32 protein-coding genes and 1 pseudogene (1 of these 33 running past the window's edge) are annotated in these 57,671 nt (G+C 28.1%); 11 read left to right on the top strand and 22 right to left on the bottom strand.

Annotated features, from left to right (window positions below; genetic code table 4):
- Positions 1-628, top strand: the 3' portion of a protein-coding gene (locus MBVG596_RS00165; protein WP_096385382.1) for a SprT-like domain-containing protein. Its footprint begins 179 nt before the window's first position; 628 of the gene's 807 nt are visible here — the last part of the coding sequence; its start codon lies beyond the left edge, outside the window; the stop codon is at positions 626-628.
- Positions 629-651: 23 nt separating this feature from the next.
- On the opposite strand, the gene mgtA is transcribed toward MBVG596_RS00165, so the two are convergent.
- Both mgtA and MBVG596_RS00155 read right to left on the bottom strand, forming a co-directional pair.
- Positions 652-3,354 (bottom strand): magnesium-translocating P-type ATPase, encoded by a 2,703-nt coding sequence (mgtA, locus tag MBVG596_RS00160; RefSeq protein WP_096385379.1) that lies wholly within the window; start codon positions 3,352-3,354, stop codon positions 652-654.
- 165 nt (positions 3,355-3,519) lie between these two features.
- On the bottom strand, positions 3,520-4,857 hold the full coding sequence (locus tag MBVG596_RS00155) for a hypothetical protein (RefSeq protein ID WP_096385377.1): 1,338 nt from the start codon (positions 4,855-4,857) through the stop codon (positions 3,520-3,522).
- Positions 4,858-5,198: 341 nt separating this feature from the next.
- Here MBVG596_RS00155 and MBVG596_RS00150 point away from each other — a divergent pair, with 341 nt between their 5' ends.
- Both MBVG596_RS00150 and MBVG596_RS00145 read left to right on the top strand, forming a co-directional pair.
- The gene (locus MBVG596_RS00150; protein ID WP_096385375.1) at positions 5,199-6,284 is read left to right on the top strand and encodes a M42 family metallopeptidase; all 1,086 of its coding nucleotides are present in this window, start codon (positions 5,199-5,201) and stop codon (positions 6,282-6,284) included.
- 237 nt (positions 6,285-6,521) lie between these two features.
- Positions 6,522-7,124, top strand: a complete 603-nt coding sequence (locus MBVG596_RS00145) for a hypothetical protein (protein WP_096385372.1) — start codon at positions 6,522-6,524, stop codon at positions 7,122-7,124.
- 187 nt (positions 7,125-7,311) lie between these two features.
- Here MBVG596_RS00145 and MBVG596_RS00140 read toward each other — a convergent pair whose 3' ends face one another.
- The 6 genes from MBVG596_RS00140 to MBVG596_RS00115 form a co-directional block, all read right to left on the bottom strand.
- Positions 7,312-8,532, bottom strand: coding sequence for an endonuclease (locus MBVG596_RS00140; RefSeq protein WP_096385369.1), 1,221 nt, complete (start codon positions 8,530-8,532; stop codon positions 7,312-7,314).
- Positions 8,532-9,170 (bottom strand): hypothetical protein, encoded by a 639-nt coding sequence (locus MBVG596_RS00135; RefSeq protein ID WP_096385366.1) that lies wholly within the window; start codon positions 9,168-9,170, stop codon positions 8,532-8,534. Before MBVG596_RS00135 ends, MBVG596_RS00140 begins: the two co-directional genes overlap by 1 nt.
- A gap of 90 nt (positions 9,171-9,260) precedes the next feature.
- Positions 9,261-10,847 (bottom strand): hypothetical protein, encoded by a 1,587-nt coding sequence (locus MBVG596_RS00130; protein ID WP_096385363.1) that lies wholly within the window; start codon positions 10,845-10,847, stop codon positions 9,261-9,263.
- Complete coding sequence (locus MBVG596_RS00125; protein ID WP_004419717.1) at positions 10,837-11,661, bottom strand: ABC transporter permease; 825 nt, start codon at positions 11,659-11,661, stop codon at positions 10,837-10,839. The genes MBVG596_RS00130 and MBVG596_RS00125 overlap by 11 nt, the downstream gene beginning before the upstream one ends.
- Positions 11,654-12,499, bottom strand: a complete 846-nt coding sequence (locus tag MBVG596_RS00120; protein ID WP_004419720.1) for an ABC transporter permease — start codon at positions 12,497-12,499, stop codon at positions 11,654-11,656. The genes MBVG596_RS00125 and MBVG596_RS00120 overlap by 8 nt, the downstream gene beginning before the upstream one ends.
- Positions 12,489-13,859, bottom strand: a complete 1,371-nt coding sequence (locus MBVG596_RS00115; protein WP_096385361.1) for an ABC transporter ATP-binding protein — start codon at positions 13,857-13,859, stop codon at positions 12,489-12,491. The genes MBVG596_RS00120 and MBVG596_RS00115 overlap by 11 nt, the downstream gene beginning before the upstream one ends.
- Before the next feature lie 376 nt (positions 13,860-14,235).
- On the opposite strand from MBVG596_RS00115, the gene MBVG596_RS00110 reads away from it, so the two are divergent.
- From MBVG596_RS00110 to MBVG596_RS00100, 3 genes are read left to right on the top strand one after another with little or no spacing between them, the layout of a single operon-like run.
- Positions 14,236-16,062, top strand: a complete 1,827-nt coding sequence (locus tag MBVG596_RS00110; RefSeq protein WP_096385358.1) for a M3 family oligoendopeptidase — start codon at positions 14,236-14,238, stop codon at positions 16,060-16,062.
- Positions 16,063-16,099: 37 nt separating this feature from the next.
- The gene (locus MBVG596_RS00105; RefSeq protein WP_225247172.1) at positions 16,100-17,890 is read left to right on the top strand and encodes an ABC transporter ATP-binding protein; all 1,791 of its coding nucleotides are present in this window, start codon (positions 16,100-16,102) and stop codon (positions 17,888-17,890) included.
- A 20-nt stretch (positions 17,891-17,910) separates the two neighbouring features.
- Positions 17,911-19,716, top strand: a complete 1,806-nt coding sequence (locus MBVG596_RS00100; protein WP_096385355.1) for an ABC transporter ATP-binding protein — start codon at positions 17,911-17,913, stop codon at positions 19,714-19,716.
- A 49-nt stretch (positions 19,717-19,765) separates the two neighbouring features.
- On the opposite strand, the gene MBVG596_RS03805 is transcribed toward MBVG596_RS00100, so the two are convergent.
- The 3 genes from MBVG596_RS03805 to galE all read right to left on the bottom strand — a co-directional run bounded on the left by MBVG596_RS03805 (position 19,766) and on the right by galE (position 24,755).
- Entirely contained in the window at positions 19,766-22,324 is a 2,559-nt protein-coding gene (locus MBVG596_RS03805; protein WP_096385352.1) for an MAG6410 family transglutaminase-related lipoprotein, read from the bottom strand.
- A gap of 249 nt (positions 22,325-22,573) precedes the next feature.
- Positions 22,574-23,752 (bottom strand): UDP-galactopyranose mutase, encoded by a 1,179-nt coding sequence (gene glf, locus MBVG596_RS00090; protein ID WP_096385350.1) that lies wholly within the window; start codon positions 23,750-23,752, stop codon positions 22,574-22,576.
- Between the two features lies 1 nt (position 23,753).
- Positions 23,754-24,755 (bottom strand): UDP-glucose 4-epimerase GalE, encoded by a 1,002-nt coding sequence (galE, locus tag MBVG596_RS00085; protein WP_096385347.1) that lies wholly within the window; start codon positions 24,753-24,755, stop codon positions 23,754-23,756.
- A gap of 450 nt (positions 24,756-25,205) precedes the next feature.
- Between galE and MBVG596_RS00080 the strand changes: the two genes are divergently transcribed.
- A complete protein-coding gene (locus MBVG596_RS00080) occupies positions 25,206-30,338 on the top strand; it encodes a GA module-containing protein (RefSeq protein WP_172412420.1) in 5,133 nt (1,710 codons plus the stop codon).
- A 301-nt stretch (positions 30,339-30,639) separates the two neighbouring features.
- On the opposite strand, the gene MBVG596_RS00075 is transcribed toward MBVG596_RS00080, so the two are convergent.
- The gene (locus tag MBVG596_RS00075) at positions 30,640-32,274 is read right to left on the bottom strand and encodes an IS1634 family transposase (protein ID WP_225247171.1); all 1,635 of its coding nucleotides are present in this window, start codon (positions 32,272-32,274) and stop codon (positions 30,640-30,642) included.
- A 534-nt stretch (positions 32,275-32,808) separates the two neighbouring features.
- Between MBVG596_RS00075 and MBVG596_RS00070 the strand changes: the two genes are divergently transcribed.
- Positions 32,809-35,847, top strand: a complete 3,039-nt coding sequence (locus MBVG596_RS00070) for a hypothetical protein (protein ID WP_096385341.1) — start codon at positions 32,809-32,811, stop codon at positions 35,845-35,847.
- Between the two features lie 228 nt (positions 35,848-36,075).
- Here MBVG596_RS00070 and MBVG596_RS00065 read toward each other — a convergent pair.
- Positions 36,076-37,727, bottom strand: a pseudogene (locus tag MBVG596_RS00065) (IS1634 family transposase).
- 261 nt (positions 37,728-37,988) lie between these two features.
- Between MBVG596_RS00065 and MBVG596_RS00060 the strand changes: the two are divergent.
- On the top strand, positions 37,989-39,590 hold the full coding sequence (locus MBVG596_RS00060; protein WP_148664023.1) for an IS1634 family transposase: 1,602 nt from the start codon (positions 37,989-37,991) through the stop codon (positions 39,588-39,590).
- A gap of 373 nt (positions 39,591-39,963) precedes the next feature.
- On the opposite strand, the gene MBVG596_RS00055 is transcribed toward MBVG596_RS00060, so the two are convergent.
- From MBVG596_RS00055 to MBVG596_RS00040, 4 genes are all read right to left on the bottom strand, one after another.
- The gene (locus MBVG596_RS00055; protein ID WP_225247170.1) at positions 39,964-41,016 is read right to left on the bottom strand and encodes a zinc-dependent alcohol dehydrogenase family protein; all 1,053 of its coding nucleotides are present in this window, start codon (positions 41,014-41,016) and stop codon (positions 39,964-39,966) included.
- A gap of 228 nt (positions 41,017-41,244) precedes the next feature.
- Entirely contained in the window at positions 41,245-42,486 is a 1,242-nt protein-coding gene (locus tag MBVG596_RS00050; protein WP_096385339.1) for a DUF1410 domain-containing protein, read from the bottom strand.
- Between the two features lie 306 nt (positions 42,487-42,792).
- Positions 42,793-44,604 carry an aminotransferase class I/II-fold pyridoxal phosphate-dependent enzyme gene (locus MBVG596_RS00045; protein ID WP_096385336.1) on the bottom strand — a complete coding sequence of 604 codons (1,812 nt, stop codon included), beginning with the start codon at positions 44,602-44,604 and terminating at the stop codon, positions 42,793-42,795.
- 14 nt (positions 44,605-44,618) lie between these two features.
- Positions 44,619-45,662, bottom strand: a complete 1,044-nt coding sequence (locus MBVG596_RS00040) for a DUF1015 family protein (protein WP_096385333.1) — start codon at positions 45,660-45,662, stop codon at positions 44,619-44,621.
- 211 nt (positions 45,663-45,873) lie between these two features.
- On the opposite strand from MBVG596_RS00040, the gene MBVG596_RS00035 reads away from it, so the two are divergent.
- Positions 45,874-46,872 carry a glycosyltransferase family 2 protein gene (locus MBVG596_RS00035; protein ID WP_096385330.1) on the top strand — a complete coding sequence of 333 codons (999 nt, stop codon included), beginning with the start codon at positions 45,874-45,876 and terminating at the stop codon, positions 46,870-46,872.
- A 211-nt stretch (positions 46,873-47,083) separates the two neighbouring features.
- Positions 47,084-49,354: a coiled-coil domain-containing protein gene (locus MBVG596_RS00030; protein WP_096385327.1), complete on the top strand. Its 2,271-nt coding sequence runs from the start codon at positions 47,084-47,086 to the stop codon at positions 49,352-49,354.
- A 62-nt stretch (positions 49,355-49,416) separates the two neighbouring features.
- Here the strand turns inward: MBVG596_RS00030 and MBVG596_RS03785 are convergent, their stop codons facing one another.
- The 5 genes from MBVG596_RS03785 to MBVG596_RS00005 all read right to left on the bottom strand — a co-directional run bounded on the left by MBVG596_RS03785 (position 49,417) and on the right by MBVG596_RS00005 (position 57,588).
- On the bottom strand, positions 49,417-52,755 hold the full coding sequence (locus tag MBVG596_RS03785) for an MAG6410 family transglutaminase-related lipoprotein (RefSeq protein ID WP_197701954.1): 3,339 nt from the start codon (positions 52,753-52,755) through the stop codon (positions 49,417-49,419).
- A gap of 225 nt (positions 52,756-52,980) precedes the next feature.
- Positions 52,981-53,451 (bottom strand): hypothetical protein, encoded by a 471-nt coding sequence (locus MBVG596_RS00020; RefSeq protein ID WP_096385324.1) that lies wholly within the window; start codon positions 53,449-53,451, stop codon positions 52,981-52,983.
- A 286-nt stretch (positions 53,452-53,737) separates the two neighbouring features.
- On the bottom strand, positions 53,738-54,835 hold the full coding sequence (locus tag MBVG596_RS00015) for a hypothetical protein (RefSeq protein WP_096385321.1): 1,098 nt from the start codon (positions 54,833-54,835) through the stop codon (positions 53,738-53,740).
- Between the two features lie 349 nt (positions 54,836-55,184).
- Positions 55,185-56,468 carry a hypothetical protein gene (locus tag MBVG596_RS00010; RefSeq protein WP_096385318.1) on the bottom strand — a complete coding sequence of 428 codons (1,284 nt, stop codon included), beginning with the start codon at positions 56,466-56,468 and terminating at the stop codon, positions 55,185-55,187.
- 310 nt (positions 56,469-56,778) lie between these two features.
- The gene (locus MBVG596_RS00005) at positions 56,779-57,588 is read right to left on the bottom strand and encodes a hypothetical protein (RefSeq protein WP_096385315.1); all 810 of its coding nucleotides are present in this window, start codon (positions 57,586-57,588) and stop codon (positions 56,779-56,781) included.
- Positions 57,589-57,671 lie beyond the last annotated feature (83 nt).

The raw sequence follows: 57,671 nt of genomic DNA, 5'->3' as shown, positions 1-57,671 counted from the left end.
ACAAAATATTGCAAGTGCTTTTAAAAACCAAATTAATATTGTTAGAGGCATCGCGCCATTTTTAAGTTTAAAAACGCACAAAAAAATGTTTATTTTAGGCACAGAATTCGATGTGAAAATTTTGTTTTTAAATAAAAAGTCAACCAAACCACTGATTGATTTTGAGAATAAAAAAGTTACATTTTTTTTACCAAAATCAATTGAAAATAAATTGAAAACGCAAAATAAACAAGTTATTGAAATAATGGCCAACTACTTAGAGTTAATAATTAAAAACAAACATGAATCAATCGAAGAAAAAATAAATAGAAAAATACCGTATATGATAAAGTCCCTGAATGGTGCGTATGGGAAATATATACGTAGTTTAAAGAATATAGAAACATTCGCAAACAAAGATGATTTTAAAAATATTATTTACTACACAAAGTATTTATTTTTTTATCCTGAAGCTAAAATTAAACACACAATCGAGCATGAATTTGCGCATTTTATAACTTGAGAGCAAAATCGCATCGGCGGTCATGGCCCTGTATTTCGAAATACACTAACAAATTTATGTAGCGATTTTAAAGAACATGAAAAAATCGTGAAATTATATTATGGTTGATTTATTGAGGAATATTAAAACACGCCCGCGCGTGTTTTAAATTAAAGAAGTTCTTTATATTTGCGAATAAATAGCGACTTAACAATAAGTGTTAAAGTTACATATAAAACTATTAAACCCAAAAGCATTAAGTAGAACCAAGGATTTAATTGTTGAACTTTAATTGCGCCACTTAGCCAAGGAATAAATGGGCTAACTGTAATTAATATTGAACCCAATATTGAAAATAATAATAGTGGAAGAGCTGGTCGAGATTGAATAAATGGAATTTTCTCAGTTCGTATAAAATGAATTATTAAACTTTGTGTTCACATTGAAATTATAAATCAGCCAGTTTGGAATAATGTCATAAATTCGGCTGAATCAACATTTAAACTCGGATACAACTGTGGAATAAAAACATAGCGCAATAATATGAATCCTAAAACATCAACAATTGACGAAACTGGACCAAATCACAACATAAATCGAGTAATCGACTTAGGATTTCATTTTCGAGGTTTTAAAAGCAGATCTTTATCAACATTATCTCAAGGAATTGAACCGCAAGAAATATCGTAAACTAAATTTAAAAATAATATTTGAACTGCTAGCATTGGAACAAATGGAAGCATTATTGAAGCAATCAATATACTAATTATGTTACCAAAATTACTTGCAACAGTCATTTTAATATATTTATTCATATTAGCATAAGTTTTACGGCCTTCAATTATGCCGGTGGCTAATACATTTAAATCTTTTTCAAGCAGTATGATATTCGCACTTTCTTTTGCAATATCTACTGCAGTGTCAACGGAAATTGACACATCAGCAGCTTTCATTGCCGGAGCATCATTAATTCCATCACCCATATAGCCAACAACATGACCTTTATTACGTAGGGCAGTAATAATTTGTGCTTTTTGATCAGGTGATAATTTTGCGAAAATATTGTATTTATTTACTAATTCTTCTAAATCAGGTGTTGATAAATTTTCAATATCTTTACCAAGAATAACTTTATCAGCATCTAGGCCAACTTGAGCACAAATTGCTTTTGTTACTCTAGCATTATCCCCAGTTAGTATCTTAACCTCAACACCTAATTTATGCAAGTTTTCAATTGCTGAAGCAGTTGATTCTTTTGGCGGATCTAAAAAAGCAAGATAACCAATTAAAATCATTTTTGATTCATCAGCAACACCAAATTTGCCAACTTGTGATTCATCAACGTCTTTTCTTGCAACCGCAATTACACGCATGCCTTGGTCATTAAGTTTGTCAACGTGTTTTATAACTTTATCAATAGTTTTTTGATCAAGTTCCTTAACATCATCTTCGATTTCAATATGACTACAAACAGAAATCATTTCTTCAACAGCGCCTTTAGTGATAACTTGAATTTTTGTTTTGTCTTTTACAACAACTGACATCCGTTTTCTTTCGAAATCAAAGGGTATTTCGTCAACTTTTACATAACTTGAATCAAGTTTTCTTAATTGTTCATCAACAACACTTAATTCATCAGTTTTATCAATAATTGACAAGTCCAAAAGATTTTTTAAACCAGTTTGAAAATAAGAATTTAAAAAACCGTATTTTAAAACTTTGTTATTGTCTTTTCCAGATACATCAATGTGGCGCTCTAAAACAATTTCATCTAATGTTAGTGTTCCTGTTTTATCAGTACAAAAAACATCCATAGCACCAAAATTTTGAATTGAATTAAGCGATTTAATTATTGTTTTTTTCTTTGACATTATTACTGCGCCCTTGGCAAGGGTTGATGTAATAATCATTGGCAGCATTTCAGGGGTTAGTCCTACAACCACTGAAATTGCAAATAAAAATGCTTCAAGTCATTTATTATTACCTGAAATTTGTCCTTTAATGCCTATTATTAAAAAGACAATTGGCACAATAATCATCATAATTCTGATAAGCAATTTTGAAATTGAACTTACACCTTTTTCAAAATCAGTTTTGATTGGTTTGGCATTAATTTTTTGAACAACTTGGCCAATATAAGTTTGATTACCAGTGGCAACAACAATTGCTGTTGCAGATCCTGATATAACATTTGAACCCATGAATGCTAAATTATGATAATCAACTAGATTTTCATATTCATATTTAGGTACAAGATTGGCCAATTTTTCAATTGAATGACTTTCTCCAGTTAAAGATGACTGAGAAACAAAAAGGTCTTTGGCACTTAATATTCTTAAATCAGCTGGAATAATATCTCCAGCAGCGAGTGTAACAATATCACCAACTACAATTTCTTCTAGTGGTATTTCGTAAAATATTCCACCCCTCTTTACTCTTGCTGTTGTTGAAATCATTTTTATTAGTTTTTCAGATGAAGATGAAGATCTTACTTCTTCAACTAAATGTAATGTACCACTAATAATGACCATGGACAAAATAATTACCATTGTTGCTGGCTCAGCATTTTTGCCGCCACGCAAAGGTAAAATAATGTCAGTAATCATTGAAATTATTGATAAAACAATCAAAATTATTGAAAAAGGATTGAAGAATGACGAAACAATTTTGCGTCAAAGCGTATTTGCAGATTTTTTATCCAATTTATTTGAACCATATAACTCTTTGTTTTCGGCAATAATTTCATCATTTTGCAAACCTTTTGAAGACGAATTATATTCTTTATAAAGCGAAATACTAGAGGAATTGGCTGCATTAATAATTCTTTGTTTTACTGCTTCATTAGTGTTATTTTGCTTCACTTTTTTTGCCATAATACCTCCTTAAATTTCAATTTGGGTTTTTACTTAATAAACTATTTATGAATTCAAAAAGTAAATATTAATTTATTAATTAAATGATAGCAAAATTTTCGCCTTAACTTGTATTTTGCTTTAAAAATATAAAAACTAGGCATGCCTAGTAATTAATAAATATGGTTAGTCTGTTCAATATTGAATTGGCTTATTTCAAGATAGATTTTGTCCATAATATGAAAAAACATTTTTATTGTAAACAACAACTACTTGTTCTTGTTGACCTTTTCCAAATCTTCCTGAATTGATATAATATTCATCAATCTTTGTATATTTTTCCTCTTGAACTGCAATTTCATAATGATTTGGCAAGTATTTTTTAAGAGTTTTTGCAGCAGTATCTCCAGCGCCATCATTTATTTCTGTTAAAGCAATGGCATCAAAACCAGCTTTTTGAATTGTCTCAGTAATAGCTCTTGTTTTTGCTATGGAATCTTGTTTGTCATCTTTTCCGCCATAATTCAAAATATTTCAATGACCAATTCTTATTGTGTTTTTATTTTTACCTAAGTTTTGATTTGTTTTTAATTTATCGCTAACATTTGAAGTTGAAATATTGAAACTATTTTCAATATCTGTTAACACAGGAGCGTGATCTGAGATTTTGCTCCTAATAATCGAATGATCAGAGTTTGACTTAGCATCATAAGAAAAATTCAATTCTTGTTTGGAGATTATATGATCAAATGTTCTAAATATGTTAATTTTAAAAGGTTTGTGATTATTTTCTACAATTGTTGGATTAAATGAATTCATATCGTTATTAATAAACATCATTTTGTCATATTGGTGCGAATAATTACCTTTTGTACCTAAAGAAGTTAAAAATGTTTCATTATATTTCTTTTTATTAGCTAAATTTTCCTTAGTAGAAAGGGTTGACTCAATATTTGTATTATTCAATATTTCATTTATTAAAAAATAATTCTCATTTTTTATATTAGTATCCCCACCATAGATTATAAAATCATCATTTGTTGGAGTTGACAATACTTCTTTTAGTGCCAAAAATTCACTAACTTCTTGTGCTCCCTGACTTCGGATTCTTCGATACTTAGTTCGTAAACTCGATGAAGCTTCAGGTTCTGATCCTTTATTATCTGGACTATCAAGGTGATTTGCTCACAAACCAATGGTTTTATTTGTATTATTTAAATGTAATTTAACATAATAAGGAACACGCACAAAATGTGTTTTACCTTCAACATATTTTGGTTGTCAAATGTCTTTTTTTAATTGTTCCCAAGCTTGATTATCAATTGGTTTAGGGCTATTTTCATTACCGGGATTGTTTGTAGTAGGTGGTTGCGGGGTTGGGTTTGCTTGAGTTGGAGGAGTAGTTGTTCCTGGTTTTGTAGTTTTTGATGGTTTTTGAGTTCCTGGTTTTGGAGTTCCTGGATTTTTTGCAGGAGGCTTTGGTGCTACTGGATCAGATTTTTTTAGGTGGATTTTGGTTATCATTTTTTTTGAGGATTTTTATTTTCATTTTGAGCGCCAAAATTTACGCAAGATACTGCCAATAATGGGAAAAATATTGAACTTATCATAGGAACAATAAAACGAGGTTTTTTCATTTTAATCTTCTCCTTATTTAATAAAGATGATATGAATGCTAAACAATTATAATATTTATTTAAATATCAACTCAAAAAGCGCTTAATTTGGCAATGATTTTATGAAATATTCACCAAAATATGAAACATTATCGTATATATAGTTAATAAAAGAATCTTATTTTAAAATTTGCTATCATTTAATATTATTGTACTTAACCAATATATAAATAGAAAGGCTTATATAAAATGAATAATTTTAAAGAAATTTCAGACCGTTTAAAACAATACATGGAAATTGAGGCAATGAGTAGATATGAAGAACCAGTTGCTCAAGCTTTAAAGAACAATATTAAGTCAGATAACTTAGAATTTAGTCGTGATGGATTTGGTTCTTTAATCATTACAAACAAACAATCTGACCCTAATGCTCCAGTTATTATGATTGCTGTGCACATGGATGAAGTTGGATATTTTGTAAGAAATATTGAAGATAATGGTAACTTGCTTGTTGCGCCAGTTGGTGGAATTTGACCAGTTACAGTTATTGGCACCAAATGTAAAATTGTCACAAATAAAGACAACAAAGAAATTTTAGGAATTTTTGGCCACACTTCAATTCATATTTTAGAAGATGAAAAAGTTAAAAAAGCTCCAACAAATAAAGAACTTTATGTTGATGCAGGTTTTAAAACTAGACAAGAAGCAATTGACTTTGGCATTGAAGCAGGTGATAGAGTTTACATGTCTGGCGAATCATTTGATATGCCAAACAATCTAGTTGCGGGTAAAGCAATGGATAATAGAGCAGGCGTAACTGTTATTGACTTTTTAGCAAACAATATTAAAGATTTAAATTTACCAAATAAAACATATATTGTTGGAACAGTTCAAGAAGAAGTTGGATTAAGAGGTGCAAAAACAGCTAGTTCAATAATTGATGCTGATGTTGCAATTGCAATTGATACTTGTGCTAGTCACGACACAACTGGAGCTATAAAAGGTGGCACAAAACTTGGTGATGGTGTTGCATTGCTTGTTAAAGATGGTGGTTTGTTAACTAACCCTAAATTTACAGAAATGTTAATGTCATTAGCACGCAAACACAATATCCCCGCCTATAAATATATTTCAGAAGGTGGTGGAAATGACGCAACAGCCCTACAATATGGTAAAGGTGGAGTTCCTGCAATAACATTTTCATTACCACAAAGATATCTACACTCACCAATTGGTGTTTGTTCACTAGTTGATATTAAAGCCGCTATTGATTTAGCAACCGAATTTGTTAAATTCTTTAATGCTGAAAAAGCAAAAGAATTAAAACACAATTAATTAAAAATTACCAATTTATTCATTTTTAAAAAGAATTGGTAATTTTTTTTATTTCATTGTCGCCAAAAAACACTATTTTAAATAAGTAACAAAGTACTAATTGTGCATTTAAAATTAGTGAATTTTATTAGATAAATATATTGGTCAAATACAGACCATACAAAGCCGATTTTATGGAAAATATGGAAAAGTAGAACGTATATATATATATATATATAATGGTAGTTAGGAGGAGAAATGAGTAAAAAACGAAAAATTATACTAGGTTCTGTAACTTCTGTTTTAGCAATTGGCGCAGTAGCTGGCGTAGTTGCGGCTTCAGTTTTGATTACTAAAAAAAGAAAAGTTGAATCCGAAGTATTAAAAGAGAAAGATAAATACAAAGATGCATTTTTAACCGCCAATAGATTACAAGCACACATTTCAAAAGAAGAAACTAAAAAAGAGTTACAAGCAATAATTGACGATGCTAAAAATAAAGTCGAAGAAAAAGAAAAAACCGAAGACATATCAATAGATATATACAAAGAATATGCAGAAAAATTAAATAAAGGAATTGAAAAAGCAGACCCTGAATTAAAATCTGCAAAATCTGAATACAAAGCTACATTTAAAAATGCTGAAGAATTTGAAAAACAAATAAAAGAAAATAAATTGTATGTAAAAGGACATGAAAAATTAAAAGCAGCAATTGATATTTCCAAAAATATAACTAAATCAAATGCTGTAAAAGAATTGTATATAGGTGTTAAAAAATATTTAGAAACAATATTAAGTGAAGTTAAAGAGCAAAAAGCAAAAATTGACAAAGAAATAGAAGAAAAAAATAAAAAACAATAACCAATAAGTGCAATAGAAATATACAAAGAATAAGATTTTGATTCACAAATGTTATCTTGGCAAAATTAAGTGTTTTAAAATTATATTTTTACAAAATATTTATATAATTTTCCTACATTTCCCACTTAAGTATAAAAATAAAAATTACCAATTTATTCATTTTTAAAAAGAATTGGTAATTTTTATTTTATTCAATACCCATAAGTATGCCATAATCAACAAATGGTGTGTTAGTGTTTTTTCAAATTAAGTCAGCAAGCTGAGGATAATCTGTAAATGGGTTTCTAAGACCATTATCATATGCTTTGTCGATTTCATTATTTCTATCAATATCAAACATATCAATAACATCTTTATTATTTCAATCAATGTAGGTATCTAAATAATTCTTAGATATGAATGGAAATGCTGCTAAATATGTGTTTCCAAGCATACCTTCAACTAGTTTATTATTGTGAGTAATTGCAAAATACATTAACGCTCTGGCAACATCACCTTTAAATTCGTCGATAGGTTCAGATACATTTGCACTAGTTTTTGTTCCATTTAGAGAAACTTTAGCATTTTTACCTGCAATTCCAAATGAACTATTTCCGCGCGCATTATTTACATATTTATCTGTTGGCCAAACAAAGTGGGCATCTGTGCGAACATCTTGATCTTTTGCAAATCATGATTGAGGCACAAGATGTTCTCTATTATACATTTCACCTTCTTGATTTTTTCTCCCTCTAACAGCTTTGCCCTCATCGCCTGATAAATCTTTGCCATGTCTATTGTTAAAATCAAATGAATATGGATCTTTTCCTTTAGGATTTTCAGAGTAAATATCTAAAAGAGTATTGTCTTTTTCATAATATTTATCAACGAATGCTTTTGTATAAATATCATAAAGTTCAGTGTATCTAGAATAACCTTTTTCTTTTCCCCTTTGAACATGTTGGCTTCATTTTTGAGCTTGTAATTTAATTAAAGCATTTAATAATTCTTGTCCTTTCAAATTATTAAGTGGCTTATAATAATCACTTTTTTTGTAAATTAATGTTTTACCTTTATATTCTGTTTTTGCCTTTGTTTGAATATAATTCATATCCAAAATTGCACTTTGAATGTCACTTATTAAATTTGTGTGAATATCTCTTACAACATAAAAAACTTTTATCTTGTCGCCTTCAGGATTTATACTTTTTATTCTAATTTCAGTATTAATATCAGAACCATTAATTTTTATGTATTTTTCACTTGTAAAATCAACTAAATTTACATCATCTCTAACTTCTTTTGCAATGGCTTTTAAAGTTATTAATTTTGCTTTTTCATTCATTTTTGAATTGGATTGGGAACATGAAACACTTACTAAAGAACTCAAAATTGCAACAGATGAAATGGGTAATAAAAGTTTTTTCATTAATGAACCTCTTTTTCTGGGAATTTAATAATATATTCAAATTCACCAATATTTTTTGCATTTGATTTATATGATAATTTATATTTGATTGTTATAGTTCTCTTTTCATCATCTGTTTTAAAATCAATAATTTCATTTTTTAAATCCACTAATTCATTCGAATTTAAACCAGTTTTTGAATAATTAATTTTCATATCTTCAGCAAGAAATGTTGAGGGATCTTCTCATTTTAGATATTCAAAATTTTCTGCTTCATAATTATTTACCTCAAAATAAATTTTTGAGTTAAATTCAGTATTATTTAAAGATTTTTTAAAACCATCTATTGTGATTATTTGATTTTTAATTTCTCCATTAATTTTAGTGGCAACTAGTTCAACAACTAAAATACCTTTTGCAGCATCTTTTTTAATTTCTTTAATCTTAACTTCTTTATAAATAGTGTCATTATATTGAGTTTTTATATCTTTTTCATTTATATCATCAAGTGTGAAGTCGACTTTGTTATTAAAATTAATATTATTTATTGTGATCAGTAATCGGTCATTAACCTGTTGTTTAGAGCATGAAACAATACTCAGTGGCATCGAGCTAATAGCAATTGTGCTTATTGTATTTTTGATTATTTTTAGATTCATTTTAATCCTTTTTTTATTTGTTTAACATATTATTATAATGGATTATGTGCACTTGCTCAAAAACAAAAAAACCTCGTGCGAGGTTTTAAATTATTTTTTAGTAACTTTATTTCAGTATGTATTAATGTTTGTTGAAGTTTTTTGGTCAGTTGGCTCAATAGCTTTGTGAATAACTTTGTACTTTAATTTTTCACTTTGAGTAACTGGGTTAAATAATGTGTAATTATCTTTAATTTCATACAAGTTAGTTACATATGATTTTTCAAATTCACTTAAATCAGAGAAGTAATTTTTAGCTACATATTCATAAAGTCTTTTGACTGTTGGTGTATAGTTAACGTTGTCAAAATTAATATAGCTTGATGTTTCTTCAAATTTTTCCAATGCTTTTTCAGGATAATCTACTTGAAGACCATCAGAAACTGCATCTACATAAGTATTAATTAACTTGTCATAATCTGATTCTTCAACATCTGCATTTTTAGCCATCACTAAACCATCGATAAGTAGTAAATTAGATTTAGGGCGAATGAAACGAATTGATCCATTCTTACTTCTTTCTATGTTATCTTCTGAAAAATAAGCGTCAAGTGCATCACCATTATATAAAATAGCTGCTTGAATTTTTGAATTATCTAAATCTGGTTCAACAAGTTGAGTTAGTAAAAATTGTCCATCGCCAATAAAGTTAATATTTTGGTCAGTCAATGAATAATCTAGAGAGTTTTTGATTAATTTACCAAAATTATCAATCAATTTTATGTATAAATTTGGTTCATCAATTGTACTTGCTTTACCAGTTATATTTGTATCAAAATATTTGTCTTTGTTGTCATATTCATATGCAGATCCATAAATCATGTTGTCTCTAACAGCGTCGGTAATGGCAAAACGATTAAAGCCATTTGATTTTAAAGCTTTCAAAATGTCAGACATAATCACTTCTTTTTGATTGTCCTGTTTGCCTTTATTGACACCATTTTCATAAATGCTGTCAATAATTTTTTGGTCAAATTCATACAATTTTTTCTGAATTTCTTCTTCAGTTACTGATTGATTTATTAATTCTTTAACAACTTTAAATGGGTTGTAAGCTATAACCATATCTTGGCTAAAATAAGGCACAAAATAATCATATAAGTGACGTTTTTTACCGTCAATTTCTTGGAATTTTTTGCCATCATAATTAGTTAATAATACATCATCATATCTTGACATATGGCTTCAAACTAAATCTGTAAAAAGAGATTTTTGAAATTCTCTATATTCCTTTTTGTCGCGGTATTGCTCGTATGGTAAATTTTTACCTTGGGCATCTTTTGCTCAATTTGGACGATTTTTTTGGTCTTTAATAAATACTTTTAAATAATCTATTTCTTTTAATTTATCACGTCTAATTAATTGAACTGCTTGGGCATCACTACCAATTCCACCAAGTGCCTTACGAGTTAAAATTGCTTTTGTAAACTCGTTTAAAGTGTCAAATTCTTTAAAGTCATAATTGCTAGACAAAATTTCGCGTCCGCTATCTGACATATACGATTTATAGTTATAAAAAGTAGGTTTAAAAGGTTTTTTGGCTTTTAGTGCAATCGCAACCGATACAGCACTTAATGAGCCAATAATTCCAAGTGCGATTGCTGATTTTTTTAGGATATTTTTTGTTTTAGTTCGCATTTGTGCCTCCTAAAACTTTTTTAGTTTTTGTCATTTTTGCTTTATATCCAATGTAAATCGCATTACCAATAAAGGTAGCAAAAAGAATTGCAGTACCAACAACAAGGCCTCAAGGTTTAATATTACCCTCGTAAAGTTTTGTCCCTAGTGTTGAAGTATTTGTAGTTGTTTTTAAAATTATAAAGTCGTCAAATGATAAAAATGTAGCAACTAATCCAGCAAAAACAATTGTTGGAATCATGTATACAAAATACGTTTTAAATCAAGATTGAACTTTTGAATACCCCAAATCTTGACTAGCTTCATAAAGCGAACGCTCAAATTTTTCGCTTCTTGGATACATTAAAGAAATTCCGTAAGGAAGCGCCATAACTGTATGAGCAACAATTCCTCGAATAATTCCTTCATTAACCACAGAAAGAACACCAAAGAATAAAGTGAACACTAAAACTAGTCCAATGGCTGTTATGTTGTCGGGGTTAATAATTGGAATGTTGTTTACTGCTTTTGTTACTAATTCGTATTTTTTATTTTTTTGTCTTCATAGTGCAAAAACTGTAATTAGTGAAATGAAGACAACTAAAATCGATGTAAAAAAGGCAATAATAATTGAGTTAATTAAAGCAATATCTCTTCCTTCTGTGAAAAATTCGCTTCATGCTTCAGTTGTAAACCCGTTTCAAGAGGTTGATAAATATCCTTTTTTACTTGGTTTACTAAAACTAAATACAGCCGCAAAAAATAATGGAATGTATGTTAGTGCAAGAATTAAATAAATGTATGATTTTCTTAAAAAAGTTGTAAATTTATTCATTTTTTACCCCTTTTCTTGATTTTGTAGCTGCTAGTCTAATTATTAAACGTGGTACAAAATTAATCATTGCATAGCAACCAATGAATATTGCACTGACTACTAAAACAAGCACTGAACCAGTTGAAAGTTCATAAGCATTTGATGGGTCAGAGTATTGGTTAATTAGCGAACCAACTGTTTGCAGTTGGGCTGGGTTTGGCAATAATTTATCACTAATAACAAAGGTGGTTGCTGATGCTAAAAAGATTAAACTTAAGCCTGATAAAATCGCTTTAAAACTGTATGGAATAACAACTTTAAATAAAGTTTGAAATCTGTTGTAACCTAAATCTGAACTAGCCTCAATGATGTTTTTAGGCATATCTTTAAAAACAGAATAAAGCGGCATTATCATGTATGGTAAGTTAAGGTATGTTAGCGCTAAAATCATGAATCATTCTGAATTTAAGACGTCTTCGTCAAAAATGCTTAGGAAAAATCCTCTAATTGCATAAATTTTAGCAATTGTGAAAATAACCATTGGTGAAAGAATAAGACTCATTGCATAAACTTGTAATATTTTGCTTTTTGTTGTTGCAACAAAATATGCATATGGAAAACCAATTAATAAACACAATATTGATGAAATTACACCAATTCTTAAACTTCTGCCAATAATTACTCAAGTATTAAATTGTTTGATTAATAATGCTGTGTCAAAATTTTCGCGAGGTGTAAAAGCCTGAACAACAATTAAAATCATTGGAAGAACAATCAAAAAGATTGCAATAAACACATATGGTAAAAGTAATAAAAGTTGTTTGTTAAATCCTAATGAACTTTTAAATTTAGTATTCATCAGATGAATAATCTCATTTCGAGTCTTTTGCCATAATGTGAATTGAGTCGATTGTTCAAGAAATTGAAACTTCTTGGTCTAAATCGAATTTTTTAGCAGTTTCAACGAAAATGCTAAAACCGTTTTTGAAGTCAACTTTTAAATAGTAGTAGCTTCCACGGTAAGTAATATCAACAATTTTACCAATAAGTCCATTGGTTTTTTTAGTTTCAGATGCGTCCATAATGTCAATATCTTCTGGACGAATTAAAACATCAACTTCGCTGCCTGCAACAAATTCATCTTCATCATGAATAGTTTTGAATGTTTTATCCATAAATGTAACTGTTGCATCTTCATTGAAAATTGCATTGTAAATGTTTGATGAACCAATAAAGTTTGCAACTCATTTGTTTACTGGATAGTCATAAATTTGTTTTGGAGTGTCATATTGCTCAATAACACCATCACGCATGATTGCCACTCTATCTGAAAGTTCAAGTGCTTCATCTTGGTCATGAGTAACAAAAATGAATGTAATTCCTAGACGTTGTTGAATATTTCTTAGTAATTTTTGCATTTTTACTCTAATTTTAGCATCAAGCGCACTCAATGGTTCGTCAAGAAGTAAAATTTCAGGCTCAATAACAAGTGAACGAGCAAGTGCAACACGTTGTTTCATACCACCAGATAGTTCATTAATTGCTTTAGTTTCTGAACCTTTTAAGCCAACTAGTTCAACAATTTTAGCAACTTCTTGATTCATTTCTTCTTTAGAAATTCTACGTGTTAGATATTTCTTTTCAAAGTCTTCAGTTTTTGTTGCAACATAGTTTTCTCAGTATGAATAAATAAAGTCAGATCTATCTAAATATTTTTGTCTTCTTTTGTAAGGTAGTGAATTAGGTTTTAATGCTTCCATTTCTAATTCATATCTTGTTTGAAGTTTGTCAAGTTTGGCCATTTCATCATTAGCTTTTTTTGTTCATTGTTTTTGTTTTTCAACTAATAATTTTTCATATTTAGGATTAATTGTTTCTTTAGGTATTCTTTTTAGTGCCAAACCATATTTAATGTTACCTTCAACATTTAAGTTTGGAAAAAGTGCATAATCTTGAAAAATTGTTGATAAATCTCTTTTGTGTGGTGGTAAATCTTTAATGTCCCGGTCGTGAAATTTAATTTCACCCCGAGTTGCTCTTTCAAAACCTGCAATTAATCTTAAAATTGTTGTTTTTCCAGAACCTGATGGTCCTAATAATGTAATAAATTCACCTTTTTTAATTTCTAAATTAACGTTTTCTAAAACTACTTTGTCTTCGAACTCTTTAACTACTTCTTTAAGCTCGATAACATTGCGAACGTTACGATTTTTTTTCATAGTTCTCTCCTTAGTTTTGTTTGTTTTTTTATTAAATTTCTACTAGTAAAACTAGTAATTAACGGAGGAAGCTAAATCAAATATATTTTCGAAGTATTCGCCATAAGAAAAACACAGCGAAGTACAAAATTCGCTTGAAAAAATACTTAATATTTTTCTAGTGTTAAAACCTCTTATGTCTTTCATAATGGAGAATTATAAATTACTTTAAAATTTATATAAAAAAATATAGCAAAAATTTTTGAATATTTATCTTATTTTTTTACCTATATCAATAATATTACTATTGAATTGGGATAAATTCTTAAGTGTTTATATAAATGAATTAATTTAGACTATTGTAATATAATAAAATAATAAAAAATTGGGGGGTAGTATGAAACAATATAAAAACGTAAAAGAGGTTGAAAAACAATATCTTTTTGACCTAGAATATCTACTTGATGGTAAGACAATTAACGATTTATTTGATCAATATAAACAAGCTATGCAATACTCAATTGAAGTTAAAGACTCAAAATACGATTCAATTGAAAATTATTTAGATTACCTAAATTATTCAGTTAATGTAGGAATTCTAAACAATAAAATAAGCAACTATATCTCAAATAATTTGAACAGAGAACTTACAAATACTGAATTTAATGAATTGAGCAACCAGTGAGATTTAATTAACCAAAATATTGCTGAGCAACTTGGTTCAGAAACTGTAAGATTTTACAAAAACATTGAAAAAATGAAAGAATGAGTCAATGATCCTAGATTGAAATCTTATAAAAAATTACTGCAAGCATCAATTGATGATTATTCTCACAAATTAGAAGATAATGTTGAAGAATATATTGTTAAACTAGCAAATGCTCAGCCCTCTTATGAAGGCGTTTTTGACTTAATTACTGATGCAGAACTTGATTATGGTTATCCGTTAGATTCAAAAGGTAATAAACACAAATTATCACCTGCACTAAGAATAAAATTAATGAAATCAAATGATTCAGTGCTAAGAAAAAACGCGGCAATTAATTGAAAAAATGCTAGTTTAAAACACAAAGACTCACTAGCAAATTTACTGTTTCAACAATTTAATTCAATTGGCACAAAAGCAAAAATTAGATCATATAAAAACTCAGTACAAATGCTTACATATTCTGATAGAGTTGATGAAGAATTACTTTTATCTCTTTTTGACAAAGTTAGCTCGCTAAAAACATTAGTAGCAAAAAGAAACAAATGATTTAAAAAATTTTATGAGGCTAAATTCAAAGAAAAATATCGTCCAAAATATGACTCGTTTAGAGAACTAGTGAATGTAAAATCAACATATACAGTAGAGCAAATGAAACAAATTGTTTTAGATGCCCTTGAACCTTTTGGTGAGGAATACCACAACACAATCAAAAGATCTTACAGCGAAAATTGAATTGATTTTATGACTATTGATAACAAAATGTCTGGTGCGTATTCAATTGGTTCTACCTATGGATTGGACAAAAAATATATTTTAATGAACTTCGATGGAGACCTACGTTCTGTTGAAACTTTAGCGCACGAACTAGGTCACTCAATGCATTCATATTTTAGTGATAAAAACAATGAAATGCACAATGCTGCTTACCCTATATTTTTAGCAGAAATAGCTTCAATATTTAATGAATTAATGTTATATGACCACTTATTAAAAAATTCCAAAAGTAATTTATTTAAGTTCAAAATTATTGAAAGCATGATAGACGGATTTATTGGCACAGTTTATCGCCAAACTATTTGAGCAAACTATGAATTTGATTTGTATAAAGCAATCGAAAATGGCGAAGTAGGTGCCAGTTATGAATCTTTGGCGAAAATTTACCACAAAAATTCAATGAAATATTCAACAAAGAAAACAAAATTTAATAAAAATGACCAAATATATTGCGTAACTGTTCCGCACTTTTACTATGGATTCTATGTTTACAAATACGCTATTGGCCAACTTGTTGCAAACTTCTTCTTTAGTAAATATAAAAAAGAAGGAGAGTCATTTTTAACAAAATACATTAATAACTTTTTATCTGCCGGTGATAGAGATTGACCATTAAACACACTTAAATCAGTAGATGTAGATTTAAAAGATGATAATTTCTATAAAGTAGGTTTCGAATACTTTGAATCATTAATTGATGAATATATTAAACTAGGTAAAAAAATATTCAAAATTAACTAATTAATTCATTTTTCAAAAGAAAAAGGAAAGGGGGATTATGCTTAAACTAATTTCTATTTTGCCAAAAAGAGTGAAATTTGAATTCATTTTTGGCGGCTTTTTGATATTTCTTACATCAATAATAAGCTTCTTTATTCCAAATATGATTTCACAGTTTATTAAATTAATTTTTGATGACCAAAAGCAAAAAATTACTATTGAAGTTGTAAAAGGGTGAATCTTATTCAATGAAGCAGACAGAGATTATGTACGAAATTGATTAATCGGAATAATACTTATTCAATGTTTAGTTGTTGGATTGTTATCATTCATAACAACATTTATGTATGTAAGAGCTGGCGAACGGGCTTCATATTTCTACAGAGTTAAATTGTTTGAAAAAATCAATAATTTGAGTCTAAAAAACATTTCTGATTTAAAACCTGAATCAATAATGACAAAAATTTCTAATGACGTTGCAGTTTTCTGAGACTTTTTAGTTTCAGGTCTAAGAACAATGTTAAAAGGATTTTTAATGATTATTGGTGGGGCAATAATGTCATTCTTTGTCAATTGAATATTAGCCCTAATAATATTATTAGTTGTCCCATTACTATTTTTAATATTGTTTGCAATTGGAAAAATATCAAGCCCAAAAATCAAAAAAGTTCAACAACAAATTGAAGAAGTAACCAAGGAAATTGATGAAAACATCAAGGGGGCTTCTACCATCAAAACTTATAATCTTGAACAAAAAAGACTAGATAAATTCAATACAACCAACGCAGCATGACTAAAATATAACGTTTCATTTAACACAACCGTATCAGTTTTATATCCAATTTTCTTTGCTGTTATGAACTTTGTTCAAATTGGAATATTATTCTGAGCGAGAAATGAAGTTATTACAAAAAATGCTACAGTAAATACCCTTGTTCAAGTAAATATTTTTATCGACTACTTATGAATAATTGGTTTTGGTATTTTGTTAATCACAATGTTTTTACGTTTTGCATTTAGTGCAAGAGTTTCCGCAACTCGAATTGTTGAAATTTTAAACACGAATGCTGATGCATTATTTGTTGAAAAAGGCTTAAAAATAATTGAAGAAGGTAAAAATATTGACTATAACATAAACATAGAAAATCTTAATTTTAAATACTACAAAGATAATCCAAATTACTCATTGAAAAACATTAATTTAACTATCCCCTATAAAACTACGCTTGGTATTATTGGTTTATTTGCATCTGGAAAATCAACACTTGTATCTTTATTACTAAATAATTACTTGTATGATGAAGGCTCAATTAAGATTGCTAACCAAGAAGTTAACCAAATTAACACAGAGCAACTACTACAAACAGTCGGAATTGTTTATCAAGACCCAATGCTTTTTTCGGGAACAATTCGTTCAAATATGCAATGAGCTAAACCAAATGCAAATGACCAAGAAATAAATGAAGCATTAAAAAACGCTTGCGCATATGATTTTGTTTATAAATTTGATGATAATTTAGACCACCCAATCACACAGGGCGCAACTAATCTTTCAGGTGGACAAAAACAAAGACTTTCAATAGCGCGAACACTATTAAGAAAACCAAAAATATTAATACTAGACGATTCAACAAGTGCTCTTGATAATATAACTACTAAAAAAGTTATTGAAAACATAACAAACAACTATGAATGTACAACTATTTTAATTTCACAAAAAATTGGGGCACTTAAAAAATGTGAACAAATAATTGTTATGGAATCAGGACAAATTATTGCTCAAGGCACACAGGGGAAGAGCTTATTAAAAACTGCGAATTTTATTCACAAATTCACGCAAGTCAATTAGAAGCATAGAAAGGAGTAGTCATGAAAAAACAAACAAAGTTTGGCTCAACACTTGGCCTAATTAAACTTGTTGGCAAATATTCGCAAAAAAGCGCCTGATTATTCTTTTTTGGTATTCTAACAACAATTTTTAACTCAGTTACATATATTATTGGAATTATTTTAAGTGGCCAAATTGTTTCAAAAACATTGACAAAAAATGTTTTTGAGCAAAAAGAAGCATTTGATGACAAAACATTTTTAATATTAATAATAATTATGTTGGCTTCATTTATTTTGTATGCAATATTAAGAAGTCTAGAATTTCGAATTTATATTGTTGTTAGTTATTCTACGGCTATGAATATGAGAAAAATTGCAATGCAAAAATTGTTGAAAATGCCTATTTCTTATTATGATAGAAATAAAGCAGGAAATTTAATATCAACCTTAGTTAACGATATAAATAATATTTGTGGCACACTAAGTCAATTGCTTTTACAAACTTTTTCAAATATTGCTCACCTAATAATCACTGTAATAATGATGTTTGTTTATAGCACAAATATTACACTTATTGTCATTATAACTACTTTTGCATTGTTCTCAATTGGGCTTGTAATGATTAAAAAGTCACGCCCATATGTTAAAAAAGTCTGAGATGATTTTGGCGATTTGAATGCATATGTTGAAGAATCAGTCAAAAACATGAAAATCACAAAAACATTCGGTAGACAACAAAATTCTGAACAAAAATTCAATAAAATTGCTTTAGATATCAAAAATCATGCCTTTGTGGCTGACTTGTATACACAAATGTTTATACCTTGATTTATTATGTGTACAAACCTTGTTGTATTGATTGCAACAGCGTTAGCATTATGATTCAAAAACGCCTCAATTCCACTATTTGGAGCAATAACAAAAGTCCCAGATGTTGGATTTGTTATTGCCTATGTCGGACTTCTGCATAATGTTACCGGTGCATTACAGGGTATTATTATGACAATTTTTAACTCACAAAATGGTGTTATTTCTACTGCCAGAATTAATGACATTTTGAAGCTTAAAGAACCAGATACCTCACATGAAACTACTGAATTAAACAATGTTAAAGGCCATATTATATTCAATAACGTAAGTTTTAGATACGACACAACAAAAGAAAACTGGCAACTTAAAAACGCTTCTTTTGAGGCGCTTCCAGGCCAAACTATTGCCCTTGTTGGGCCAACAGGAGCAGGAAAAACAACAGTCATTAATTTATTAAGTAAATTTTATGACTATGAAAAAGGTTCAATCACTATTGACGGCTATGAATTAAAAAACATTAACAAAAATAGTTTAAATAAATCAATGGCTGTTGTTCTTCAAGACTCATTCATGTTTAAAGACACGGTTATGAACAACATTATGATTGGCAACCAAAACGCCAAAGAACACCAAGTTTATGAATCAACATCACTAGTTTCCGCTCATGATTTAGTTTTAAGACTTGAAAAAGGATACCAAACATTATTACAAAACAATGACTCCCTTCTTTCAAAAGGCGAAAAACAATTGCTTTCAATTTCTAGAGCAATTTTAGGCGATAAAAAAATATTAATACTTGATGAAGCCACATCAAATATTGACACAAATACTGAAAAAGTTATACAAGATGCATTGGCAAATTCAATAATGAAAAACAAAACCAGTGTTGTCATCGCTCATAGATTAAGTACAATCAAAAACGCTGATTTAATTTTATTTATTGATAATGGCGAAATTGTTGAACGCGGAAATCATGAATCATTGCTTGCCTTGCAAGGCCGCTATGCAAAACTTTATAAATCACAATTTGACTAATTCAATTGAAAAAATAAACACCAAGGGAAAATCTTGGTGTTTATTTTTGCTAATTAATATTCAATTTAATCGATTCAGAAGCCAGAAGATTTTCACCTGGTTTAATTCTTACTTCATACGTTCCGGGTTTTAAGTTTTCGAGATAAATTGAATTAATATCTTGTCAATTACGAGTGTTTATTAAACGATATTCCATATTACTATCAACACCAATAATTTTATTGTTATAAACTTTTACTTCTTTATCAATATATGAATATTTTTGTGGTTTTATAATTTGAATTTCAGAAGCCATCATTGATTTTGATGATTTTTTTCTTATTGAAATTAATTTTGTACCAATACCATTTAACTCAATTTTATTATTTGTTATATCTTTTCATTCATCTAAACCTAAACGATATTCCATATCTAAATCTAGGTTTTGTAAAATGCCGGAATTATCATCAACTCCAATAAATTTTGCTTGAGGTTTATTGTGCCGTTTAACATCAAAACTTAACTTTCCTAAATTATCTATATTAAATTTATATCCTATTTTATAAACAGATAATTCAACATCAGATTTGCCAAAATTATTGAAATTTGATAAGTAAACTAGATATTCACTACCAGATTGTTCAACTTTTTCAATATAGGCACCTTTAACTCAAATATTTTCTTTTGTTAAAGTAGGAAGATCTACGCCAGAAACTTTAATAATATAGTCACTTTTATCATTTTTAAAATTATCCGCTTTCAGTTGAATTGTTTTTATATTATTAATTTTGCTCGAATCAATAGAAAATTTATATTTTAAAGTTCTAAAATTATTTCTATATCCTGTATGTTTTTCGCCAACATCATGTCCAGTTTTCTCTTTAATAATTCTTTCTACCATTGCATGATCAGTGAATGAATTACCAGTAACAAAACTTACAAATTTTGAATCAGAATTATATTTTGAACTCACTTGCATCTCAACAATTTTGCGAATATCTTCTTCACTTTTTATCAGACCTTCTAATTGGAATCCTCTATATTTTTCGCCCATCAAAGACTTAGGGATATAGTTGTTATATTTTCTACCAGGTGCAATATCATTATCATTTACTAAAAAGTATGTGTATGAAGTTGCTCTTGTTTTTTTACCATATTTAGTAAATTCTGTATTAGCATCTCAAGTAACATCCACGTGGTACCATTTACCCTCAAGCTCAACAAGGTTTCAAATATGTCACTCATTTCTAACTCAGCCAACAATAGTTTTAGATGGAATATTTAATTCATTCATAAACATTTGAAAACCTTTGGCATAACCCGCACAAACACAAAGGTTTTCAATTAAACATGAGTAAGCTGTCTGGTCAGATACTAGATCACCTCGTTCTTGATACTTAACATTTTTAGAAATTCAATCATATGCATTCCGGGCTTTGATAACATCAGATAAATTGTGTCAATTCTTTGTAATTTCCCTAACTTTTTCAATAGATAATGTTTCTTCGTTTAATGCTTTAACTTCAAATTTCGAAAGAACACGGACAATTGTTCTAAATAAATAACCTTTATATTCTGCTCAAACTTGATAACTTCTTTGTTCCTGCTCGTGTTCCTTGCCTGTCACAACTCCGCCACTAGTTATGCTTATCGAAACATCTTGAGGTGTTTTTTCACTTGATGAATAAACCATTTCTTCTGGATACTGAGCTTTAATAAATCATTTAACCCCTTCAACGGGACGCCCAGATTTATCAACTAATTCCAACTTTTTAGCGTCTTTACCATCGCCCTTAATAATTAAAGAAGCTTCCTTAAATTTAAAGTCAGGATGTGAATAGAAGTTTGATGCTAAGTTTTTAGTAGATAAAATTTTATTTTTAATTTCTTGTTCTTGCATAGAAATTTCATTGAATGGTTGAGTTGGTTGAGTTGGATAAAATGAACTATCAGCTACTTTAGAAGGTCTAACTTCTTGATTATTTTTATTATTAGCACTTAATTTGTCTGCAGAATTATCAGCTGAATTATTTTCGTTTTCTTTAGAAATTTGTTTATTTTCGTCAAAAGGGTTTGTTGAAATTGGCTGATTTGTTTCAGTAGCTGGTTTATCTTTTTCAGTTTTATTAGAAGTGGTTCTTTTGTCATTAATATTTTGATAATTATTGGGGGTTTTGTCTGTTTTAGCATTAAAAGGGTCTGTTGAATTATTATTTCCACCATTTTTTTGTTTGTCTACGTTTGATTTAGATGTAGTTTCCTTATCATTTCGGTTTGAATTATCAAAATTAGTTTTTGGTATTACACCAGTGTGATTTCCTTGACTATTACCTATTAAATCTCCAGCTGCGTCCGTGTGCTTTTTCTCTTCACCACCAGTGTTATTATTGCTATTAGTGTCAATTACTTTATGAATGTCAACATTTCCATCTATATCAGTGGTTGCAGCATTAGTTTTTTTATCATCATCAACCATAACACCGTGTGTTACGCCAAATGTTATCTTTCCAGTATTTTTTTTAGAATTATTGTCAGAAACTTCACAACTAAAAACAAATGATCCTGCTGCAAAGATAGATACAACAGATAAAAGACTTAAAGACAATTTTTTAATTTTATTTTTTTTCATAATATTTACCCCTAATACTTGTGTTTTTATTTTACTTCTAAAAATAAATAATTAAATATATAAATTCATAACATAAATTTATACGTTGAAGTTAAAATAAAAATAACAAATTTATAAATTTAGTAAAAATGACTAGAAATTTCAATAAACAATTGAATCAAAATTCCAATTTATAGCATATTCGAATATCCAAAATTCATAAGTAACTTTAATTATTTGAGCAACAAAAAAAGCAAGCAATTAGCTTACTTATTTGTCTAATTTTTCAGCAAAATCTAGTGCTTTTCTTACAATTTGGTCCATATTTACATACTCATATTTGGCTAGTCTGCCTAAGTGATAAAGGTTAGGATAATTTTGAGCTTCTAACAAGTATTTTGAATATTGATCTTTAGAAATATCGTTTGGAATAGGGTAATATCTTTCCGAAAATAATTGTGAATTTTCGTCAAAATCGCCAGGGTATTCTTTCGAAATAATAGTTTGCTCAATATCAATATTTTTTTCAGGGTAAAAATTCTTATATTCAGTAATTCTTGTCATTGATATGTGTTCAGGATAGTTAACAACAGCTGTTTTTTGTAAGCTTTTTACACCTAATGTTTCAAATTCAATATTAAGTGATCTATAAGTTAATTTACCGAATTTGTATCCAAATATTTCATCAATAGGAGCACAGTTAATTATTGGTATATCAATTTTACTATTTTCAATATAAATTGAATTGTTTTGGAAATTTATTACTTCAGATATATTGGTGTTAAATATGATATCAATATTGTTGCTTGACATCATATTTTCAACCATCTTTGTGTAACCTTGAACTGGTAATCCCTCAAATTTATCAGTAAAATAAGTGTTTCTTTCACTTAAATAAATTGGTACCCTAGCAAACACAGAAGCGTCTAGTTCTTCAATACTTTTATTTCACATTTTTGAAGTGTAACTTGCAAAAACACGATTGTAAATTGTTTGATAAATATGTTGGAACTTATCTAATTTTGACAATTCTAAAATAGTAATTTTTTCTTGATTTGGAAACTGAGATTTTAAATAATTTATGAATTCTTGTGCTTCATTTGGAAATAGGATTTTAATTGAATTTATATTAATTGGTAGTGGAATTAAATTATCATCAATTTTCGCTTCAACTACATTTTTATAAGAATTGAATTTTGCAAATTTATTCAAAAATGTAAATACTTCTTCATCATTTGTGTGAAAAATATGTGGGCCATATTTGTGCACTAAAATTCCTTTTTCGTCGTAATCAAAAACGTTTCCGGCAATGTGAGGTCTTTTTTCAATAACTAAGATTTTTTTATCAGCTGGCAAAGTAGCACAAACAGTGGCAGTACTTAGTCCTGAACCAATAAATAAATAATCATATTTATTAATGTTTTGTGGTAATTTAGTAATTATTTTCATATTAGTCCTTTTTTAGTTGGTGTTTTCTAAATTCAATTTCACTCGAAATTATTTCATTAATGTCACTTTTGATTTGATAATTTAATTCACTGGTAATTTTTTTGTTTGCGGCAATTAAAATATCTGGGTCACCGCTTCTTCTCGGTCCATAACCAATACCTAAATTTCGATCAAGTATTTTTTCAAATGTTTTAACAATTTCTAAATTAGAAAAACCATTTGAACTACCAATGTTGTAGTATAGATTTGTATTATCTTGAACCATTTTTTCAGCAACTAACTTGTGTAATTCAGCTAATTCAACCACATAAACATAGTCTCTAATGCATGTTCCATCTGGAGTTTTATAGTCATTTCCAAAAATTTTAAACTCTTTGCTTTGGCCAAAGGCATAATAACTGATTGATGGAATTATGTGGGTTGGCATTAATCCATTTTTTGTTAAATAACCAATTCTTTTACTTTTTGAAGCGCCGCCAACATTGAAATATCTTAAAAATGAATATCTAAAATCATTATTAGCTACTGCAAAATCTTGAATTATTTGTTCGCCAAAATATTTAGTTCTGCCATATGGACTACATGGATTTTTATCATCATCTTCGTAAAAATATCCACCATGTTTTGAGTCATTGCCATAAACTGCAGCAGATGAAGAAAAAACGAAATTATTTACATTGTGTTTTTTCATTGTTCTTAAAACATTAACAAGACCTTGAATATTTGTTTCGTAGTATCTCAATGGTTCGCTAACACTTTCGCCAACTTTAATTAGTCCTGCTAAATAAATAACTACATCAATATTATGATTTGAAAAAACAATATCTAAAGATTTTTCATCTAAAATATCACCTTCAAAAAATGAACTTTCAGCTTCTACAAATTCTCTAAAACCAGTTGATAAATTATCATAAATAACTACTTTATCTCTTTTACTTTTGTTGATAATTTCCGCTACATGGCTACCTATGTATCCGGCGCCGCCAATCAATAAATAAGTCATAAAAACTCCTCTTATAAAGCTAATAAATTTATTGAATGAATTATAGCACTACTGCGGCACCCATTTTTTGATATTGATTCGTTAAATTCTATATGTTTCATAATTTATAACAAAAGAATATTTATTTTTCAATCAATTTTATTTTATTCAATTGAATTTATATTGATTTTGGTCAAAAAAATATAATTAGATTTTGATTAATATTTTTTTGTTTTGTGTGTTAATTAAACTTAATTTAAAATTAAATGAATAGGCTATTTAATGAATAAAATCAATATAAATTCCATATTTTTATTGCTCCATTTCGTTTTTTTGGGTCAAATCGGTCCTATTTTTTTTTTTTTTTGTCTTAACTATTAGAATTTAAGCAATAAATATATAAATATATTTAATATAGTTAAATAATAATTTAGTTTTATTTTATTTAACTATATGAATAGGAGCAATCTTATGAAAAAATCAGTTAAACGAACTATATTTAATGCTACAGTTATTTCATCTAGTGCAATTGCACTGGGTGCAACAGCTGCTGCAATTATTGGCAATGGTTTAAATCCTAGACAAGTAAACAAAATCATTGAAGAAATCAATTCAAATAGACAAAATGTAGATAATAATATTCAAACTCTTGATTCAAATAAAAACTCAGTTGATACATTGAGAAATGCTATAAATAATTCAAAAACTAAACTAAATGAATATATGACCAACTATGAAAAATTGGATAAAGATGAATACAAAAACTACAAGAGAATTCAACAGGCATTGTCAAAATTCAAAACTGAGATTGAAGAACTTGAAACTAAAATAACCCAATCAGAAGAAACACTAAAAACCAATATTGATACAATCAATAAAATTGTTAAAAAAGCAAGGGATACTTCTGACCAAGCCATTGAAAAATTAAATAATACTTCAGATATTAATTTTCCCGGATTAAGCGAAGCGAATGAAGAATTGCAAAAAGCAATGAATGAGTTAAAAGAAGCTAAAAAGCGCGCAGAAGTTATGGATTCAAAAACCCATATTGATGATTTAGCATTAAAAGCAAAAGATGTTGAAAAGGCAGAAAAACATGTTGCTGATTTAATCAAAACATTTAATGAATGAACAAATGAACAACGCCACACAGCTTATTTGGAAGAGCTAAATAAGCACATTAAACTATTAAATGCAAAAATAAATGATTCTGCAAAACTAAATGAGCATTTACCTACGATATCAGCGTTTATTACAGATTTTGAAAAGAAAAATATTGTAGCTAATGATGCTCATAATTACATAAATTCTTTAACTGAAAAATTGCCTGAAAATATTTTAAATTCAAACAATGAATTAAAACAAGTTATAGCAAATTCAAATACTAAAATAGAAGAATTAAAAGCCAAATTAAGCAAAATAAAAGCGGAAATTGATACAAATTTAAATGAATTAGCAAACAAACAACAAAGTGCATTAGATAAAATCAATTCGACAGATGATTTTGATATTTTGGTAGAGGAATATAACTCTTCAAATCAAAGATTGCAAAAAGATATAAAAAATATTGAAGATAGAATAAATCAAAGCAAATATGATGATGCTTTAAATCAACTATCAAAATTAAAAACCGATGAACAAAATAATTCAAATATTGCATTGGAAAAATTACACAAAAATATTGAATCAACACTCGCTCACGCAATATATTTATCGCCTGAACAGGTTGAAGCGTTTAAAGCGCAAATTAAATCTGAAAAATCTGTTGACAAATTAAAAGAAATTAAAAATGATATCAATCTTATAAATGAAAAAGAAAAAGCCAAAAAACAACTAAAAGATGGATATGAATTATTTAATAATCAATTTAAGCAAGAAGCCTTTAATAAAATTGATCAAGCAACAAATAAAGATCAAATTGATGAAATAATTTTACAAATTAATGAACTAAACACTGATAAACAAGCTGCTAAAACTAAAATTAATAATGAATTTAACTTTTTATCAAGCGAACAAAAACATTCATTTATTGATGAATTAATTAGTGCATCTTCTAAAGAAAAAGTCAAAGAAATAATAGATAAAGCTCAAGCGCTACAAGATGATAAAAAATCTAAATATTCACAAATTGATAGTCTAAAAAACTTAACAACCAATGACAAACAAAGATTTTTAGAAGACATAAAAAATGCAAATAGTGCTACAAAAACTCCAAATAATACTCCACAAAAAGTTCTTGATAAAGCAATTGAATTAAATAATGCCAAAAAATCTGCAATTGATAACATTCAAAAATTAGAAAGCTTAAATAGTGCTCAAAAAGAGCTTCTTGAACAACAAATAAATGGTGCTTCAACTAAAGCAGAAATTGACCAAATCACACAAAAAGCGAATGAATTAGACAAAATTAAAAAGCAAGTAAAAGAGCACATAAACTCTTTATCAACTCAATATATTTCGGAAGAAGAAAAAAATTCTTTAATCAAAAAAGTTGAAAATATCAACAGCATTGAAAATGATGCAAATAATCAATTTAATGATATTAAATCAGAAGCTGATAATTTAAATAATGGCAAAAAACTACTAGTTGATGAAATCAATAAATTCAACTTCAATGAAGAAACTAAAAATGAATTTATTAACAAAATTAAAGAATCTGATTTGGAGAGTGCAAAAGATCTAAAAAACAAGGTTTTAGAATTAAATAACCTAAAACAACAAGTTCAAAGTCTTATCAATGACCCTAAAAATTTTGTTTCGGATGAAAGAAAACAAAAACTTACAAAAGATCTTACAGATGCTAAAACTGAAGAAGAAATTACAAAGGTTCGTAATGATGCAACATTAGAAAAGAAAAAACACGAAGCTATTGAGTTAGCCAAAAAAATTCTTAATGATAAGCCAGAAGAATTGAAACAAGTAACTGAAGAAATAAATTCAAAAAATAATGAAAGATCAATTGATGCAATTATTTCCAGAATAAAAGGCGATAAACTTCAATCACTTAAATTAGAAGCAGAATCTAAGGTTGAAAAATTAGAATTCATAAGCGAAAATGAAAAACAGCGAATTATTGCAGACATTGAAAAAGTTAATACTGAAAATCACACTGAAATTGACAATATAGTAAAAAGAATAACTGAGAAAAACACCGAAAAACAAAATGTGTTTGATTCAATTAAAAACTCAGAATTATTTGACAAAGAATACATTAACCAGAATATTAAAAAATTAATAACGAATAATGATGAAAAGACTGCTTATACAAAAGTAAAAGATGATTTTGTTAAACTTGAAAATCAGAAAAAAGAAATAAAAAACAAATTTGACCAAAGCAACAATAATTTCAATTCATTAGGTCAAAATGATATTAAAAAATTAACAAAAGAACTAATTAACGCCACAACATCAGAACAAATCAACAAAGTTGAGCATGATGCAAACGTTTTAAATGACTTTAAGAAAGATTTAATTGATAAAGTAAATAAATTAAGTAATGTTAATAATGAAAAACAACAAACTATTCAAAAAATTAAAGACGCATCTACACGTGAAGAAGCGCAAAAAATTTATGATGATTTAGCTTTAAAATCAAAACAAAATGATTCAACTTTAAACATTCAAAAACATGAATATCTATCAAATAATGAAAAAAGTAAATATATTGAGCAAATTAAAAAAGCAACTAACAATAAAATTACATCAATACTTCAAGAAGCAAAAACATTAAATGATAAGAAAAAAGCTCAAGCAGAAAAAATTAGAAATTTAGACAATACAAATAGTTTATTAAAACAAGAAACAAAAAACAGTTCAATAAACTCAATTAAATCAACGGATGGCGAACAAAATGCCATCAACAAATATGGCGAAGTAAAAAATATTTTTGATAAGGAAACTGCATTGTTTAATTCAATTAATGATGCTAAAAATAATAATCAAATACCCGATAGTGCTAAAAACCAGTTGATTAACAAATTAAAAGAGAATGATACAGAGCAAAACATAAGTGATGTTCAAGCTGAATTTAATAAATGAAAAGAAAATTATCCTAAACACAAAGCTGCAATTAGTTCATTAAACAATGTTAAAAAATTAATTGCTGAGCTATCTAACGAAAAAAGTGACCAAATAATAAAAAAACAAGTTAATAATATTCAAGAAATTATCAATAAAAATATGCTACAAAATAATGAAACTGTAGATAAAATTATCGAAAAGAATAACAGATTATATAGCAATGAAATTACTTCAAAATTTAATAATTTATCCCAAGATGTTGAAAAATTGTTTGAGTCATACATTCTTAATGATTTGGATAACAAAATGAAAGATAAAAACGAATTATCATCATTAAATCAAAAATTAAAAAATGATGTAAATAGATTAAACAATATAAAACTTGAATTAAGTAAAACGTTTACAGGGCATCAATTTAATTCAAATCAATTTAATAAAGCTATAACAAAATCCCAAGAAGTTGAAAAATGATATGCTGAAAAAATTGATTTAATTACTAAACACAATGAATTAAATAAAGAAGTTAGTGAAACACGCTATCTAAAAAACAAAGATAAAGAAAAATGAACTAATAAAATTGGCATAGAAAGATTGAAAAAAGACCACAATACAGAAGCATTTAATAAACTAAAATCCGAAATTGATAAAGAAATGGCCGCAAATAAAAAAATCATTGATAAATATTTAGATTCACTAAATTCATACAAGGATACAATTCATAGAATTAAAGAGTATGATAATATCATTGGCGATCGAGACTTAAAAATAGCTAACCAATCAATAGTGCAAAATAACGAAAATATTATTTCTGCTCTCGAAAGTGAATATGAATCTAATTTTAATAATAATTTACTAAATATAAAGACACAAAGCATTGATAAAAACAATGATGCAATGACTCAATATAAATCATCATTAGAAAATGTAAAAGTCTATTTAGACAAACATGCAAGAAATGAAAACATTAAAAATTCTGCATGGCATGAATTTAAACATTGAGTTGATTTTAAAAATCCAGAATTATTAAGAAGACTTGGCACAAATGGAGTTAAAGAATTAGGCCAATATACAGAGGCGATTAAAGAAGCATCAAAAGTTTCAATATTAAATGTCAAAAGATTAGTGTTCAAAAAAGAAATAATCGAATTAATTGGAAATGGTAAATGATCTCTAACTGGTGAAGTATGGTGAAACAATCATACAATTATGCATATATCATATGCATGAATAGAAAACCCAAGTGCCAATAATCAAAGAACAAAAGTTCACTTAGATGATAGATGATATAGTCCAAGATATTTACACTTCAACATTAATTGAAATGCTGATGAGGGCCATAAAACTGATGCTGTGAGATCTAGACAGCCAAATCACTGGGATTATTTCCCAAAAGGCATTATATTTAGCACAGGTGATGAAGATAATATAAAATATAAATTAATTGTCGATCAAAGAACATGATATGGTGTTGTCACAATACCAGAGCACCATAACTATTGAAACAATACAGCGCACAGAATAACATATACGACTGAAAAAGATCAATCAAAATGATTCAATGAGAGTCACTTAAAATTAGTCTAGTATTAAAACACTGTAACCAAGGTATTTAATTATAGTTCCCACTGATCCATTTATAAAAAATAAGACCCTTATATTAAATCATTGTAAAAAAACTAATTTCTGCAAAACTTATTCGTTTTTTATTACAAACGCTGCGACTAAAAAATTATTTTATTAGTTTACACCCAAAAATATGGTATTTTCATAAAATACCAGAAAATTTATAGCTTGCGGGCTATTTTTTTTTTTCCCGAGTTTCCCAGTTTCAAATAATAAAAATAACGAATAAGCCTTATTTATAGTGCTTTTCGTTATTTTTATGCTATTTTTTAATTACAATTTTTTTAATAAGATCATATTCGCTTCAAATATCTTTTATTGTTTTCGAATCTTCTCTTTGTCTTTTAATGATTTCTTTTGTTTTTGAGTTGATATCAACTCTTTCTCTTAGTTTGGATAATATATTAATAAGTTTTTGTTCAGATAAATGGTCAATTACACCATAATCCTCATAAAACTTGTTTATCTTATAAGTAATAAGTTTTAATAAAACAAGTGATATAAAACATAATATTGAGTGTGCTATTATGTGTTCGTCTAGTCTCACATAAACCGGTCTAATTTGTAAAAAACTTTTTAATGCTCTAAAATTTGTTTCAATTTTTCATTGGTTCGCGTACTTTTCAATGATTTTTTCAGCAGAAATATTTGAAATATTTGTTTCATAAACATAGATACCATCAAATTCAGAATCTTTTGTGACTTTTTCAAAGTCTAATTCAAATTTAAACTTAGATATTTGTTTAAAGAATTTGCATTTTTTTGTACCCAACATTTTTGTTGAATCAACATAACCGCTTTTGTCTTGTTTTTTACGGAAATTATCAATCAAAATTCCGCGATCTTCTCTATCTTTTTTTGCTCTTGTTTTTGAATAAGTTACAATTCTTCTTCTTAATTTACCATTAAATCTTGTATTTTTTCAATTAGATTCATATTCTGTTTCTTTGTATCTAAATTCAGAATCTCCAATGTATCCTTCGCGATCTAAAATCCAATTTTTAAAATTCTGACTACCAGATTTTGCTCTATATGAGATTATAAAATTGTGTCCTCTTTGTTCTAAAAAACGGATATTTGCATTTGTACTCATCCCTCTATCAGCAATAATTGTTATATTTTTTATGCCAAATTTAGTTTCAAGTTCTAATATAAATGGAATCATTGTTCTTGAATCCCCTGTATTTCCCTTGAAAACTTTCATGTAAATAGGAATACCATTTTTGTCGCACGCAAGACCAATCACAATCTGATCTTCTTTGAATTTGGCATCTTTAGAATACCCAGGAACCCTAAGTCCTTCGCGGCTAAAACTTTCAAAATACACTGTAGATGAATCAAAATAGATTTCATCTAATTTACTTTTTGTTTCCGATTCAACTAATTTATTTATTGAAAAAAGCAATTGGTCTTTGTTTTCGTGAACAATGTCTAAAAGTCTATAAAAGCTATTCTTAGAAGAAAAGATATTTGTTGAATATTCATCTGATTCATTAAATGAGTTGTATATACTTGTGGGATTAATAATTCTTTTCGCCACTAAGAAATTAAATATTTCATTCATATTTTTATGTCTTGTGGCTTTTAATTGTTTAAATATGTTGTGTTTTTCAATAAATTCACTTATTAATTCATTGCCAACGCAAATACTTGTATGTTGGATTTTTTCTTTTTCAATCGAGTGTAGAAGCGCATGTTTAACTTTATCTGGATTATCCTGTCTAGTGAAGTTTTTAAGTTTGTTTTTTATTATCTCGATTGCGTTTTCGTTAATTTCAAGTAGTTTTTCTACATTTCCTAAACTAAACCATCTTGTTGGATTTTTATTGAATCCGTTTGACCAGCCAACATATTTATATAAAACGCCCTTTTTATTTCCATGAACATTAAATAGCATCTAATCTTGTTTTTCCATATTCTTATTATATCATAAATGTAATTAAATGCAATTATAAAATTAAAAAATATGAAAAATTCCATACTATATATAGTATGGAGTGAAAAAAATAGTTAAATTAGATTAATTTATCGCTTAAAACTGGGAAACGCAGGGATCAATCAAAATGATTCAATGAGAGTCACTTAAAATTAGTCTAGTATTAAAACACTGTAACCAAGGTATTTAATTATAGTTCCCACTGATCCATTTATAAAAAATAAGACCCTTATATTAAATCATTGTAAAAAAACTAATTTCTGCAAAACTTATTCGTTTTTTATTACAAACGCTGCGACTAAAAAATTATTTTATTAGTTTACACCCAAAAATATGGTATTTTCATAAAATACCAGAAAATTTATAGCTTGCGGGCTATTTTTTTTTTTTTTTGCTTAATGATTAGAATTTAAGCATAAACATATAAATATATTTATTATAGTTAAATAATAATTTAATTTTATTTTAGATAACTATATGAATAGGAGCAATCTTATGAAAAAATCAGTTAAACGAACTATATTTAATGCTACAGTTATTTCATCTAGTGCAATTGCATCGGCCGCAACAGGAGCTTCAATTATTAGCATTGGTTTAAATCCTAAACAAGTAAACAAAGATCAAACAAAAGATCCAAACCAAAATCAAATTGATAATATTGATCCAGCAAAACCATATGATTTAGATTCAAATAGTTCAAAAATAACTAAAGATGTAAGTACACAAACAGATTGAAATAATTTAAGTTCATCAACAAATATAACTAAAGATAAATCAACTCAAGCTAATTCAACAAGTAGTGATTCATCCAATCAAAGAAATAATTCAGGTTTACAAAGACCATCTGAAAATAATCCAAACACTAAGGATTCTTATGTAATAGTTGGTACACAAACTGATCCAATTGATCAACTTACTGAACCTAATTTAAATGATAATAACCAAGGTTCAGTAGAAAAACCTGACTCTTCATCTAAATTAGATAAAAAAGATATAGATCCAAAAAATGATGGTTCTATAAAAGATAGTGATCAAACTCAAAGTAATAAAAACCAATCAAATAGTGCAAATGAAAACTCTAGTGATATTGGTGATAGTAGTTTAAGTTCAGATGATAACAAAGATGGTAAAAATTCAAAAGATGGTTCACAAAAACCAGGTGGAGATAGTGATTTAGAAAATGGCGGAAGTGATGGATCGCAACCATCTAATAAAGTAAATCAAAATGGTAAAAATCCATCAGGTAGTGAAACTAATTCTAGTGATGTAAGCGGTAAAAATAGTTCAAGTGGACAAGATGATAATAATTCATCAGAAGTAGGTTCACCAACTAATAAAAACAATGGAATAGAAACAAAACCAAATGTTGATGAGAGTTCATCTAAACCAGGAAGCAATCAAGGAACACATCATTCTGATTCAAGTATAGAACACAACATACCAGACTCTACAGTTAATAATGGTGATGTTGAAAAGGGTGAAGGTTCTTTAAAAGATAATGAAATAAATTCTGGTGTTGGTGCAGATTCAGATAGTTCAGATTCAAAACCTGGTGCAGCTAATAATAATCAACAAGGAGATCCGAAAGGCGATGCTAATAGCGAATCATCAATAACTACTGAAAATAGTAAAGACCAAGATCCGAGTACAAGTGGACAAGCTAACCCTGGTGATTCACCGTCATCCACAGGAAGCCAAGGTTCTAGTGGTACACCTGATTCATCAAGTCCATCAAGTTCAGAACATGATCCAACTCTTAAACCAAGTCCAGAAACACCATTACCACAAGATGGTGCAGACAATGGAAAAAATGGAAGTGAAGATACTGAAATAGAAAATAAACCATCTGAGCCAAGTGATACCAATCAAGTTGAACATACACCGGGATTAGAATCAAAACCTAATAATTCTGATCCAAATAGTAATACTGTTCCAGGTTCAGGGTCAGGGTCAGGGTCAGGTTCGGTAGAAAGTAGTTCACCTACAAATGGAAAAGATAATGGCGCAAGAGGAAATGGCACTGTTAGCACAGAAGCAAATAATCCAAGTTCAAAACCTAATGTATCTGAAAATGATAGTGAGAATTCAAATACAGAAAATCATTCAGAAACTGGTTCAGTAAGCTCACAAGATAATAATGTGCCAAGCACTGATTCACCTACAAAAGAAAAAGAAGTAAATCAAGATGGTGGTGGAAGTTCATCAACATCAGGAAATAAGGATGGATTGCAACAACCAGAATCATCTACAGATCAAAGTAGATCAGAAACTTCACCTGAAACTACTGAAAATAGTAAAGACCAAGTTCCAGGCACAAGTGGACAAGCTAACCCTGGTGATTCACCGTCATCCACAGGAAGCCAAGGTTCTAGTGGTACACCTGATTCATCAAGTCCATCAAGTTCAGAACATGATCCAACTCTTAAACCAAGTCCAGAAACACCATTACCACAAGATGGTGCAGACAATGGAAAAAATGGAAGTGAAGATACTGAAATAGAAAATAAACCATCTGAGCCAAGTGATACCAATCAAGTTGAACATACACCGGGATTAGAATCAAAACCTAATAATTCTGATCCAAATAGTAATACTGTTCCAGGTTCAGGGTCAGGGTCAGGGTCAGGTTCGGTAGAAAGTAGTTCACCTACAAATGGAAAAGATAATGGCGCAAGAGGAAATGGCACTGTTGGCACAGAAGCAAATAATCCAAGTTCAAAACCTAATGTATCTGAAAATGATAGTGAGAATTCAAATACAGAAAATCATTCAGAAACTGGTTCAGTAAGCTCACAAGATAATAATGTGCCAAGTACTGATTCACCTACAAAAGAAAAAGAAATAAATCAAGATGGTGGTGGAAGTTCATCAACATCAGGAAATAAGGATTGATTGCAACAACCAGAATCATCTACAGATCAAAGTAGATCAGAAACTTCACCTGAAACTACTGAAAATAGTAAAGACCAAGTTCCAGGCACAAGTGGACAAACTAGCCCTGCTGATTCACCATCTTCTACAGGAAGCCAAGGTTCTAGTAGTGCATCTGATCCATCAAGCCCATCTAGTTCAGAACATAATCCATCTCTTAAACCAAGTCCGCAAGATGGTAAAGAAGTAACACCGAACTCTCCTGATCAAGCTGATGGACATAGTGTACCAGTTCCGCCTAGCGTTGGCAAAAGCGAAGGTGAAGAACCTAATCAAACTAATGATCCATCATACTTCCCGGTATTATATGATGTTCAAGTAATGCATGATAATCGTAGAATTACAGGGATTTCATTCAACACAAGTGATGACAAGCTGCCAATTAATTTAAAAGAAAAATTTATTAAAATTGTCTTTATAGATGATGAAGGTCAATACAAGGAACTTAATCAATTTGTAAAAGAACTTAGACCAGAAGGCAATAGATTTGTTTTAGGTGTAGATAATTTGTGAACACAAAAGGGTCACTATACACTAACATCTATTTTAATAGGTGGTTATCATAATCTTATTGAAGAACAATACCCATTTAGTATCGGCTAATAATATATAAATTTACATTCTAATCAACATTTTTGGTTTAAGTAAACATAATAAGTAAATCTAGAAAAAGGAGTAAGCAACGCTCCTTTCCTAAATAGTAAGTTCAAGTGCAACACATGCACTTGGCTTTTTTATTTTAACATTTTAATGTTTTTCCCGAGTTTCCCAGTTTCAAATAATAAAAATAACGAATAAGCCCTATTTATAGCGCTTTTCGTTATTTTTGTGCTATTTTTTAATTACAATTTTTTTAATAAGATCATATTCACTTCAAATGTCTTTTATTGTTTTTGATCTTCTCTTTGTCTTTTAATAATTTCTTTTGTTTTTGAGTTGATATCAACTCTTTCTCTTAGTTTGGATAATATATTAATAAGTTTTTGCTCAGATAAATGGTCAATTACACCATAATCCTCATAAAACTTGTTTATCTTATAAGTAATAAGCTTTAATACAACTAGTGATATAAAACATAATATTGAGTGTGCAATTATGTGTTCGTCTAGTCTTACATAAACCGGCCTTATTTGTAGAAAACTTTTTAATGCTCTAAAGTTTGTTTCAATTTTTCATTGGTTCGCATACTTTTCAATAATTTTTTCAGCAGAAATATTTGAAATATTTGTTTCATAAACATAAATACCATCAAATTCAGAATCTTTAGCTACTTTTTCATAGTCTAATTCAAATTTAAACTTAGATATTTGTTTAAAGAATTTGCACTTTTTTGTACCCAACATTTTTGTAGAATCAACATAACCACTTTTGTCTTGTTTTTTGCGGAAATTCTCAATCAAAATTCCGCGATCTTCTCTATCTTTTTTTGCTCTTGTTTTTGAAAAAGTTACTATTCTTCTTCTTAATTTACCATTAAATCTTGTGTTTTTTCAATTAGATTCATATTCGGTTTCTTTGTATCTAAATTCGGAATCTCCAATGTATCGTTCGCGATCTAAAATCCAATTTTTAAAATGCTGGCTACCAGATTTTGCTCTATACGAGATTATAAAATTGTGTCCTCTTTGTTCAAAAAAACGAATATTTGCATTTGTGCTCATCCCTCTATCAGCAATAATTGTTATATTTTTTATGCCAAATTTAGTTTCAAGTTCCAGTATAAACGGAATCATTGTTCTTGAATCACCTGTGTTTCCCTTGAAAACTTTCATGTAAATAGGAATACCATTTTTGTCGCACGCAAGACCAATCACAATCTGATCTTCTTTGAATTTGGCATCTTTAGAATACCCAGGAACCCTAAGTCCTTCGCGGCTAAAACTTTCAAAATACACTGTAGATGAATCAAAATAGATTTCATCTAATTTACTTTTTGTTTCCGATTCAACTAATTTATTTATTGAAAAAAGCAATTGGTCTTTGTTTTCGTGAACAATGTCTAAAAGTCTATAAAAGCTATTCTTAGAAGAAAAGATATTTGTTGAATATTCATCTGAATCATTAAATGAGTTGTATATACTTGTGGGATTAATAATTCTTTTCGCCACTAAGAAATTAAATATTTCATTCATATTTTTATGTCTTGTGGCTTTTAATTGTTTAAATATGTTGTGTTTTTCAATAAATTCACTTATTAATTCATTGCCAACGCAAATACTTGTATGTTGGATTTTTTCTTTTTCAATCGAGTGTAGAAGCGCATGTTTAACTTTATCTGGATTATCCTGTCTAGTGAAGTTTTTAAGTTTGTTTTTTATTATCTCGATTGCGTTTTCGTTAATTTCAAGTAGTTTTTCTACATTTCCTAAACTAAACCATCTTGTTGGATTTTTATTGAATCCGTTTGACCAGCCAACATATTTATATAAAACGCCCTTTTTATTTCCATGAACATTAAATAGCATCAAATCTTGTTTTTCCATATTCTTATTATATCATAAATGTAATTAAATGCAATTATAAAATTAAAAAATATGAAAAATTCCATACTATATATAGTATGGAGTGAAAAAAATAGTTAAATTAGATTAATTTATCGCTTAAAACTGGGAAACGCAGGAAAAAAATATATTTTATTATACTTTTATACTTAAATAATGTATAATATAGCTATGAAAAAATCTAAAAAAGACGCTAAAAGACAATGAAGAACATCAATTTCAAGAATAGTTAAAGGTGAATACTTATCAATTGGTATACCAAAACCAGATAATAAGGGATTTAAAATTCGATTTGGATACGGTTATGTTAGCGAATTACAAAAGTTTCACCCAGATCCAGTAACTGCTATCAAGGCAATAATATCTAATTTCCCTTTATCCTTAACTAAAGAAGAAGCCAAATCCAAGTTAGATTCTATTTATAAAGGTGAAAAAACAATAAAACAAGAGGCAATTGAAAAATTCAAGGGCTATGAAATTATTGAAAAGTTATTTAATCACTTTGACATCTTTAAAGATTGCAGAGTAACAAAATCTACAACCCTTAAAGATGTAGTTTCACAGTTAATTTATCAAAGAATTAAGCAACCTCTTAGTGTGTATAGTACTTATAAATCAATGAAAAAGGAAAATTTAGACACATTTTCCAAGAATTCATTTTATAGATCACTTGATTATATTTCTGAGAATAAAAACACCATCTTAACAAATATAAACCAAAAAATCAAAGATAAAATTAACAGAAATATTAATGTTTTATGATTTGACTCAACAACATCTTATTTTGAAACATTTAAAAGGGATGGCTATAAAAAACCGGGATTTTCAAAAGATGGAAAATTCAAAGAAGATCAAATAGTAATTGGTATGGCAACCGATGAAAATGGAATACCACTGCACTACAAAGTTTACCCAGGAAATACTGCTGACTCAAAAACTTTTATACCTTTTATGCTGGAAATTGCGAAAATTTACAATGTAAATAATGTAACAATTGTTGCCGACAAAGGAATGAGCGTCAATAGAAATATTAGATTTTTAGAGTCAATGAATTGAAGATATATTATTTCATATAGAATGAAGGCTTCTAACAATTCTTTTAAAGAGTATGTTCTTGACGAAAATGAATATATAACAAATGGATCGGTAAAATATAAGACAAGAGAAATTGCGTCATTTTTCAATAAAAAAAGACCCAATGGTCATGTTAGAAATCAAATAGTAACATTCAGTACAAAAAGAGCGCTAAAAGACAAAAATGACCGGGAAATTTTGATTGAAAATTTCACGAAAAAAATGAATAAAAATGGTTTGGTATCATATGAGAATTTAGTAGGAAATAAAAAGTATAAATTCTTCAAACCAGTAAACAAAGGGGCTTTCTACGAACTTGATGAAGAAAAAATTATTGAAGATTCTAAATTTGATGGATTTTATGTATATGAAACAAACAGAAGGGATTTAAGTGTTCCTGAAATTATTGAAATATACTCAAAACAATGACAAATCGAGTCAAATTTTAAAACATTTAAAGGAACTTTGTCACTTAGACCTGTATATTTATCAACCTGAAACCATATAAACAGTTATATTTGCCTTTGTTTTATATCGTTAGTTTTTCTAAATTACTTGATATATATTTTAAATAATACTTTAGGATTGGCAGGAAAAAGCAAAATAACTGAACATAAATTAATTAATGTAATTAGAGATGTAAAAGAGTTAGAAATTTATATAGATAAACAAAAAGTTCAATCTATAGACATATTCAATGATGAACTACTAGAAAGTTGAGAAACATATAAATTACTTTTAGACATCTTTATAAAAGAAAACATAGAATAAAGGCAAATCAAATCTTTATCCTATGTTTTTTGTTTTTATACTTAAATGGGAAACGTGGGGTATTTAATACATTTCAATGAATTTAAAAATTACTATTCAGTTTTCAGAGAACACGCTGCTTAGGCAGTTTTTTATTGCTTTTTTTGCAGTAATTCATTTAGCCTCTAAGCACATAAATTACTTAATACACCATTATTAAATCAATATGTGGCATATTTAATCAAATCCTTTATTTAAGCTAAACATATAAGTTGTTCATTTTCCTACGATTTATGCGCATTAATTTAATTAGAAATATTATTTGCTGTCTTTTTTAAATAAAGTCACTTAAATTAAAAAAATAACCCCACTTAGCGCGAGGTTGTATGCTTAACTATTTAGTAGCATCAATAAAAATTTTCATTGCTTTATTATCAGCAGCATTTAAAAATGTTTCATATGCTTTCATCATTTCAGATAAGCTAAATTTATGGGTAATCAATCCTTCAACAGGTAATTTACCAGTTGAAACTGCATTAATTAACATTGGCAATGTATTTGTGTTCACTAAACCAGTTGTAACTGTAATATTTTTAATTCATAAGTCTTGTACATTGAAATCAACTTTTTTACCATGCACACCAACTACTGAGATATTGCCACCTGCTTTAACAATTTTTTGACAGGTATCTCATGTTTGAGGAATACCAACTGCTTCAATTGCAACATCAACACCATCTGTGCCGACAATTTTGTATAATTCATCAAGTAAAGAAGCATCTGGAACTAATGTGTGAGTTGCTCCTAATTTTTTAGCCATTTCTAAACGGTTTTTATCTAAATCAATCACAATTAATTGTGCTGGTGAGTATAATTGTGCGCTTAATAGCGCTCCCATACCAACAGGGCCAGCACCAACAATAGCAACTGATTTACCTGGCGCAACATTACCATATTGAACACCAATTTCATGACCAGTAGGCAAAGCATCTGAAAGCATAACTGCCACTTCATCTGAAATTGTTTGAGGGTATTTATAAAGACTATTATCAGCAAAAGGAACTCTTACATACTCAGCTTGTGTCCCATTTATCATGTAGCCAAATTTTCAACCGCCTTCTTTTTCGCGGCAATGTGAATAAAGTTGCTTACGACAGTTATCACATTTACCACAAGGTGTAATGCAACTAATTAAAACTTTATCACCAACTTTAACATTTGAAACACTTGAACCAATTTCTTCAACTATTCCAATACCTTCGTGTCCTAGAATACGTCCATCAGCAACTTCTGGGTTTTTACCTTTGTAAATACCTAAATCAGTACCACAAATTGTTGTTTTTGTAATCTTAACAATTGCATCGGTTTCTTTTTGAATAACAGGTTTATCAACCATTTCTAGAGCTATATTGTGTTCACCATGGTAAACCAGGGCTTTCATTTTCATATATATTTTCTCCTCATTTTAAGTTTATGCTCATTAATTTTAAATTAAAATATTTTAAATAAATAAATTTAATTTAAATAATTATAGTTTGGCGAAATGTTGCGGATTTAGCAGTTTTTTGAATTATATTTATATGTATCATTGAACAAAAAATAGGCTTCTTATAAACAAAAAAAGCAAACACCTTGGTGTTAACTTTTTGTTTTGGTTTAATTATTAATTAAATAATTATTCATATTTAACTACAACTGTTTTAGTTGTATCTTGTAATAGGTTTTGTTCTGGGTTATCTTTTGGATATACGCCAAGTAATTTATATGTTCCTTCGCGAGCATCTCCTTTGTAGAATTGGCGTTTACTACTCATTTCAAAAGTTGTGTGCGTTTGGTTTCTTGATATTCCAGCAGCTCAAACATCTTTATTTCCTTGTGAGTATTTTTCAAATTCAAATATAGTTTGTGGCATGCTTTCTGATTCCATTTTAAAGAAAAATTCATTATTTTGTATATTGTTAAAATATTTATTTTCAGTTTCAAATTCGAAAAGTACCACCTGACCATTCTTATTGAATTCAATTTTTTTTATTTTTCATTTTGAATATGTTAAATGTTTACCATCACCTGCTTGATCTGCTGGCTTATCTTGTTTACCATCACCTGCTTGATCTGCTGGTCTTTCTTGTTTACCATCACCTGCTTGATCTGCTGGCTTATCTTGTTTACCATCTCCTGCTTGATCTGCTGGTCTTTCTTGTTTACCATCACCTGCTTGATCTGCTGGTCTTTCTTGTTTACCATCACCTGCTTGATCTGCTGGTTTTTCTTGTTTACCATCACCTGCTTGATCTGCTGGTTTTTCTTGTTTACCATCACCTGCTTGATCTGCTGGCTTATCTTGTTTACCATCTCCTGCTTGATCTGCTGGTCTTTCTTGTTTACCATCACCTGCTTGATCTGCTGGTCTTTCTTGTTTACCATCACCTGCTTGATCTGCTGGCTTATCTTGTTTACCTGCATCTGATCCACCCGCATCTGCACCTTTGCCTTGACCTGGATCTTCGTTATGTGACTTAACTTCGGAAATTAAATCTCTATCTTTTTCATCTCCTTTAACAACAATTTTTGTAACTGTATATGTTTTGCCATCTTTAAGGGTTGAGAAATCTATTGTTCCATCTTCTTTTACTTTTGTTGTAATTATTTTTGATGCATTATTTTCAGTCAAAGTAACTGTAACATCTTGACCTTTAACAAGTAGTAATTTAGCGCTTAATTCTTTTGTTTGTTCAGTATTTAAAGTGTATTCAAATTTTGAATCAGCTGCTACTACAACTTGGTTTCCTTCATTTCCTTTTTTAGGACTATCACTTTGTTTTTTTCTTTTTTGTGTCACAACAACAGCGGCAGTAGTAACTCCACCAACTGCTAAAACTGATAGTGTACTAGCTAATATTATTTTTGCTTTTGACATATTAAATCCCCTTAATATTTTTTGATAAATATCTGCTAAATTTGCGCGCAGATACTATGAGTTTACAAAAAAAAAAAAAAATCAAGGTTGAAAAACAGGCTAATTTGTTTATTTTTATGGAAAAATATCTTATTTTTTCATATACGTGTTATTGATAAAAAAAATGCCAACATTAAAAATGTTGGCTTCACCATTTTATTATCTTTATTTATTCTCAAAGTAAAATGTGCCAAGCAATAAATCTTGACGCATTTTACTTTGAAGATTTAGGGATGTTTTTGATTTAAAATTCACTTATTAACTGCGCTAATTTTTAAAATAATCTTTAACAGCTTCAATAAACAAATCATTTTCCTCATCTCTTCTTACAGCTACTCTGATAAATTGTTTATTAGCTAGATTAATTTTAGTTGTGAGATCTTTAATGAAAATATTTTTTTCTAGCATATGAATACATAAATCTTTAGAATTACCTTTTAGAACTTCGATCATTAAATAATTTGCTTCACTAGGTATAATTCTAAATTCTTTAATTTCTTGAAGCTTTTCAATAAAGATTGTTCTTGATTTTTTTATTAATTCTAATGCAATTAAATAGTCTTTTTTATATTTTTCAAATATTTGTAAATAGTATTCGCCAAAAGAGTTTATATTTCAAATTGATACTGATTTTTTGATATTACTAATAAGATTTTCATCAGCGCTGCATAAAAATCCTAACCTGCAACCCGGAATTCCGTATGATTTAGAAATAGATTTTATAACTATAAGTTTTTCATATAAATCAAGTATGTTATCGTCAACAAAACTATTATTTTGCTCTTGAGCAAAATCCGAAAAACTTTCGTCATATATTAATGTAATATCTTTTTGTTTAGCTCAATTCACTAATTTAATAACACCATTTTTAGAAATATAATTACCAGATGGATTATCAGCGTTAATTAATATTAATGCTTTAATATTTTTATCATCAAAAAAACTAATTAAGTCATCTACCGTATATGAGAAGTTATCATTATTTGGGTTAAAAATTACACTTTTTAAATTTGGATATCTATTTGGATATTCTTCAAAAGTAGGTCTTATAAAACCAATTTTACCATCCATATTTTCCATTATAGATTTAATTAATTCTGCTGCACCATTACCCACTACTATTCTTTCTTTTTTGATTCCATAAATTTTTGCACATAAGTTAGAATTAACTTCTAAGCCAGATGGGTATTGTTCCATTAAAGTTTTAAAATTATACTTTAATTCTTCCACCATTTTTTTAGGCGGGAAATATGGGTTAACCAAGTAGCAAAAATCTAGTAATTTTGGATATCTTCAATATCCTCCATATCGATTTTGGAACTTTATTAATTTTTGTTCTCCTGTTGCAAAAATAGATTCAGCTATATTTAAGTCAGCTTCATCATCGATTTCATATCAGTTGCAATTATTGGGTGTAATTTTTGCATACAAATCGTGATTGTTAAGTTGAATTATTAGTTTTAATACATCTTCATAATAATCATTTTTTCCTTTTGCGCTAATTAATGCTTCTAAAAAAGGAAAATAGGTTGAAGATGAGAATTCTTTTGAAAATTTATAAATATTAACGGTTTTATAATATTGATCTACTTGGCTATAATCAAATTCTTTGCTTGAAACAAAATTAATTATTTTTTTGTTTTCATCTATTTTTAAGCAACTTCCATCCATTCAACTTTCATATTTTGAAACTAACGCCAAGTTTTTTTCTTTATCATTAATTAGTTGATCAATAATTTGCTCATCGAATATTAAATCAGACTCTATTATTAAGGTATCTTCATTAATCATCTCATTTTTTGCTAAAAACATTGAATAAATATTGTTTGTTGAGTCAAAATCATCGTTATTTATAAATTTTAATTTGGTTTTTAAGTCTAACGAGTTAATGTAATTTTTTAATAAATCACTTTTATACCCCGTTAAAACTATTATTTGGCTAAGCGACTTTTTATCTAAAATATCTAATGCCTTTTTTATTAAAGTAGTGTCATTCACCTCAACCATACATTTGGGTTTATCTTTAGTTATTTTTTTTAAACGAGTGCCTTTCCCGGCTGCTAAAATTAACGCTTGCATTTTATTTTCCCTTTCTAACAATATTTTTTTAATATTAAAAATGATGGAAATTTTGGCTCAAAACAGGTTGCTTTAGGAGGCAGAATACAATTATTATTTGATATTTCAATAAATTCATCAGCACTCACAGGGAAAAGTTCAAAAAGAACATCATTTTTTGATAAATTTCTTTTCCTTGTTTCTAAATCACTTTGAAAAACTGTTTCACATTTACTAAAATCTAAAATTCTAAAAGCTGTTGATATTATTTGAGTATTAAGTCGATAAATGTCATTATTTCAAAATAAATCTTCATACATATCTTTAAGTTTCACAACAAAAGATTCATTTTGATAAGTTACATTAACTTTACCTTTGGATAAATTTGTATCATTTGATATTTCGAACATTTTATCAATAAAGCTTTTAGCTTTTTCAAATGTTGAAGCATCAATATTATTTAATACTCGATGAATTGGTAATATATCAACTTGCGATAAACTCATTAATGATGCCAACATAGTTTTCTTATTTTTTGACATTGATGTAGCATACAATCTGTGGTGTCCATCAGCAATGAACATAGATTTAATTTGTTTATATTTATTTAATAAAAGCTTAGCTTTCTGACCAGTATATTGAAATAATTTTATATTGCCAAAATCATAAAATTTATTATATTTAACTTCTTGCGTAAATTGTTTAAGATCTATTTCTTCTTTATGAACAATAAAAACCGGCGCTGTTTCAGTATTATAAATTTGATAATTAGCAATCATTCCTTGGACAATATCAGGTAAAACCAATTCATGGCACTTAATATTTCCCTTCTTGTATTCTGAAATGTCTAAGTCAGCAACAACACCATATTTACCATTATATGAATATACATAAACGCTTTCGTTATTGTTTTCTATTTTTTCTTGATTTAGTTTGTTTTTTGTTGCGGTAGATAAAAATTTTGTTTTTTCGTCAAAATTTATTTTTTCATTATGTATATTTGCCAAGTTTAAAAAATCGGGGCTATAAATGTGTTTTGAAATATTAACATAACTAAATTTAATAGGTAATAATTTCATGCCAACTCCAATTTTCAAATAAAATGTTGCAAAAAGCAACGGTCATTTTTATGATTAAAATTTTAGCAAATTTATAAATATATTATCAATATATAATAACAATTGGTATATATAAAATTTAATTTTATTTTAATTATTCAATATTAATATCAATATAGATTAATTTTAAATATATAATAATAGTACTTAAATTAATAAATTAGGAGAAAGTGTGGACAAAAATAATTTGAAAATAAGTGTTTTAATTCCATGCCATAATATTGAAAAATTAAGTTATTTTTCATTAAAAAGCGTTGTAAAAAACAAATATCCTAATTTAGAAATAATTGTTTTGAATGATTATTCCACAGATAACACTTTAAAAATTTTGCACGATTGAGCTCAAAAAGATAAAAGAATAAAAGTGTATGATTTGCAAGACTATAATCAACACATTGGTGTGGGATTTAATAGAGATTTTTTAATTCAGATGGCTACTGGCGATTATTTTGTTTTTATAGATGATGATGACAAAATGAGTCCAAAGACAATTGAAGAATTTGCTAATTCACTTGATAAAGATTATGATATCGTTTCTTCAAAATTTGTGTATTGTTTTGAAATTGCAAAAAACATAAGAGTTTCGCTTCCTAATTTTCCCTATTTTAAAAATTATGATGTTGATGATCCAAAAGATTTTTTCTTACACAATCCTTTATTTGTGTGAGGCAAATTAATTAAAAAAGAATACTATTTAAATATTTGTGAAAAATATAATATTCGCTTTAGTGAGCATGATTATGAAGATATAAGAATGACATATCTTTTGTTTCTGTCTAACCCAAAACACAAATTTTTAAATAAAAAGTTGTTCACTTACCAAATGAGAAAAAATTCATTATCAAGCAGAATTATTGATTGAAAAGAGAAAATTGATAAAGTGTATAATGCATATTCACAAACATTTTTAAACATTTTAAAATTTAAATTATTAGACAATAATTATCAATTAAATGAACTTAAAAATTTATTCATCATATCTATATATTTAACTTACTACGGATTGAATAAAATAATTCAACCTAATCAAAATAGTGAATTTATTGATTATTGTGCCTTTAAAATTAGTGAATTTAAACGAGTTCACAATATAGATGCATTGGCAAAAAACAAGTTAGCAGGCATTTCAAAAGTCGTCTACAATTTAGCAATAAAAAAATATGAGTTATAAATTTAATTCATATTTTTTTATTGCTAAATTTAATTATTTAGTTATTTTTGATTGACAAAATATGACACTATCATTAAACAAGATGTGCAATATATTTTCATATTTAAAGTTATATAGACTGCAAAGCCGGTTATAGTTTTGCATATAAAAATGTGTGGTAGTATAATTTCTTTAAATTAATTTACTAATTAAATTAGTAAAAGAGGTGCATATGCATAAGTTAAACAAAATTTTACTATCACTATTCTCACCAATTGTTGTGGCTAGTTCTATTTATTTAACAAGTTTAGTTGTTGTGAATTCTAATAAAAAGGCAAGCAAATCAAAAACATTAAACACAACTGATATATCTAAACCAGATAAACAAGGTATCGAAATTAATGAAGATGAAATCAAAATTCAAAATTTAATTAAAAAAATAAATGACGATGAAACATTATTAGATGAACAAAAAACTGTGCTAAATAAATCAATTAATAAAATAAATTCACTAAAAAGCAAAAACAATCAAGACTGAGAAACTGAGTTTAAAAATACAGAAGCCAAACTTGAATCTTTTATTAATGAAAATAAACAAAATGCAATAAAATTGAGTGCTAAATTAGAAGAAGATATTGCCAAAAATAGACAAAAAATAAAAGAAACAAATGATTCATTTAACAGTGGTTGGTCAAGTGATTTTGAAGAGTCAAATTTATCTGATGCTGAAAAACAATATATAAATAATTATTATTCAGACAAGCTTCAAAAAATTGAAGAAAAATATAACTTAGTAAAAAACAAAAACATCAATGAAATTAATAAATTAGCAAAAGAATTAGAAAAAGATTATAAAGAAATTGATGAGTATAAAAATGCTTTGGGCAAATATATTGATAATAAATTGATAGGTTTGAAAAACCAATTACCTAATGGTTACTTTGATGAGTTTTTGGAGCCAATCAATAAAGAACACCAAGCGCAAATTGATAGAATTTCTAATTTTGAGAAAATAAATCAAGCACCAACTTATGAAGCTTTAAAACAATTCAATGAAACTATTGACAAAATTAATTCACGACTAGTTGAAAAATATAATGAAGAGTTAGCAAAAGCAAGTAATGATAATTTAAGACGCGCAATTGATGAAACATATCAATTAATAAATAAAATTGCTCCAGACTCAAAACACTATAACTATATAGCTATTTCTGATGATGAGTTATATGGCAAAGATTTACGCAACAGGTCTGGTTTGATTGAAAAATTAAGAGCCATACCATATAACGATAGTGATATTGGTCATCTATATTTTGAAAGCTATAAAATTGCTAAATATTATGAAGTTCTACAAATTCAAAAACAAGTTATTGAAAATAAGAAAAAATACTTTGAATCTGAAAACTATAAGAATGATAAGAAATATAATTCAGTAAAAATTTCTGATCCTAAAATAATTTTTGACTGATTTAAGGATTATCAAAAAATAGTTAATTCAGAAGAATTTAATAATAATTTTAACGATAAGCAAAATGTACTTTGTTTGTTAGTGATCCGAAAAAATGGTAAAGAAGCCAAAAGTAATGGTTTTGTTGAATATTGAAAACTAAATGATATAAATATTTTTAAAGATGAAAATTGAAATGAACTTGATCGCATCACAACACTTAGTGAAACAAATATTCCTTTAAGATATAAAGAAGACAGATTTACTCATTACAGCAATGCTAAAATTCGTTTTGAATATGGCAACACTAATTATAATAGGGGTATATTAACTAGATACGACGATAATAAAAAGATATTAGATCAATATTATTTAATGGATGTTTATACACCACAGCATTCTTGAGCAGAATTAATAACAAAATATAATGATCCGTTATTTAAAGATGATAAATACTTATTACTAAATCCAAATGCATCCAAAGAGCAACAATTTAAAAAAGACATATTTAATATAAGTTGAGAAGAATTTAATAAACACCAAACAAAAGATTATTTGGAACAAATGTGATCTTTTACTCATGAATATACATTTTCTATTAGCGAGTATCTTAAATCTATTGTTGATGAAAAAATTAAAGAAATATCTGATAAAAATCTGCAAAACTTCATTGAAAAATATTGAAAACCAAAATCTGACGAATTATATAAAAATCATATTAAAATAAAAGAAGACAAACCAGTATCAATGCCTTTTGAAATGCAGAAATTTAATAAATTTAAAGAAGAATTTCAATCGTGATTTGAGTATGCAAATACTAGTGAAATATTCAAGGAATTTGCTGTATTGTACACCGAGTTTTCAAATTTAATAAGTTCGGCATCTCAACAAAACGAAAGCCACAAACAAATCCTTGATAAGTATCAAAAACTAGAAATAAAATTACAAACTTTAATAGAAAATAAAAATAATAGCGATAACGAATATCAGTTATTAACATCAGAACTTAAAACATTAATTTCAGAAGCTAAAAATCATTCAAATAATAATAGTTAAATTACTAAACTTTTAGTTAATTAAAACAAGTACAGGCATTAGGCTTGTACTTGTTGTTTTAATTATGTGATGCTTACCACTTTATAATCAGAAGCTAAAACATTTTTTTCGGGTTTAACTCTAATTTCGTAATCACCTTTTGGTAGATTTTTTAATTTTAAACCATTTATGTTTGCTCAATCATTGCTGCCTTTAATGCGATATTGCATTGTTTGGTCAACACCAATCATTTCATTATTGTGTACTTTAACAACAAAATCAATGTCTTTATGTTTTTTAAGACGAATGAATTGAATATCAGACGCTTCTTTATCTGCAGTTGCTTTTCTTCTAATTAAAATTTCTTTTGTTCCTACTTGTTCTAGTAAAACACTATCTGATTCAATGTCTTTTCATTTAGTTCCATAAATACGATACTGCATTGTCTTATCAACATTTTTTAGTATTCCAGAATCACTGTTGTAGGTTTCAACATATGCTTCGGGCTTAGTGTGTTTTTGCACAATAAATTTAAATTTATCTTGATTAAGTGTAAATTTATAGCCATCTTTGAACACTTTTATTGATACTTCACACTCGCCAGTATTATCAAAATTTATTAAATTAACTATATATGAGTTGTTTTGTTTTGCAATATCTTTGATAAATGCTCCTTTTACATCGACGTTCTCAATTGATAATTCAGTGTTATTAGGAACATCTATTTTGATAGATTTATTATTTGCCTCAGCAGAAAGTGTTAAATTTAGATTTTGTTTATTTTTGGCTGAAATAGGATCTCAAGATTCATATGAATATTTTCTCATATTCATATATTCACTGGAATAAGGGCCACCTTTTAAGGATTCATGTTCATCAATGCTTTTAGCTACAAGGTCGGTAAGTTTTTTAGAATTATTAAATGATAAGTCAGTTTGTAAAACTATACCTTTAGCATCGGGTTTTTGTAATTTGGTCAATTCAATAACTTTTTCTGCTTGTTTAAGATCGCTTACATAATTTTCGATTTGTGAAAAACGGTATTTTTTACCCATAAGATTTTCATCTGGTTTAGTAAAATCTCGATTTTGACCAAAATCATCATTGCTAATTAAAAAGTAATAGTAGTTATTATCACCAAGTTTATTTCTATTGATTCCTCAAGTTGCATCGACATGGTATCATCCATCATCTAATTCAACTAAGTTTCAAATATGTTTATCGTCCGCATAATTAGGATCACTTACTTTACCTTGGATTGTTGAACAAGGAACTCCAAGAATATCCATAAACATTTTGAATGCTAATGTGTAACCTGTACATACTGTTCGCTTTTCTATGATTGCTGAATATGCAGTTTGATCAACTCTATCTCCTCTTTCTTCATAAGCAATGTTTTTAGTTATTCAATCATATGCTTTAAGAGCTTTTTGATAGTTTGATAAATTGTGTCAATGTTGTGAAACTTCAATAGCTTCTTGTCTTGCTTGTTCTTCTTGAACATCATAAATTGCATGTGTTGTATTTAAGACCATGATGTCTCTGCGGAATAAATAACCTTTATATTCGGCTCATATTTCTGCATGTTTATTTTCGCCATTATGCTCTTTTGCGGTTACTGTTCCGTCTGGATCTAATTTCACTAATGCATCTTGAGGGCTTTGACCGGCTTTATAAACTTCGTCATGCGGATAATGAGTTCTTAAGAACCATTTTACGCCTGATACAGGTTGTTGGTTCTTATCAAGAAGTTCAAGTTTTACTTTGTTATCAGTAGTTGATTTTGAGTTTAATGCTTTGTCAACATTTGTAATTTTATAATCAATGTGTGAGTAAAAATTATGAGCAGTGTCTTTGGTGCTTAAAATCATTTTTTTGATTTTGGCATCATCATAATGTTTTTCAACGAAAGGTTCATTATGTGAGAATGAACTTAAATCATAATTGTTTTTAAATTGTTTTAAATCCTTGATTTTATCCAAGTTGAATTTCGATTTTACATTTATTTTAATTGTTTTACCTGTTGCTTCATTAGTTGATAAATCTGTAAATGAATTTTGCACAAATATTGGCAATTCAACATCAAAATATATATAGCCAGTTTTGCTGCCCGAGTTATTATTTATTTCTAAGCGCACGTTTTTGAAAACATCATTAAAGCGTGTATAAAAAGGATATAAGCCAAATTGTTGTTTTAAACCAGCGAAAGAGTTGATTTTTGCACTTCCATTTGTGAAACGATAAGTATTTAATTGATTATCTATAATACCCACATTAGTAATTTTTGATAAGTCTTTTACTAGTTTTTGATATTTAAATTCATTCAATTTACTTATTAAATAAATTGACTGATTTAAGTTATTTTGATTTTCTGAAATTACTTTTTTAATGTTACTATTTTCATTAACCAATTTTTCCAAATCACTTGGTAAAACACTGAAATTAATAACGTTATTATCAGTGTTATTTAGATCAATTTTTCTTAAGCCATCAAATTGATATTCAGCGGTTAATTCAGGTTCGCCTTGCGGACCGTTTTCAGTATTTGAAATTTGGATTTTTATGCCAAGAGTTCCTTCAATATCATTGAATTTTGTTGCTACTACTTTTGTTTTATATTTATCTTTAAATTTTTCATTATATTCAAAAAAAGCTTCTTTAAGTGAAATATTTAGTGGTGCAACTTGATCATGAAATAAATTACTATTTTTATTTTGAAGTTGTTCAAAATTAATTATATATTTACTACCATTTGCGCTTTCTTGATTTTGGTTATATTTGTTTGGGTCTTCAGCATGTAATAACATGTGAGCAATTAATGATGGGTATAAGCCTTTTACTGATGCTGGTAGAGTGCTTTTTGGTATAAGATATTCATTTTTATAATTTTTTGGCAAATTATTCTTGTGCGAATAAAATCCATTCAAGTTAAAGTAAAGCACTTTGCTTTGATTTTTATATGAAAATTTAACACCAATATTTGTAATTATTCCATTATTATTGTCGATGTTTGGAATATTATTTTGAGCATATTCTATGTTGTATTTTGACTTAATGTTGTGATTTAAACCTAATAAAAGGATAAGGTCATTAATTTTATTTTTTAATGCTATTCATGAGCTATTTGCATCTTGATTTTTATAAAGAGGAATAGAAATTGCTACATCTTTTTCAATAGAATTTAATTCATTAAGTTCATCTGAACTTTGTGGATCTGCATCTTTTTTAATATCTATTGATCCATTTGAACCATTATTTTTATCTTTTTTATCTTTTCTTATATTTCCAACACCGATATTTAAAGTTATATTTTGGGTATTTTCATGTTTTTTTGGTTCTTTTTTAGTTTGTTGTTGAACACAAGAAGTAGAAAATAGAACCAAAGAACACAGCGCTGGTAATAACAATCTTATTTTTTTCATAATCCAATTATTGCACTAAAATAAAATGAACAAAAAATTTATTTCAATTATTATTAAAATTATAAATTTTAAATACTATAACTATAATTGTTTTTGACCACTAATTTAGAATCAAAATGTTAGCGCTTTTAATGCGCTAACATTCCTAAAAAGTAAGTTCAAGTGCAACATTTGCACCTAAACTTACAATCGAGTAATATCCCAAAAAGATATTTTTAGCGTGTTTTAGGTAGAAATAGATTCTTTTAAAGTTACACCTAGTTTATCAACAGCTGCTATTAGTGCTTTAAAGATAGCATCTGCTTCTTTACCAAAAATGTTATCTCATTCAGAACCTTTAGTTTTTCCACATGAGCCAATTAAGTTAGGGATTTTTGCTAGTTCATCTGCTATTTTTTGACCTTCTTGTTTGAAAATAACATTTTGTAGAATTGCTAATAATACTCCACAAACAACAGAGCCTATTGCCACTGTTAAAATACCGGCGATCAATAATTTTTTATTTGAATTTTTATTTGAACGACGATCAATTGCATATTTAATATTTAATCCAATCCCGATAATGATAAAGATGGTGATAAGTGGTCCTAAAACATAACCTGATAATTTAGATGCTCAAGCCCACTCTTCGATACCTTTAACAAAAATCTGAGCCTTGGCGTGATCAGCTGAAGATGCTGTTAAATTTGTTCACATATATATCCTTTTGTAGTAGCAACTCTAACCGCCACTAAAATTGATAGTGTACTTGCTAATATTTTTTTGTTTTTAACATATTTAATATCCTTAATATTCCATAAATATCTGCTACTACTATTATGAGTTTACAAAAAAAAGAAATTAAAGTCAAAAAAATCGTATTTAAGATCATTTTTATGAAAAAAAGTTTATTTTTCCATAATAGAAATATAGTTAAAACAAGTTTATGGAAAATAAAAACACGCTAATAAATAGCGTGTAAAACATTATTTAGATAATATTATTATTCATATTTTACTTGTATATCTTTTGATGGTTCGCTCAAGACATTATTTGATTTATTATTATCATAATATAAATTAATTAGTTTGTATGTTGTTTGAGGAGATTTTGTTGCTTTATTATAGTAATAATTAGTTGACATAAAAATAATAACCTCATTACCTGATTCTTTAATTAATCCAACATTTTCATCACCAGATGTTCCAACTTTTGCTGCTGGTGTTAATTCATTTTGATAATTATTCCCTAATTGAAATTCCATATTTCATGATTTGGTTCTCATTTTTTCAAAATTTTCTTTAGTTGTTTTAAATCAAAAATTAATATAGCCAGTACTTTTGTCATATTGTTGCTGTACTATAGTTATTTTTTTAATTTCAGCTTCTTTTTCATTTGTTTGTGTGCCACCCGCTGCTGTGTTTCCTGCTTGTGCGCCGCCTTCAGTTCCTGCCCCTTGTGAACCAGTAGTTCCTTTATCACCACCTTCAGTTCCTGCCCCTTGTGAACCAGTAGTTCCAGCATCTGCGCCACCTGCTTTTGGTTTTTTACCATCAGCGTCATTTGGTTTAGCTTCTGTGCCTTCAGTTGGCTTAGTTTCTGAACCACTATTGCCGCCATTAGTACCTGGATTATCACCTTGTATTGGATCCATAGGGTTTGTAGTATCCCCTGGTTTCACCTCTTTATTTGGTTCTGTTTTAGGCGCTTTTACCTCTGCAATTAAATCTCTTTCTTTATCGCCATCTTTAACAACAATTTTTGTAACTATATATGTTTTGCCATCTTTAAGGTTTGAAAAATCAACTGTTCCATCTTCTTTTACTTTTGTTTTGATTGTTTTTGATGAATTATTTTCAGTTAAAGTAACTGTAACATCTTGACCTTTAACAAGTAGTAATTTAGCACTTAATTCTTTTGTTTGATCAGCGCTTAAAGCATATTCAAATTTTGAATCAGTTGCTACTACAACTTGGTTTCCATTTTTAGGGTTATCATTTTGTTTTTTTCTTTTTTGTGTCACAACAACTGCTGCAGTTGTTACACTAGCAACTGCTAAAACTGATAGCGTACTTGCTAATATTATTTTTGTTTTTGCCATATTAAACTCCTTAATATTTAGTAAATATCTGCAATTTCGCGTGCAGATACTATGAGTTTACAAAAAAAAAAAAAAGAAATTAGGGCTGAAAAATGTACAAATTTGATTCATTTTGCGGAAAAAATAAGATTTTTTCCATATTTTACAAACAAATACTTCATAAAAAATATCCCAATATAACCGACACATTAAACTCCTTAATATTTTGTAAATATTTGCAAATTATGAATACAGATACTATGAGTTTTTTATAAAAAATTACCCTTCAAAAAGGGTAAATATGTGTTTTTATGAAAAATACTAGTTTTCGTATTTATCTTAAAAAGCATTAGTTAGAATTTCAACAAAATTAATCATACTTGACTTCAATTTTTCTTGTAACATCCTGTAATAAGTTTTTCTCTGGGTTTTCCTTATCGTACACAGATAGTAATGTTCAATTACCTTCTGGGGCTCCTCCTTGTTTAACAAATTGTCTTTGACTTATCATTTCAAATGTTGTGTGTGTAGAGGTTTTGCTGATGCCGGCCATTTGCACATTTTTGCCACCCCATGTTATTGTTCCAAAGTTGAATACTGTTGGCTGTATTCTATTGGATTCCATCTTGAATTCAAATTGTTTATCTTTTATTTTGTTAAATTCTGAGTTTGTTGTCTCAAAGTGAAATATTAATATACCTTCATTCTTGCTAAATTCTGCTTTTTTAATAGTTCACTTATTTATATGTTTTTCAACATCAGTTTCTTTTTCTTTTTTGTCTGTGTTGCCCTCTTGCGATGAAATTGAACCGGCTTGACCTGATGGTTGATCTTGTTTATTATCACTTGCTTGACCTGCTGCTTGACCTTGATTACCTGCACTTGTTTGGTCTGTTGCTTGACCTTGTTTACCTGCATCTGCGCCACCTGCTTCTGAACCTTTGTCTGCTTCTGTGGCTCCTGTTTCTGTTTTGCCAGCATGTGCATTATCTGCTTGTGCACCACCATCAGTTCCAGAACTTTGTGAACCAGTAGCTCCGGCATCTGTACTGCCCGCTTCTTCACCACCTGTTTCTGGAGCTTTACCTGTTTCTGGACCTTTACCTGCATCTGCACTACCATTAGCACTTGAGTCATCGCCTTGAATTGGTTCTGCAGGATTTGCTGCATTTCCAGGCTTTTTACCATCTCTATTAGTTGGATCGGTTGGTTTTGCAGTGCCGCCTGGTTGTACGTCATTGCCTGGTTTTTCTTTAGGTGCTTTAACCTCTGCAATTAAATCTCTTTCTTTTTCACCATCTTTAACAACAATTTTTGTAACTGTATATGTTTTGCCATCTTTAAGGGTTGAGAAATCTATTGTTCCATCTTCTTTTACTTTTGTTGTAATTATTTTTGATGCATTATTTTCAGTCAAAGTAACTGTAACATCTTGACCTTTAACAAGTAGTAATTTAGCAGTTAATTCTTTTGTTTGATCAGCGTTTAAATCATATTCAAATTTTGTATCAGCTGCTACTACAACTTGGTTTCCATTTTTAGGGCTATCACTTTGTTTTTTTCTTTTTTGTGTCACAACAACTGCTGCAGTTGTTACACTAGCAACTGCTAAAACTGATAGCGTACTTGCTAATATTATTTTTGTTTTTGACATATTAATCTCCTTAATATTTAGTAAATATCTGCAATTTCGCGTGCAGATACAATGAGTTTACAAAAAAAAAAAAAACGAAATCAAGGCTGAAAAATGTGCGAATTTGAGTAATTTTGCGGAAAAATTAGCATTTTTTCCATATTACTGGCATATCAGGGTGAATAATTTAAAAATAAAAGTTAATTTGAACCAGTACAAAAATGTTAAGATCTATTGCATTTATAGTGATTTTTTAAGTTACATTTATTGATAAACACAAATAAAATACACCAATATAACATTGGTGTACTCTATATAAAATAATTAATTATTATTTACTTGGTTTTTTCTCGTATTTAACTGTTATTGGTTGAGCACTTTCTTTTAGTAAGTTCACACTTTGTTTATCGGGTTCATATACCTTAAATAGTACTCAATCACCTGCGGGAGTACCAGTTTCTCCATATTTATCAAATAAACGAGCACTAAACACTTCTAATGTAACATATTTATTATCTCTTGAAACTTCTTTAAATATACCAAGTTCTTGGTTGGATCCATAAGGTTGGAATCAATTTTCTTCGTCTGATATACTTTCTTTTTTTAATTCAAGACCAAATTTAAATTTTTTATCTTTAATTATTGAATAATTTTCAATACTTGTTTTTATTTTTCAAACAAAAATTCCTGCGTCTTTTTCTCATTTAGATTCAACAACTAATCATTTATCTTTTAATTCTTGCTCTTCTCAATATTTAGCTACTGCTTGATCATATTCATTAATTTTGTCAGTTTCTTCATCATAGTGACTTTTGATAGTTTTATTTATTTCTTGCTCTTCTCAATATTTAGCTACTGCTTGATCATATTCGCTAATTATTTGTGTTTCTTTGTCATATTCATTTTTGATTACTTCATTTATTTTTTTGAAATCATCTTTACTTGATGTTTCAGAATTAGTTTGATTGTTTGTTTTGGGATTATTAATTGGTTTTGCAATATTTTGTATTTTAGTTAAAGATTGTGTCTTTTTATTTTCTTTTTCTTTGTTTTTAATTGTTACTACAACTGCTGCTGTTGTAACTCCTCCAACTGCTAAAACAGATAGCGTACTCGCTAATATTATTTTTGTTTTTGACATATTAATCTCCTTAATATTTCATAAATATCTACAAATTTCGCGTGCAGATACTATGAGTTTACAAAAAAAAAAAAAAGAAATCA

The organism is Mycoplasmopsis bovigenitalium, assembly GCF_002356075.1.
Taxonomy (GTDB): Bacteria; Bacillota_I; Bacilli_A; order Mycoplasmatales; family Metamycoplasmataceae; genus Mycoplasmopsis; species Mycoplasmopsis bovigenitalium_A.
This window is presented reverse-complemented; position numbering and strand designations above follow the sequence as displayed.